The following is a 42,592-nucleotide window of genomic DNA, read 5'->3' as shown; positions in this document are numbered from 1 at the left end:
TGGCCGCCGCCTTCGGGCGCTGGGAGCAGGCCGAGGCCGAGCTGGCCGCCTACGCCGCCCGGGCCTAGGCCCGGCCCGGGGCTCGCGGCCCCCCCGCCGGACGGGGCTGCCCTGAAGGATGACCAGGGGCCCCGCCCGGACGCAGGGGCCGGCCCGTCGACGCCCCCCGCCCCTGCCCCCGCCCTGCCACGGGAGTTTCGCCCCGTCAGGCGCACCCCGGCGCGCCTGCGGCATTGCCTGCTGCCCCGCCCCGTGCTACAAGGTCCGCGCACCGGGCCCCCTGCTTGCAAGGAGAACTCATGCCTGCGCCATGCCGCGCCCTTGTCGCCGCCGTCGCGCTGCTGGTCTGCCTGCTGTCCCCGGCCCGGGCCGGGCAAAGCGTGGCCGTTGTGCGCGTCGTCAGCCCCGCGTGGGACAGCTTCACCAACGCGGACGGCACCGGACTCTATTTCGACCTTCTGGACGCCGTGTTCCGCGGCCTGTACGGCATCGAGGTCGAGCACCATTTCGTGCCCAGCCTGCGCGCCACGCACATGGTCCGCGAGAACGAGGCCGACATGATGGTCTGCAAGGCCCGGGTGGACCCGCCCCTGGTCATGGCCCGGATGCCCATGTACGAAAGCGTCTACGCCGTGTTCTTCGACGCCGGGAACGTCCGGCCCTGGAAGGGCCGCGAGAGCATGGCCGGGCGCTCGGTGGTCTGGCGCATCGGCTACTACGACGAGCGCTACATTCCCGAGGGGATGCGCACCAAGGAGGTCAAGACCGGCGTCTCGGCCCTGGGCATGGTCGTCCTGGGCCGGTCGGACTTCTACCTCGACGACCCGGTGCTCATCCGCGAGTCCATCGCCCGCTCGGAGCTGGCCTTCGACAAGGACCGCTTCCGCATCGAGCCCGTGGGCTTCCGGTCCTACCACCCCGTGCTGGCCCCCACGGCCCGGGGCAGGACGATCATGGACCTCTATGACAACGGTATCCGGACCCTGCACGACCAGGGCGCCCTGGAGGCGATCTACGCCAAATGGGGCCACGCCGTGCCGGACTTCGGAAAATTCCGCTGACAAAATACGCCGCGCGCTGACAAATGTCCCGCGCCGTGCTAAGGGATGCCGAATCGGGCCCGGAGCGCCTCTCCGGCCCAGGAGCGATATCATGCGCATCGTCTGCTGGCTTCTGCTCGCCCTGTGCCTGGCCGCGCCCGCGGCCGGGAGGGAGCGGCCCCTGCCCGATCCCGGAGACATAACCGCCGTCCAGGTGGTCGGCCCGTCCTGGTCGGGGTTCACCAACCTCGACGGCACGGGCCTCTACCACGAAATCCTCTCCGCCGTCTTCGGCCTCTACGGCATCGGGTACATCCGCGAATACGCGCCCTCCGAGCGCGCCTACCACATGGTCCGCAGCGAAACGGCGGACATGATGACCTGCCACGACAAGCCCCCGCGCGGGCTCATGCTCGCCGAAACGCCCATGTACGAGGGCGACTACCATGTATTCTTCAACCGCAGGAACATCGGGGCATGGTCCATGCCCGGCAGCCTCAAGGACCGCTCCATCGCCTGGCGCATCGGCTATTACGACGAAGGCAACATTCCCGTGCCCATGCGCCACAAGGAGCTGAAATCCGGCGTCTCGGCCCTGGGCATGGTCGTCCTCGGGCGCATCGACTTCTACCTCGACGACCTGAACTTCATCCAGGACTCCATCCGCAAGAACACCATCCCCTTCGACATGGCCGACTTCCGCATCGAGCCCATCGGGCGGCGCGGCTATTTCCCCGTGCTCAAGGACACCGCACGGGGCCGCAAGATCAGGGAACTCTACGACCAGGGCATGCGCCACCTGGCCCGCACGGGGCGCCTGGAGCCCATCTTCGCCCGCTGGGGCTTCCCCCTGCCCGCGGCCCTCAGGTAGCCCCGGGGCCGCAACTCCGCCATGCGCCACCCCGCAGCCCCCCATCCGCAGCCCATCTCCCTGCGCGAATCCATCGGCACCCGGCTGCTGACCCTGGTCTTCGCCTTCTATGTGGTCATCACCCTGGCCCTGACCGCCGTGCACATGGCCGCGGAATACTACAACACCCGCGAGACCGTGCTCAAGGATCTGCGGGCCATGACCCAGACCTTCAACCAGGCGCTGGCCACGGCCATCTACAACGTCGACGACGTGCAGATAAACTCCATGGTCCAGGGGCTCATGGAGAGCCCCGTGGTGGTGGGCGTGCGCGTGAGCACGGAATACCAGGGCGTCTATTCCGCGGGCGAGGCCCTCGCCCAGACCCCCTCCGGGGGGGAGGGCGAACCGGGCCGCAGCAAGGACTTCTTCTGGCACACCGAGTCCCTGCTCTACTCCGAGGAAATCGGCCAGAAGGTGCCCATGGGCCTGGTCACCCTCTATTCCAGCCGCTATGTGGTCCTGGGCAAGGTCTGGTACGGGTTCATGTTCATCCTGATCAACTCGGTCATCAAGACCCTCGCCCTGTGGGTCATCTTCCTGTGGGTCAGCCGCGCGCTGCTCTCGCGGCCCCTGGCCCGGCTCACCGCCGCCGCCCGCGAAATCGACATGGACAACCTGGAGCACCTGCGCGTGGACGTGGGCACCCAGGGCCGCAGCGAGCTCAAGGTGCTCGAAGAGGCCCTGAACTCCATGATCACCAAGCTGCTGGCCGCCCGGCGCCGCTCCGAGGGCCTGCACGCCAGTCTGGCCGAGGCCGGGCGCAGGCTGGAGGACTACAACCGGACCCTGGAGCAGCGCGTGCAGGACCGCACCCGCGAGCTCCAGGACCTGCTGGTCCAGGTGCGCACGGCCCGCGAGGCCGCCGAGGTGGCCAACCGGGCCAAGAGCCGCTTTTTGGCCAACATGAGCCACGAGATCCGCACCCCGCTGAACTCCATCATCGGCATGAGCGACGTGCTGGCCGACAGCGGGCTGACCCCCGAGCAACGCCAGTATGTGGACATCTTCCGCGCCAGCGGCGAAACCCTGCTGGGCATCATCAACGACGTGCTCGACTTCTCCAAGATCGAGGCCGGGCAGGTGACCCTGGAGCGCATCCCCTTCGACCCGGCGGCCCTGGCCGAAACCGCGTGCGACATCTACGCCATGCGCGCGCGGGAGAAGGGGCTGGAGCTTGTCTGCTCCGTGGCGCCCGGCCTGCCGCCGCTGCTGGTGGGCGATCCCACGCGCCTGTCCCAGGTGCTGTCCAACCTGCTGTCCAACGCCGTGAAGTTCACCGACCGGGGCGAGGTGGAGCTGCGCGTAGACCAGCCGGACCCGCAGCGCCCGGGCCTCGTGCGCCTGGCCGTGCGCGACACGGGCATCGGCATCCCCGAGGCCATGCGGGAGTCCGTGTTCGAAAGCTTCACCCAGGCCGACTCGTCCACCACGCGCATCTACGGCGGCAGCGGCCTGGGGCTGGCCATCTGCCGGAGCATCGCGGCGCTCATGGGCGGCAGCCTGACCCTGGCCGAGGCCCCCGGCAAGGGCTCGCTGTTCGAGTTCGTGGTGGAGCTGGACGTGGCCGAGCCCGGGCCGCGCCCCCGGCCCCTGGACGGGCGCTCGGCCCTGATCGTGGGCGGCAACGCCGCGGCGCGCCGGGCGCTGGAAACCCACCTGCTGGGCCTGGGCGCCACCGTGCGCGCGGCCGAAGACGCCAGCCAGGCCCGGGCCCTCCTCGGGCCGCCCCCGGCCGGGAACGACGCCGCGCCGCCCGCCCCGCCGGACCTGGCGGTCCTCGACGCCGCCGACCCCGCCGTCCAGGCGCCCGCCCTGGCCGCCGAAATCCACGCGCGGGGCCTGGCGCGCACCGTGGCCCTGCTCACGGGCGGGGAACTGCGCCCCGAGACGGCCCGGGCCCAGGGCCTGGATTTCGTCCGGCTGATCGCCAAGCCCGCCACCCCCGGCAGGCTGGCCCGGGCCCTGGCCGGCACCCCCGGCCCGGCCCCGGACCCCAGGACCGACAGCTCCCCGGGCCTGCGGCCCCTGTCCATCCTGCTGGCCGAAGACCAGCCCGCCAACCGCAAACTGATCCGCTACTACCTGGCGGGCACGCCCCACACCCTGGCCGTGGCCGAGAACGGCGCCCAGGCCCTGGAGCTGTTCAGGGCCTCGCGCCCCGACATCGTGTTCATGGACATGGAGATGCCCGTCATGGACGGCTACGACGCCACCCGGGCCATCCGCGGGCACGAGCGCTCCCTGGGCCTGCCCCCGGTGCCCGTTGTCGCCCTCACGGCCCACGCCTTCGAGGAGCATTTCGGCAAGAGCGCCGAGGCGGGCTGCACCGGCCACCTGACCAAGCCCATCAAGAAAGCCCGCTTCCTGGACGCCCTGGCCCACTACACCGGCCAGGCGGGCGGCGCCCAAGGCGCCCCGGTGGTCCGGGCCGATCCGGCCATGCGCCCGCTGGTGGACGATTTCCTGGCCGACGTGGAGGCGGACCTCGCCGCCATGCGCGAAGCCCTGGCCCGGGACGACCTGGACACCGTGCGCGTGATCGGCCACGGACTCAAGGGCGCGGGCGGCGGATACGGATTCGACGCCGTGACCGACCTGGGCCGGGCCGTGGAGGCCGCCGCCGCGCGCGCCGACGCCGAGGCCCTGGACGACCTCTTCCGGCGGCTGGAAAAATACCTGGGCGAGGTGGTCATCCGCTATGGGGAGTGATACCATGACCCACCGGCCCGGGCGCCCCCGCCAGACCATGCCCGGCCACGGCGAAACGGCATGAGCATCCTCATCGTGGACGACACCAGGAGCGTGCGCTCCCTCGTCGAGTTCTACCTGCGCTCGGACGGGTACGCGAAGCTGCACCACGCCGAAAGCGCGGCCCAGGCGCTGGAGATGCTCGGCGTGGGCGCGGCGGGCGCCGCACCCAACGGCTGGAGCCTGGTGCTCATGGACGTGGTCATGCCCTCGGGCCCGGACGGCATCGAGGCCTGCCGCCACATCAAGGCCGACCCCCGCTACGCCCACCTGCCGGTGATCGTCGTCACCTCCGACGTATCCGAGTCCTGCCTGGAGGCGGCCTTCGACGCCGGGGCCATGGACTTCATCGAGAAACCCCTGCGCCGGGTGGAGCTGCTGGCCCGGGTGCGCTCGGCCCTGCGGCTCAAGGCCGAGATCGACGCCCGCGTCCAGCGCGAGCGCGAGCTGCTGGCGATGACCGCGACCCTGGAGGAGACCAACCGCAAGCTCAACCTGTCCAACGAGCTTTTGCTGCGCATGTCGGTGACCGACGCGCTGACCGGGGTGGCCAACCGGCGCTCCCTGGAGGACATCCTCTCGCGCGAGCTGGCCCGCGCCCGGCGGAGCGGCTCGCCCCTGTCGGTGGTCATGGCCGACATCGACTTCTTCAAGCAGTACAACGACACCTACGGCCACCAGGCCGGGGACGAATGCCTGCGCGCCGTGGCCGGGGCCCTGGGCTCCTGCCTGCGCCGCTCCTGCGACCTGCTGGCGCGCTACGGCGGCGAGGAGTTCGCCGCCGTCATCCCCGACACGGACCAGGAAGGCGCCCTGCGCGTGGCCCAGACCATGCGCCGGGCCGTGCGCGACCTGGCCCTGCCCCACGCCAGCTCTCCGGCCGCCGCGGTTGTCACGGCCTCCTTCGGCGTGGCCACGCGCACCGCCGCCGACGGCCTGGACGCCCGGGCACTGATGGCCGCGGCCGATCAAGCCCTCTACGCCGCCAAGACAGCCGGACGCGACACCGTGGCCGCCCAGGCGCCCCCCGGAGAATAGGCGCGCCCCCGCCGCCCCCGCGCGGGGGCGGCGGGGGCGCCCGGTCCGCCGGCTCAGCGCGCGGCGGGCAGCAGGAATTCCGTGAGGTCCGAGCGCAGGATGGCGTCCAGCTCGCCCAGGGCGCCGGGCTCATGCTCGGCGAAGAGGAAGGCGAACACCGGGTACTCGCGCCAGTCGATGCGCCGCAGCTCCAGGGGCCGGGCGAAACGCGCGCGGAAGGCGTCGTAGTCCACCCCGCCCACCGCCCCGGGGTCCACGCCCGGAGCGAGGTCGGCGATGACCACGCTGGTCACCGTGTCGCCCCGGCGCGCCAGCAGGGCGTCCCAGTCCGGGTGGCGGTCCAGCAGGTAGGCTTCGTAGGGGTTCACGCCCCAGGCGTGCCAGGTCAGGTCCGCCACGCACCAGCCCGCGAAGCGCAGCGGGTTGCCCTCGATGAAGCCGATGGCGCCGTTCCCGTCCACGCGCAGCTCCACATGGGCCGGGAAATCGCGCAGCCCCGCCAGCCGCCCCAGGTCCGCCAGGGCACGGGTGAAGCGCTCCAGGTTGGGCTCCACCACCGCCCGCGAGGTCACATAGACCCGGTCGTTGACGCTGGCCGCGTCGGGGAACAGGTGGGCCAGCACGTTGAGGATCACCGGGCGGCCCCGCCCGTCCCAAAACACGTCCACGGCAAACTCCTCGCCGGGGATGTTCTCCTCGATGAGGAAGGTGTCCAGGCCGAGGACCTGCTCGGGATACTGGCCCGCGATGCGCCCGGCCTCGGCGCGGATGGCCGCCACCACCCCGGGCCAGTCGGCGTCGGCCTCCACTTTGTGCACCCCCAGGCTGAAGAACCCCGTGGCGGGCTTGACGATGAACGGCTTGGCGAACCCGGCGGGGTCCACGGCGTCCAGCTCGTCCAGGGCCACGCCCCGGAAGCCGAAGCCCGGGAACAGGGGCCGCAGCAGCTCGCGAAAGGCCAGCTTGTCCTTGAACAGCCGGACCTGCCGGGGCAGCTCGGAGAAGCCCAGGTTGCGGGCCACCCAGCCCAGGGCGTTCTCGGAATTGGCGTAGACCCGCCGGGCGGCCCCGGCGCGCAGGGCGGCGACGAAATCCGCCTCGGCGGCCAGGCAGGGGGCGGCGCCCAGGGCGGCGCGGGCCACGGGCCCGTCGAGCACGGGCAGGCCCAGGCGCAGCGCGCTGTCGCGCAGGAAGCCGGAGACGTAGGGCTTGTCGAGCAGGAACATGGTCGGCCTCGCAGCGGGGCGGCGCGCCCCGGATTACTGGGTGGACACCTCGGCCCCGGAGAGCACGCTGATCAGCCTGCGCATGGCGTCCACGTCGAAGCTGTCCTTGTGCATCTTCATGAAGCGCAGGGCCTCGTAGGGCGTGCGGGCCGGGCGCCAGGGGGCCGGGCGGGTCAGGTTGTCGTACACGTCGCACACGGCCAGGGCCTTGACGTAAAACGGCAGGGCCTCGCCGCAGACGCCCGCCGGGTAGCCGCTGCCGTCCACGCGCTCGTGATGCAGGAGCATGCAGACGACGGTTTCGGGCTCCAGGGGCAAATGGGCGCACAGGGCCACCCCGGCGGCGGCGTGGGCGCGCAGCTTCTCGCGCTCGGCCGGGGTCAGGGTCTCGGGGTCGCGGTCCAGGATCTCCTGGGGCACCCGGGCCTTGCCCAGGTCGTGCAGCAGCGCGCCCAGGCAGACGGCGTGCAGCCGCTCGGGAGCCACCTTGGGCGAATCCGCGCAGACGAAATAGGTCAGCACAGCGCAGCCCAGGCTGTGGTGGTAGCTCTTGTAGCCCCGGCCCACCAGCCGGGCCACCTGCTTCAGGGCCCCGTTGCGCCCGAAGAAGTCCATGCCCGTACGCAGCATGTCGCAGATCTCGGTGAACCGGCGCCGGGCCAGCCCCTTGGGCAGGCGCTCCTCGAAGACCCGGCGCAGGGCCATGACCGAGGCCTGGTACCACGCCTCCCCGCGCTGCTCCAGGGGGATGGCCTCGTCCTGCAACAGCTCGGGCAGGTTTTCCAGCAGATAGCTGGCATAGGCCGCGCGCTCGGCGCCGTCCACATGGACCAGGAGCACGCCCATGTCGTCGAGCTTGCGGCGGTGGGCGTCGGTGAAGGCGTCGCCCTTGCTGGTGTAGAGCACATACGAGGTGCCCTGGCGCAGGTAGAGGGCGAAGCGGCCCCTGCTCCAGTTGCGGATCATCAGCGGGCTGACGGGGAAAAACCCCTCGGCCTCCTGGGCCGGGTTCCGGGCGGCGCCGGTGGATTCGCTCATGGGCGGTTCCGCTTGTGGTTGTCGTCGTGGAGGGGGCAGCCGGGCTGCGGGTGCATCTTCGTCAAAGGCCCCCGGGCTGTCAAAAGGTTTCCCGGCGCGCCCGCCGCGCCGCCCGGCCGCGCGGCCTTGACTTGCGCGCGCGCGGCGTTATTGTGCCCCTGGCGCGCGGGCCCCTGCCCGTGCCGACACAGGAGGACCGCCATGCCCATGTACGAATACGAATGCGAAAAGTGCGGCCACACCTTCGAGGACCTGGCCGGCCCCGACGAGCCCTGCCCGGCCTGCGGCAAATGCGCGGGCGCCACGCGCAAGGTCGTCTCGCGCCCCTCGCTGCGGGTCGAGCACGCAAGCCCCCTGGACCGGGGCGTGGCCCCGCTGGTGGGCTACAATCCCACCGGGCGGCCCCGGGGCTGCCCCTCGGGCGGCTGCGGCGGCGGAAGCTGCGGCGGCGGCAACCAGCCCTAGCGCCCCCCGGGGCGCGCCAAAGGGCCCGGGCGGCAAGACCGCCCACCACCCCGGAACGCCGCCCCGGACTTCACCCCGGACTTCGACCCGGACTTCGACCCGGACTTCGCCCCGGGCTTCGCCCTACCCCCCGGCTTCCAGCCAGCCGCCCATGCCGCAGGCGTCGCATGCGGCGCAGTTTCCCGGCGCGCAGCGCGCCGAGGGCCGCGCCTGGGCGTAGCGCTCCCACTCCCGCCACAGGTAGTCCCGCGAGACGCCGATGTCGATGCACTCCCAGGGGAATGCCTCGTCGCGGCCGCGCTCGCGGTCCAGGTAGGCCCCGGGGTCGCCCTCCCAGGCCTTGAGCGCCCGGCGCCAGCCCATGCCCGGGCGGGCGGCCAGCTCCGCCAGGTCGAACACGGCCTCGTCGCCGCGCGCCAGGAGCCCCTGGAGCCGCGCCGGGCCCGGGCGCTCCAGCATGCAGCGGAAGCCCCGCAGGGGCTTGACCAGGGCGCGCACCCGGCCCAGGGCCCATTCCAGCGCGGCCTCGTCGGCCATAGGCGCCCACTGGAAGGGCGTCCACGGCTTGGGTACAAGGCAGCTGGCGCTCACCGTGACGTGCTCCACGCCCTGGCGCTTGCCGCCCTGGCCCTGGCGCACGGCCTCGGCCATGCGCGCGAGCAGTCCGCCCAGCTCCTCGTAGTCCTCGGGCGCCTCCCCTGGCCAGCCCACGATGAGGTAGACCTTCAGGTGGTTGAAGCGCAGGGCGCTCACGCGGCGCACGGCGTCCAGCAGGGCCTCCTCGTCCAGGTTCTTGTTGGCCGCGCGGCGCAGGCGGCGGCTGGCGCCCTCCAGGGCGAAGGTCACGCTGCGCGTGCCCGTGCGGCGCAGAAATTCCAGAAGCTCGTCGTCCAGCCCGTCGGCGCGCAGCGAACCCAGGGCGAACTTGGTGCCCCGCCCGCCCAGCCAGCGCAGGAAGGGCAGCAGCTCCGGCCAGTCCGTGAGCGCCGTGCCCACCAGCCCGACCTTCTGCGGGTTGGCCGCTTCCACGGCGGCCTCAAGGGTCCTGATGTCGGCGTGCCGGGGCGGGCGGTAGACGTATCCGGCGGCGCAGAAGCGGCAGCCGTAGGGACAGCCCCGGTTGACCTCCAGCAGGAACATGTCGCGGAACTCGGCCTCGGGGCTGACGAAGCAGGAGCACCCGGGCGCGGCCAGCACCCCCGGCGCCCCGGCGGCCAGCACCCGCCGTGCGGGCGGGCCCGGGCGCCCGGGCAGGAGCACGCCCTCCCGTCCGGCCAGGGAGTCCAGGGCCTGGGCCTTGGTTCGCCCCGCGTCGGCGGCCCGGGCCAGTTCGGCCAGGAGCCCGTCCAGGCCCGCCTCGGCCTCGCCGACCCAGAACAGGTCCACCGCCGGGGCGGCCGGGGCCGGATTCAGGAAGGCCAGCGGCCCCCCGGCCATGACCAGGGGCCAGCCCTCCCCGCGCGCCGCGCGCCGCGCGGGGATGCCCGCGCGGTCGAGCACCTCCACCAGGCCGCGCAGCTCCTCCTCGAAATTGAGGCTGAAGGCGATGACGGGAAAATCGGCCAGGGGGCGGCCGGAATCGTAGGCCCGGGGGGCGTCGTCGCCGCCCTCCCAGAAGAAGCGCTCCACGGCCAGCTCGGGCCGGTCGGCCAGGAGCCGCCAGACCACCTGCCAGCCCAGGGTGGACAGGGCCGTGGCCGGGGGCTGGGCAAAGACCAGGGCCACGGGCAGCCGCCCGCCCCACTCGGGGACGGGCGGCTTCTCGCGGCCATACCAGATGCCGGTCCAGAATTCCTTTTGGTCCCGCGCCCTGCTCATGGGCCGATGGTACCCGCCGGGCGGGAAAAGGCAAGCCGGGGCAAGGAAAGTCCCGCCATGCCTAGCGCAGGGCCACGTCCACGTCCGGCGCGTCGGCCCGGGCGTGCATCAGCCCGGCGCTGTGCATCTGGGCCAGGAGCGGCTGGATGTGGCCCATGTACGCGGCCATGCGCTCCGAGGCCACCGGGTCGGCCGGGGGCGACTTGATGGTCCGCGGGTCGATGTAGGAGCCGTTCTTCTTCATGCGGAAGTCCAGGTGCGGCCCGGTGGACAGGCCGGTGCTGCCCACATAGCCGATGACCTGCCCCTGACGCACCCGGGCGCCGTTGGCCACGCCCTTGGCGAAGCCCTTGAGGTGCATGTAGACGGTCTCGTACACGCTGTTGTGGCGGATCTTGATGAAGTTGCCGCCGCCCCGGTCCCAGCCGCGCTTGAGCACCACGCCGTCGCCCACGGCCTTGACCGGGGTGCCCGAGGGCGCCGCGTAGTCGATGGCCGGATGCGGCCTGCGGTAGCCCAGCACGGGATGCAGGCGGTTCAGGTTGAAGCCCGAGGAGATGCGCGAAAAATGGAGGGGTGCCTTGAGGAAGGCCTTGCGCAGGGACTTGCCCTGCTCGTCGTAGTACTGCTCGCCGCCGTGCCCGCCGTCGAACAGGAAGCCGTGGAAGGTCTGGCCCTGGTTCACGAACCGGGCGGCCACGATGCGGCCGTATCCGGCGAACTGCCCGTCGCGCGAGCGTTTTTCCACCACGGCCACGAAGCTGTCGCCCACGCGGATGTCGCGGATGAAGTCGATGTCCCAGGCGAAGATGTCGGCCAGCCGGATGGCCAGGGCCGGGGTCTCGCCCGCCTCGGCCACCGCGCCGAACAGCGAGGAGGTGATCTTGCCGGCCACGATCCTGGTCTGCATCTCGTAGGCGATGGCCTCGCGGCTGGCGGCGTAGCCGTCGCCCTCGGGGCGAACCACCAGGCGCGAATCGGCGTCGATCTCGTACTCGAAGCGCTCCAGGCGGTCCTCGGTGGCGGTGATGGAATAGGGCTGGCCCGCGCGCAGGCGCGACAGGGGGTAGACCTCCCGGCAGGCCTCGCCCAGGGCGTGGATCTGGGCCGGGCTCAGATAGGGCGAAAGCAGGGCCGCGGCGGTGTCGCCGGAACTGATGGTGCCCTCCTGGACGTTGCGCTCGGGGGCGGCCTCCTCGGGGCGCGGCGCGTGGTCGAGCAGCGGCAGGCCGCCGTCCACCGCGGCGGGCACCAGGTCCACCTCCCCGGCGGAGCCGTCCAGTTCGTGCAGGGGCTCGCCGTGCGGGGCAAGGCTCACGTTCCCGGCCTTGTCGTGGAAGAGCCAGGTCGTTGCAGCAAGGACGAGGGCGAAGGCCAGCGCGGCGCACACCGTGCATTTGCGCCTGCGCTCGCGGGCGCGGTCGCGGAACAGGTTGCGTCTGGATCGGAACAGTCCCATGTGTGGCCTCCGCTCGGGCTATACCCGTCGCCCCACGCCCTGGCAAGGAGAGCCGGGGCCGGGCCGGAGGGCGGCGAGACCCGCCGCACCCGGCCCCCGGCTCGTTCGGGGGGAGGATACTGCCCGAATTTGCTAGTCGGCTTGCAGCCGGATGAAGGACGGAATCTCGAAGTCCTCCTCGTCGAAGACGAAGTCCTTTTCCCCGGGCCGGGACGCGCCCACGGCCTGGGCCAGGGGCGCCCGGCGCAGGGGCGCCTGGGGCTGGGGCTCGGCGGCCTGCGCGCTCCGGGCGGCCTGGGCCCGCAGGTAGGCGGGCTGCTGGCTCAGCTCGGGGTCGTTCTTGGCGTTGGACAGGGCGCGCTGGTAGCGCTGCTCGCGGGTCAGGCCCCGGGCGCCCAGGGCATCCTGAGCCTCGGCGGGCCGGGCCGGGGCGGGCTGGGGCGCCGCGGCGGCGCGCACGGGCTGCGGGCCGGCGGCCGCGCGCGACTGCCCGGCCTTGCCGCCCTGCATGGACAGAAGCTGGGCCAGCTTCGGATCCTGCACGGGGCGGATGTTCTGGGCGCACTGGATGCCCGTGGCGATGACGGTGATGCGCATCTCGTCGCCCGCCTCGGGGTCGAACACGGTGCCGAAGTAGATGCGCGCGTCGTCGTCGGCGGCGTCGGAGATGGTGCTGGCCGCCTCGCTGACCTCGTCGATGGTCAGGTCCGGCCCGCAGGTGATGTTCATCAGCACGCCCTTGGCGCCGTCGATGGACACGTCCTCGAGCAGCGGGCTGGTGATGGCCTTCATGGCCGCCTCGCGCGCGCGGGCCTCGCCCCGGGCGATGCCCGTGCCCATCATGGCCAGGCCCATCTCGCTCATCACGGCCTTCACGTCGGCAAAGTCCAGGTTGATCAGCCCCGGGACCATGATCAGGTCCGAGATGCCCTTGACGGCGAAGTAGAGCACCTCGTCGGCCTTCTTGAGCATGTCGATGAAGGTGGCCTTCTTGGACGCCAGGGACAGGAGCCTGTCGTTGGGGATGGTGATCAGCGAGTCCACGCTCTGCGACAGGGCGCGGATGCCCTCCTCGGCGGCCTCCAGGCGGCGCTTGCCCTCGAAGTAGAACGGCTTGGTGACCACGCCCACGGTGAGCGCCCCGGCCTCCTTGGCGGCCTGGGCGATGACCGGGGCGGCGCCCGTGCCCGTGCCGCCGCCCATGCCGGCGGTGACGAAGACCATGTCCGCGCCGTCGATGTACTCGCGGATCACGTCCATGCTCTCAAGGGCCGCGTCGCGACCGATCTCGGGGTTGGCCCCCGCGCCCAGGCCCTTGGTCAGCTTCTCGCCAAGCTGGATCTTGTGTTCGGCCTTGCTCTTGTTGAGGGCCTGGATGTCGGTGTTGGCGGTGATGAACTCCACCCCGCGCAGGGCCGAGCAGATCATGTTGTTCACCGCGTTGCCCCCGCCGCCGCCCGCGCCGAATACCTTGATCTTGGCGCCGCTGTCGTTTTCCAGTTCCAGAAAGTCCATGGTATCCTCCTTCCCCTTGTTTTCCGGGTCGCCCCGGCTCTTTGCGGTCCGCCTCCGCTCGCCGTCGCCTGATGGACGCGGACCCCTCGCCGTTACTTGATGTCCACGAACCACTTGCGCATCCGGCCGAGAATGCGGTTGAACACCGGCTTCTCGTCGCGGATGCGGAAACTCATGTCCCCGCCCTCCTTCTCGGCCCCGTAGAGCAGAAGGCCCACAGCCGTTGCGTAGACGGGACTGTTGACCACGTCGTGCAACCCGCGGATCTCGCGGGGGTAGCCGATGCGGCAGGGCAGGTTGAATATCTGTTCGCCAAGCTCCTGGAGCCCCTCGATGAGCGAGGTGCCGCCGGTGAGCACCACGCCCGCCGGGATCTTGCCCTTGAAGCCGCAGCGCGACAGCTCCTGGTCGATGAGCACCAGGATCTCCTCCACGCGCGGCTCGCAGATCTCGGCCAGCACCTGGCGCGACAGCCTGCGCGGCTCGCGGTCGCCCACGCTGGGCACCTCGATGACCTCGTCGGGCGGCACCAGCTCGGCCATGGCGCAGCCGTAGCGCTCCTTGATCTTTTCCGCCGCGGCCATGGGCGTGCGCAGGCCGTAGGCGATGTCGTTGGTCAGGTTGGTGCCGCCCAGGGCCAGCACCGAGGTGTGTTTGATGGAGTCGTCGCTGAAGATGGCCATGTCCGACGTGCCGCCGCCCAGGTCCACCAGGGCCACGCCGATCTCGCGCTCCTCGGGGGTCAGCACGGCCTTGGACGAGGCCAGGGCCTCCAGCACGATGTCCGACACGTCCAGGCCCGAGCGGTGGCAGGAGCGGATGATATTCTGGGCCGAGGTCACCGCGCCGGTGACGATGTGGACCTTGACCTCCAGGCGCACCCCGGCCATGCCCAGGGGGTCGTGGATGCCGCGCTGGTCGTCCACGATATACTCCTGGGGCAGGATGTGGATGACCTCGCGGTCCAGGGGAATGGCCACGGCCTTGGCCGCGTCGATGACGCGCTCCACGTCGCGCGGGGCCACCTCGCCGCCCTTGACGGCGATGACCCCGTGGCTGTTGAAGCCCTTGATGTGGCTGCCGGCGATGCCCGCGTACACGGAGCGGATGTCGCACCCGGCCATCAGCTCGGCCTCTTCCAGGGCCTTCTTGATGGACTGCACGGTCTGCTCGATGTTGACCACCACGCCCTTGCGCAGGCCGGTGGACGGGCTGGTGCCGATGCCGACCACGTCCACCCCGCCGGGGGTCAGCTCGCCGACCACCGCGCAGATCTTCGTGGTGCCCACATCCAGGCCGACGATGAGTTCCGATTTGGCCATGTCACGGTCTCCCTTGGCTGTTGCGCGGCAGGTTCAGGTGCGCACCCAGACCTTGCCGCCGAAAATGCGTATCTCCTTGGCCGCGCGGTCTTCGCCGCGCCGCACCAGGTCGGCCCAGACCAGGGCCAGCCGCTCCATGCTCCGCCCCCAGTCGGCGGTGCTGGCGGCCACTGTCAGGCCGCGATCCTCGAAAAACAGTTCCAGCCTCCCGGCCAGGACGCGCACCCAGGCCGCGTCGGCAGGCCGGATGGGCAGCTCCAAGGCGGCCAGGGCCTCCATCATTCCCGCCAGCCCGGCGGGCAGCCCGCCCGCGTCGGGGGCGACCTCCAGCACGGGCAGGGGCGTGAACCGGCGGCCCAGCACCGGCGCGATGACCGCGCCGTCGGCCTCGGCGTAGAACAGCCCGCGCGCCGTGCCGACCCACCAGCGCGGCTCGCGCTCGGTGAGGGCGATGGACAGCCCGGCGGGCAGCACCCGGCGCACGGCCACCGACTCCGCCCAGGGCGACGCGGCGACCCGCGCCTCCACCTCGGCGATGTCGATGTCCAGCGTGTTGGCGCCCAGGGGCACGCCGGCCAGGGCCACGATCTCCTCGGCGCCCAGGCGCTGGTTGCCCGTGACGCCGATCTCGCGCAGGGCGAAGTACGGCGCGGTGGTCAGCCAGCGGAAGCCCACAAGCAGGGCCACGCTCACGGCCACGACGAAGGCCGCGCACAGCGCAAGCCCCAGCAGCCAGCCCAGCAGCCCCGCGAGCCGCCGTCCGCCGCCGCCGCCGGAGCGCCCCCGGCCCGGGGCGTAGGCGTTGCCCCCCCGGCCTGGGCGCGCCGCAGTCGCGCGTTTTGCCGCCAGCGCCATGCTCATTCCACCACCTTCACTTCCAGTTCCAGCGCCACGCCGCTGCGCGCGGCCACCGCCTCGCGCGCGGCCTGGATCAGCTCGAAGGCCTGGGCGGCGGTGCCCCCGCCCAGGTTGACCAGGAAATTGGCGTGCAGCTCCGAGAAGGCCATGCCGCCCAGGCGCCGCCCCTTGAAGCCCGCCTCGTCCAGGAGCCTGCCCGCCGGGGCCGCACCCTCGGGGTTCTTGAACACGCAGCCCGCGCTGGCCGCCGCCAGGGGCTGGGAGGCGCGCTTGCGGGCCCAGGTAACGTCCAGGGCCGCGCGCACGGCCTCGGGCTCGGCCCGGGTCAGGCGCAGCTCCACCCCAAGCACGAGGAAAAACCTGTCCGCCGTGCGCGGGGCGAAGAAGCGGTAGCCCATGCGCACGTCGTCGCGCCCGGCCCAGCGCAGCCCGCAGCACGGGCTGTACAGCAGCACGCGCTCCAGCACCCGGCTCATGTCGGTGCCGAAGGAGCCCGCGTTCATGGCCACCGCGCCGCCCACCCCGCCCGGGATGCCCGCGAGCCCCTCCAGGCCCGAGAGGCCGTGGCGCGCGCACCACGACAGCAGCACGGGCAGGCCCATGCCCGCCCCGGCGCGCACCACCGTCTCCTCGCCGCTGGAGAAGACCGCCTCGGGCCTGTCGCCCTCCGGCACGCGCAAAAGAACCACCGGCAGGGGCCCGTCGGCCGCCAGCACATTGCTGCCGTGCCCAAGGGCCAGAGGCCGCCCGCCCAGCTCCTCCAGCCGACCCGGCAGCTCGTCCAGGGCGCGCTCGGAGCCGAGATGAATCTCGGCCAGGGCGGGGCCGCCCAGGCGCAGGGTGGTGCGCTGGGCCAGGACGGGACCGGGCAGAACCTTCAGATGCATGGCGTCTTCCGTTTCCTTGGGGTTCAGGCCCCCGCCTCGCGGCGGTGCAGCCAGTCCATGCCGACCTGCCAGATATTTCCGGCGCCCATGGTCAGCAGCAGGTCGCCGGGGCGCAGCACATCGGGCAGCGCCGCGCGCACGGCGTCGAAATCGGCGCAAAAGCGCACCTCGGTGGACGACACCTGGCGGATGCCCTGGGCCAGGCTCTGGCCGCTGACGCCGGGGATGGGCGCCTCGCTGGCCGGGTAAATCTCCGTGAGCAGCAGGATGTCGGCGTCGTCGAATGCCTTGCAGAACTCGCCGAACAGGGCCTGGGTCCGCGTGAAGCGGTGGGGCTGGAAGGCCACCACCAGCCGCCGCCCCGGCGCATACTGGCGCGCCGTGCGCAGGGTGGCGGCGATTTCCGTGGGGTGGTGGCCGTAGTCGTCCACCACCAGCACGCCGTCCCGCTCGCCCTTGACCTCGAAGCGCCGCCCCACCCCGCCGAAACGCCCCAGAGCCTTGGCCACCACGTCCACGGGCAGCCCGGCCTCCAGGGCCACGCCGATGGCGCCCAGGGCGTTCAGCACGTTGTGGCGCCCGGGCTGGGACAGCTCCACCGAACACAGGAACTCGCCGTCGCGCAGCACGTCGAAGCAGCTTTTGGCCTCGCACTCGCGGACCACGGCGCGCAGCGTCGCGCCCTGCTCGTCGATGCCGTAGGTCAGGACCGGGCGGTTCACCCGGGGCAGAACCTCGCGCACCACCGCATCGTCCAGGCAGACCACGTTCATGCCGTAGAAGGGCACGTTGTTCATGAAGTCCACGAAGGCGTCCTTGATGGCCTCCAGGTCGCGGTAGTGGTCCATGTGGTCGCTGTCGATGTTGGTGACCACGGTGACGATGGGGAACAGGCACAGGAACGAGCCGTCGGACTCGTCGGCCTCGGCGATGAGATATTCGCCCTCGCCCAGCAGGGCGTTGGAGCCGAACGTGTTCAGCCGCCCGCCGATGATCACCGTGGGGTCGAGCCCGGCCTCGGTGAAGATGGTCGCCAGCAGCGAGGTGGTGGTGGTCTTGCCGTGGGTTCCGGCCACGGCGATGCCCGTGCGCAGGCGCATCAGCTCGGCCAGCATCTCGGCGCGGGGGATGACGGCCACGCCCCGGCGCCGGGCCTCGGCCACCTCGGGGTTGTCCCGCCCCACGGCGGTGGACTTGACCAGCACGTCGGCGTCGCCCACGTTGCCCGCGGCGTGGCCCTTGTACACCGTGGCGCCCAGGGTGCGCAGGCGGCTGGTCACCGGCGAATCCGCCAGGTCCGAGCCGCTGACCTCGTAGCCCAGGTTGAGCAGCACCTCGGCGATGCCGTTCATGCCCGAGCCGCCGATGCCCACCATGTGTATCTTCCTGACCTTGTTCTTCATGGTCCGTTATCCTTGTGGTTCAGGCCGCGCGCGCGGCCAGGGCCTCTATGGCGTCGGCCAGGGTTTTCGCGGCGTCCGGGGCGCCCAGGGTCCGGGCTGCGGCGCCCATGCGCTCCAGCCGCCCCGGCTCGGCAAACAGGGCGTCCAGGGCCCCTGGCAGGTCCGTTGCGGCCAAAATGTCCTGGGCCAGGAGCAACGCAGCCCCGGCCCGCTCCAGGCGCCGGGCGTTGGCGGTCTGGTGGTCGTGGGTGGCGTGGGGGAAGGGCACCAGCACCGAGGGCTTGCCCATCACCGCCAGCTCCGCCACCGTGGTCGCCCCGGCGCGGCACAGCACCAGGTCCGCCCAGGCATAGGCCGCGGCCATGTCGTCGATAAAGGGCTCCACCCGGGCCTGCTCGGCGCTCCAGCCCGCACGGGCGTAGGCCGCGCGCATGGCGCCCAGGTCGTCGGTCCCGGTCTGGTGCCACAGGGAGAACCCCCGCGCACGCAGGCCCTCCAGGCTGGCGGCCACGGCCTCGTTGATGGCCCGCGCGCCCAGGCTGCCCCCCGCGACCAGCACCCGCCGCCCGGCGGGGCGCGCCGCACCGGCCGCACCGGCCTCGCGGATGGCCGCGCGCACCGGGTTGCCCGTGACCCGCGAGCGCCCCGGGTCGAAGACCCCGGCCTCGTCGGGGAAGGACAGGAACACCCGGTCCACCCAGCGGCCCAGGAGCCGGTTGGCCGAGCCCGGCAGGCTGTTCTGCTCGTGCAGGGCGCAGGGCACGCCGCGCAGGGCCGCCGCAGCCACCGGAGCGAACCCCGCGTAGCCGCCGAAGCCCACCACCACGTCGGGCCGGCGGCGCGACAGCATCCACCAGGAGCGGACCAGGGCCCGGGCCAGCCCGAAGGCCGCGCCAACGGCCCGGGGCCCGCGCCCCAGGAACCCGCGCACCGGCAGCCCCACGAAGGGGATGCCCGCGCGGGCGGCGAACTCGGCCTCGCGCCCGTGGCGCCCGCCCACGAAGAGCAGCTCCAGGCCCGGGTGGCGGCGGCGCAGCTCCTCGGCGACGGCCAGGGCCGGGAACACATGGCCCCCCGTGCCGCCCGTGGTCAGGATCACCAGCCGCATCAGGCCCTCCCACGCGACAGGTTGAGCAGCATCCCCGCGCAGAAGCACGAGACCACCAGGCTCGACCCGCCGTAGCTGAGGAACGGCATGGGCACGCCCTTGGGCGGCGCCATGCCGAGAACGACCGACATGTTCAGCACCGCGCCCACGGCCAGCACCAGGGCCAGCCCGTAGCCCAGGAAGCGGTCCTGGGGTTCCTTCTGGGCCAGGGAGATGGCGAAGGCGCGCCACAGGATGACCCCCAGGCCCACGAAGACCAGGGACACGCCCACGAAGCCCAGCTCCTCGCCGATGACGGCCAGGATGAAGTCGTTGTGCGCCTCGGGCAGGAAGAGCAGCTTCTGCTTGCCCGCGCCCAGGCCCTGGCCGGTCCAGCCGCCGGAGCCGAAGGCGTAGAGGGACTGCACCAGCTGGTAGCCCGTGTCGCGGGCGTTGCCGAAGGGATCCAGGAAGGCCGTCCAGCGCTTGATGCGGTACTCCGACTGGGCGATGAGCAGGCCGCCGCAGGCCAGGGCCAGCACCAGGGACGAGCCCAGGTAGACGATGCTCGTGCCGCCCACAAGGCTCATGAGGAAAAGCAGGATGCACAGGAACGCCGCCCCGCCGAAGTCGGGCTGCAGGAGCAGCAGCCCGCCCAGAAGCCCCGTCACGGCCACGGGGGGCACGAAGCCCACGCTGAAGGTCTTCACCTGCTCCTGCTTGTGGCTGAAGAAGTAGGCCAGGTAGAACACCAGGGCCAGCTTGGCCGCCTCCAGGGGCTGCATGGACACCGGCCCCAGGTGCAGCCAGCGCCGCGCGCCGCCCGCCTCGTAGCCGAAGGCCAGGGTGGCGACCAGGAGCAGCGCCGCCAGCCCCAGGATGGGATAGGTCAGGCGGTAGAGCAGGCGGCGGTCGACAAAGACGGCGCCGAACATGACCACCAGCCCGGCCACGGCGTACAGGGCCTGCTTTCTGATGAACAGGTACTTGTCGCCGTAGGCCAGCTCGGCCATGACGCCGCTGGCGCTCATGACCATGACCAGCCCGAAGCCGATCATGGCCAGGGTGCAGGCCAGAAGCGGCATGTCCATGCGCGTGCGCTGGGCGTGGCGCGGGGCGGCGGCGGCCGGGGCGGCGGCGGTGCTCATCGCAGGGCCTCGAACAGGCGCCGGAAGTGCTTCCCGCGCTCCTTGTAGTTCTCGTACAGGTCGAAGCTGGCCGTGGCCGGGGACAGCAGCATGGTGTCCCCGGGCTCGGCCCAGGTCATGAGCCGGTGCACGGCCTTGTCCATGACCGGCTCCCAGGCCAGGGGCACATGCCCGGCCCAGGCGGCCTCGAAAATCTCGCGCCCCGCGCCGAACAGGCACACCGCGCGCACCTTGCGGCGCAGAAGCGGCCCCAGGCTGGCCAGGTCGCCGCCCTTGTACACGCCGCCCGCCAGAAGCAGCACCCCGCCGTCGAAGCTCTCCAGGGCCGCGCGCAGGGCGTCCACCGTGGTGGCCTTGGAGTCGTCCACAAAGGTCACGCCCCGGGCCGCGCCCAGCCGCTGGAGGCGGTGGGGGAGAGGCTCGAAAGTGTCCAGGGCGTCGCGCATGCAGCGCTCGTCCACGCCGAAGCGCTGGGTGGCCTGGAACACGGCCTCCATGTTGGCCTGGTTGTGCGCCCCGGGCAGGCGCTCGCTCTCGAAGCGGTCGGTGGACTCGAACCATTTGATCCGCGCGCGGGTGAAGTGGCGCTCGCCCAGATCCGCGCGCATGGCCGCGGGCAGCACGGCCAGGTCCTCGGGGCGCATGTGCGCGAAGAGGTTCAGCTTGGCGTCCAGGTACTCGGCCATGTCCGCGTGGTGGTCCAGATGGTTGGGGCTGAAGTTGAGCAGCACGGCCACGTCGGGGCGGAACGACGCGCAGTACTGGGCCTGGTAGCTGGAGACCTCGATGACCAGCACATCGGCCTCGCGGCCGTCCAGGACGTACTGCGACAGGGGCGTGCCGTAGTTGCCGCCCAGAAAGACCTTCAGGCCCACGCTTTGCAGCACATGGGCGGCCAGCCCGGAGGTGGTGGTCTTGCCGTTGGTGCCCGTGACGGCCAGCACGCGCCCCGGGCTGTAGCGCCCGGCCAGCTCCAGCTCGGAGACGACCTCGGGGGCGGCGTCCCCGGCGGGCAGCAGCGGCAGCAGCGGCGGCAGCATCACCCCCGGCGAGAGCACGACCAGCGAGACCCCGGCGAACTGCCCGGCATGGTGCGGGCCCAGGTCCAGCTCCACGCCCGCCTGGCGCAGAGCCGATGCCTCGTCGGCCGCCAGGGCGTCGGGCTTGCGGTCCAGCAGGCGCACGGCGGCGCCCAGGCGCGCCAGCAGCAGCGCCGCCGCCTTGCCCGAGGCCGCAGCCCCAACCACCGCCGCGCGCGTTCCCGCCAGTTCGCCTTCGTGCCCGAACATGCCTCTACCTCAGCTTCAGGGTTGACAGCGCCATGAGCGCCAACAGGATGGACAGGATCCAGAACCGGGTGATGATCTTGGACTCCGGGATGCCCTTGAGCTCGAAATGGTGGTGCAGCGGCGCCATGCGGAAGATGCGCTTGCCGCCGGTGAACTTGAAGTAGCCCACCTGGAGGATCACCGAGAGGGTTTCGACCACGAACAGCCCGCCGACGATGACCAGGATCAGCTCGTTCTTGCTCATCACGGCCACGAACCCCAGGCTGCCGCCGATGGACAGGGAGCCCACGTCGCCCATGAAGACCTGGGCGGGGTAGGCGTTGTACCACAGGAACCCGAGCCCCGCGCCCACCAGCGCCCCGCAGAACACGGCCACCTCGCCCATGCCCGGCACATAGGCGATGCGCAGATACTTGGCTATGGCCACATGGCCCGAAACGTAGACGAACACCGCGAAGCAGGCCCCGGCGACGATGCTCGGGCCGATGGCCAGCCCGTCCAGGCCGTCGGTGAGGTTCACGCCGTTGGATGCGCCGACCATGACCAGCACGGCGAAGGGCAGGTAGAACCAGCCCAGGTCGGGGTACAGCTCCTTGAAGAAGGGGAAGGCCAGGTGGGTGTTGTAGGCCGGCTGCTCGATGAGCAGGAACATGGCCGTGCCCGCCACCAGCACCTGCCCCAGGAACTTGGCCCGGGCCGACAGGCCCTTGTTGTGCTTCTTGACCACCTTGAGCCAGTCGTCCAGCAGCCCGACGGCGCCAAAGCCCACGAAGACCAGCAGCGCCAGCCAGATGTAGACGTTGGTCAGGTCGGCCCACAGCAGGACGGCCACCAGCACCCCGAAGCCCATGAGCAGGCCGCCCATGGTCGGGGTTCCGGCCTTTTGCATGTGCGCTTCCACGTCCTCGTGGATGACCTGCCCGAACTTCAGCCGCTTGAGGAAGCGGATGAACGCGGGGCCCACCAGGATGGTGATGAGCAGCGCCGTGACCAGCGCCCACACCGAACGGAAGGTGATGTAGCGAAAGACGTTGAAGATGCCGACTTCGCTGGAGAGCGGGTAGAGAAGGTTGTAGAGCATCTAGCCGCGGCCCTCCATGACTTCGGCCAGCGCGAACAGGAAGCGCTCCATCCTGCACCCGCGCGAACCCTTGAACAACGCCACGCCGGGCGCAAAGCCCAGCTCCAGGAACTGCCCGGCGAACAGCGCCGGGTCGCCGATGCGCACAAGCCGCCCGTCGAAGCCGCCCTCTTCCAGGCCCCGGGCAACCTCGTGCTCGTGGGCGCCGTGGAAGAACACGGCGGCGGGCCGGGCGGCGGCGGCGGCGCGGGCCATTTCGCGGTGCAGCGCGCCCGCCTGGGCGCCCAGCTCGCGCATCTCGCCCAGCACCAGGGCCAGGACGCCCTCCCCGGCCAGCTCGCGGGCGTTGTCCACGGCCTGGCGCATGGACAGGGGGTTGGCGTTGTAGCTGTCGTCCACAAGCGTCCAGCCGCCCGCCCGCTTCACATCGAACCGCCCGCCGGGCACGGACACCCCGGCCACGCCCCGGGCGATCTCGCGCTCCCCGGCGCCCAGGGCGAAGGCCACGCTGGCGGCGGCGACGATGTTCTCGGCGAAGACCGCCCCGGCCAGGGGCGAGGTCAGCTCCATCTCCAGCCCGTTCAGGCGCAGGAAATACCGGCCCAGGCCCTCGGCGGTGCGCCCCAGGTACCGCCCGCACACCAGCCCGGCCGGGTCGGCGGCGGTGAACCGGCGCACGTCGGGCACGATGGCCCGGGCGTAGTCCAGCAGCGGCGGATGGTCGGCGCTGACAAACGCCCTGCCCCCCGGGGCCAGGTGGCGCAGGAGCTCGGTCTTGGCGGCGGCCACGCCCTCCAGGCTGCCCAGGCCCTCCAGGTGCGCCGGGCCGATGTTGGCGATGACCGCCGCGTCGGGCCGGACCATGGCGCCCAGGGCCTCCATCTCGCCGGGCACGTTGATGCCCAGCTCCAGGACCCAGAAGCGCTCCTGCCCCGTGCAGCCGAGCATGGTCAGGGGCACGCCCAGCAGGTTGTTGAAATTGCCGTAGTTGCGCGCGGTTTCGCCCAGCTCGGAAAGGATGGCGGCCAGCAGCTCCTTGACCGTGGTCTTGCCCGCCGAGCCGGTGACGGCCACCACGGTGGCCCGGGCCCGGCCGCGCCACAGGGCGCCCAGGTCGCCCAGGGCCGCGAGCACGTCGCGGACCATGAGCACCGGCGCGTCCCGGACCTCGGGCACCGGGCGCGAAACCACCACGGCGGCGGCCCCGGAACGGGCCGCCTCGGGGGCGAAGGCGTGGGCGTCGTAGTTCTCGCCCGCCAGGCAGAAGAAAAGCTGCCCCGGCCTGAGCAGGCGGCTGTCGGTGCAGATGCCCGTCAGGCGCACCTCGCGCCCGGGATCCACATCGCCCACGGCGCGCATGGCGGCGGCGGCTTCGGCCAGCGTCAGATTCACCCGGCAAGCTCCCTGACCACGGCGGCGTCGTTGAAGGGGTGACGCACGCCCTGGATTTCCTGATAGGATTCATGACCCTTGCCCGCGACGACCAGCACGTCGCCGGGCTGCATGGCGTCCAGCGCCAGGCCGATGGCCCGGGCCCGGTCGGGCTCCTCCACCACCCGGGCGCAGCCGGTCATCCCGGGGCGCACGTCGGCCATGATGGCCAGCGGCTCCTCGCCGCGCGGGTTGTCCGAGGTCAGCACGGCCACGTCGGCGTAGCGGCACACGGCCTGGCCCATGAGCGGCCGCTTGGCCCGGTCGCGGTTGCCGCCGCAGCCGAACACGCAATACACCCTGCGGAAGCCCAGCTCGCGCACGTTGGAGAGCACGTTCTCCAGGGCGTCGGGGGTGTGGGCGTAGTCCACGAACACGTCCAGCCCCCGGGCGTTGGGCACGCGCTCCAGGCGCCCGGGCACCCCGGCGAAGCCCTCCAGGGCCTTGAGCGCCTTGGGCCGCAGGCCCAGGGCCAGCCCCACGGACTGCGCCGCCAGCAGGTTGGAGGCGTTGTGCTTGCCGATGAGCGGCGAGCTCAGGGTCCAGCTCTGGTCGCCGTACTTCATCAGCAGCTCCAGCCCGCGGGCGGAGCAGGCCCTGACGCTGCCCGCCAGCCCGGGGCCGCTGCCCACGTTGGGATAATAGAGCCCGAAACCGATGGCCGGGGCATAGCCGCCAAGCAGCATCCGCCCATAGGCGTCGTCGGCGTTGACCACCGCGGTCTTGCCCGGGCGGCTCATCTCGTGGAAAAGCTTGGCCTTGGCCCGGTAGTAGTCGTCCATGGTCTTGTGGTAGTCCAGGTGGTCCTGGGTCACGTTGAGCAGCGCGGCCACGTCGAAGTCCAGGCCCCAGACGCGGTCCTGGTCCAGGGCGTGGGAGGAGACCTCCATGACCACGGTGTCCACCCCGGCGGCGGCCATGTTGGCCAGCAGCTCGTGCAGCTGCCAGCAGTCGGGGGTGGTCATGGGCGCGGCGAGGCAAAAGCCCGGCCAACGGTAGTTCACCGTGCCGATGACGCCCACCTTGCGCCCGGCGGCGGTGAGCAGATGTTCGAGCATGTAGGTCAGGGTGGTCTTGCCGTTGGTGCCGGTGATGCCGACCATCGTCAGCCCGTGGCGGGCCGTGCGGAAGCGCGCGGCGGCCAGCTCGCCCAGGGCGCGCCGGGGCAGCGGGTGCTCCACCACGCGCGCCCGGCAGCCGGGAGGCACGGCCCCGGCCTCGCGGGTGACCACCCAGGCCGCGCCGCGCTCCAGGGCGTCGGGGATGAAGCGGGCGCCGTCCACCCCCGCCCCGGGCATGGCCACAAACGCCTCGCCGGGCAACACCTGGCGCGAGTCGGTACGCACCATCAGCCCGTCGGCCACCAGGGCCCTGAGTTCGGCCCACGCGCTTTGGTTCATCACCTCAACTCCTGTCCGGCGCGCCGTCGAGCCACAGCACGCAGCGGTCGCCCGTTCCGGGCCAGGGTTTGCCGGGGGCGGGACTCTGCCTGCGGACCACGAGCCCGCTGCCCCGGACCTCGGGGACGGCGCCGCCTCCGGCGAGCAGCTCGACGGCCCGGCGCAGGGACATGCCGACCACGTCGGGAACGGCTTCGGAGCCCTGAAGGGCCACAGCGGGATTCTCGATTCCCGCGCCAATCGCATCAACCAGTCTGCGAACGTCCTCATCGGTCAACCCTCCGTCGGCCGTCCCGGCCCCGGCCTGGGCCGAGGGTTCGGGGAGCCTGCCCATGTAGGCCAGGGATTGCAACGCGATCTCGCGCACCGCCGGGGCCGCGACCACACCGCCGTAGTGCTGCGGCGCGGGTTCGTCCACGATGACCATGACCAGGAATTCGGGGCTCTCGCCGGGCAGCAGGGCCACGAAGGACCCCACATGGTCGTTGCCGTAGCCGCCGCTGGCCGAGGCCTTCTGGGCCGTGCCGGTCTTGCCCGCCACGGTCAGGCCCTCGATGCGCGCGCGGGTGCCCGTGCCGTCGGCCTGGACCACATCGCGCATCATGGCCAGCACCTGCCCGGCCACCTCGGCGGAAAAGACGCGCCGCTCCTCGCGGGGGGCCGGGGGATCGGCGACCACGAGGCGCAGCGCCCCCGCCACCCCGCCCCGGGCCAGGCACAGGTAGGCCCGGGCCATTTGCAGGGCCGTCACGGCCACGCCCTGGCCGAAGGCCACGTTGGCCAGGTCCACCCGCTGCCAGGCCCCGGGGTCGCGCAGGATGCCCCGGGCCTCGCCCGCCAGGGGCAGGCCCGTGCGCCGGCCGAAGCCCAGGCGGTCGAGGTAGCCGTGCATGGTCCGCGCGCCCATCTCCAGGCCGATCTTGGCCATGCCGATGTTGCTCGAATAGCGCAGGATATGCGTCACGGGCAGGTCGGCGTAGTCGTGGGTGTCGCGGATGACCGCCCCGGGCATCTCGAAACGCCCGTTCTCGCAGAAATACACGCTGTCGGGCCGCACCACGCCCTCCTGCAGGGCGGCGGCCACCACGAAGGGCTTGAAGGTCGAGCCCGGCTCCAGGGCGTCCAGGGCGATGCGGTTGCGCCAGGTTTCGGGCCCGTAGCTGGAATAGATGTTCGGGTTGAAGAACGGGAAGACGGCCCAGGCCAGGATATCCCCGGTGGGGACGTGGACCACGAGGCCCATGCCGCTCTTGGCGTGGTAGGTGGTCACGGCGCCGGCCACGGCCTGCTCGGCCATGGCCTGGATGTCGGCGTCGATGGTCAGGCGCACGTCGCCGCCGCGCACCGAGGCCCGGCTGGGCTCGTCGCCATCCAGCAGCCTGCGGCCGCTGGCGTCGCGCTGGACCACCGTCCTGTCGCTGCGCCCGGCCAGGGTGTCTTCCAGGGATTTTTCCAGCCCCTCCAGGCCCGCGCCGTCCAGCCCCGCGAAGCCCAGGAGCTGCCCGGCCAGATGCCCGCTGGGGTACAGGCGCTTGAACTCCTCCACCGTGCCCACCCCCGGCAGGGCCAGGGCGGCCACGGCCGCGGCCTCGCGGTCGGAAACCTGGCGGGCGATCCAGACGAAGGGCCGCCGCGCGCCCAGGCGGGCCTGGAGCTCCCGGGCGCCGAGGCCCAGCGCCCGGCCCAGCTCGCGGGCCGTGTGCGCGGGGTCGCGCACCTCCAGCGGCCGGGCGTAGACCGAGGCGCAGCGCACGCTCTTGGCCAGCACGCGGCCCTGGCGGTCGAAAATCCGGCCCCGGGGGCCGCTGACGGACTCGGCGGCCAGGTGCTGCCGCTCGGCCCGGGCGGCCAGCTCCGCGCCCATGAGCACCTGGACCTGGAAGGCCCGCGCCCAGAGCACCAGCCCGGCCAGGGCGAACAACACGGCCACGACCACCAGCCTGATGGCGGCCCAGTCGTGGACCCTGGTGTGTCGCGGCGTGTACCGGGCGGTCATTGCTGCTCCGAGCCTCCGGGCGCCCCGGCCGGGGGCGCGTCCATCCTGCGGATCCGCCCCTGGCCGGCGGGGCCCAGGCCGAATTCCCGGGCCTTCTCGCGCAGCCGGTAGGGCGAAAGAAGATTGTCGCGTTCCACTTCGAGCTTGGCCACCAGCTCCTCGCGCTCGTCCAGCCCGGCCCGCAGGGCCGTGAGCTTGTAGGCCAGGTCGTAGCGCTCGATGCCGCACCAGACCACGCCAAGCCCCAGGCCCAGGGCCAGGAGCAGCAGCGCCGCCAGGGCCGCAGCCCAGCGCGCGCCGCCGGGGGCGCTCACGGCCGCGCCCCGCCGCCCGGGGCGAGCTTCTCGGCCACCCGCAGCTTGGCGCTGCGCGCCCTGGGGTTGGCCGCGATCTCGTCGTCCGTGGCCACAAGGGGCTTGGGCGTCACGATCCTCAATTGCGGGACATGCCCGCAGATGCACACCATCTGCTCCGGGGGGCACAGGCACCCCGAGGCCTCCCGCTTGAACGCGCGCTTGACGATCCTGTCTTCCAGCGAGTGGAAGCTGATGACCGCCACCCGTGCGCCGGGCTTCAGGAAGGGCAGTATCCGGTCCAGGAACTCCTGAAGCTCGTCCAGCTCCCGGTTGACCTCCATGCGCAGGGCCTGGAAGGTCCGGGTCGCGGGGTGGTTTCTCGCCGTGGCCCGGAGCTTGGCCGGGTAGGCGTTCTCGACGATGGTCGCCAGCTCGCGCGTGGTCCGTATGGGCGTACGCTGGCGGGCGTCGACGATGGCCCGGGCGATGCGCCCGCCCTGGGGCTCCTCGCCGAACCGTCCGATGATCATCTTCAAGCGCTCCAGCGAGGCCCCGTTGACGATGGCCGACGCCGGGGCCAGCCCGTCGGCCAGGCCCATGCGCATGTCCAGCGGCCCGTCCTCCATGAAGCTGAAACCCCTCGCCGGGTCGTCGAGCTGCATGGAGGACACGCCGATATCGATCAGGGCGCCGTCCAGGGCGTCCCAGCCCAGCTCGGCCAGCGGCTCTTCGAGCCTGCTGAACCGGCACAGGGCGAACTGCACCGCGTCGCCGTGGGCGGCCAGGCGCTCCCGGGCCAGCTCCAGGGCCTGGGCGTCGCGGTCCAGCCCAAGGACCTGGGCCCCGGGGCCCGCGGCCTCCAGGATGGCCCGGGTGTGCCCGCCCAGGCCCAGGGTTCCGTCGAGATACCGCCCGCCCGGCCCGGGGCGCAGGTGCAGGAGCACCTCTTTCAACAGGACCGGGACGTGCAGCTCGGCGGGGTTCTTGCCTGATTCCATCATCCCCGCCTCCGCTTAGAGCCTCAGCTCAAAGCCCTTTTCCGCCAGCTCGGCCATGTCACCGTCGAAGGATTCCTCCATCTCACGGCGACGGGCCTCGAAGACGGCCTGGTTCCATATCTCGAACTTGCGCCCGACCCCGGCCACCACCACGTCCTTGTCCAGCCCGGCGTAGCTGCGCAGGTGGGGGGCGATGAGCACCCGGCCCTGCTTGTCCAGCGACGCCTCCACCGCCCCGGAGATGAAAAAGCGCTGGAAGTTGCGCAACCGCTTGTCCAGGACGTTCACGCGGTTGAAGCTCTCCTCGATGCGCTCCCACTCGGGCAGCGGGTAGGCCACGACGCAGCCGTCGAAATTGGTCAGCACGAGGAGCCCCTCGGAACCCATGGAAGCCGCGGCCTCCCTGTATTCCGGGGGGATCATCAGCCGCCCTTTCGGGTCCAGGCTGCGGTAGGAGTGGCCTCTGAATTTGGACATCGTTCTCACACTTCGTCCCACAATTTACCACAAATTACCACCAGGGCTCCCAGAGGTGTCAAGGGGAAAATACCACGGCTGCCAAGTTTCTTCTAGAGATTTTCTAGAAAATACCCCACAATTCACGACGAAAGGCTTGACTGGGCTGGGGAAAAAAAGCCAAGGGTCGGAACAGATATCCGGCAAGCCCCGCAGGGCGGACGATTTTCCCTTGGAGCGGGCGATTTTCCCTTGGGCCGGGCACGCCCCCCGGGCCTGTTGCGTCCGTCCCGCCGCACCGTGGCCGGGCGGTGCATGGCTCCGGCCGGGCCGCAACATGCCCCGGCGGCGCCGGGCAAGAACACGGCGGCGCCCGAACGGACAAGAGACGCCACCCACCGAGGAAGACCACCATGTGTGCGACCAAAGCCAAGCTCAAAAGCGGCATCGTGGACAATCTGGACGAGGAATACTACCAGATCAGCCCCGAGATCCTGGACAGCTTCCCCAAGTTCCGCCCGCCGCTGAACCTGTACCGCCTCAAGGAGGACACGGCGCAGATCCTGCTCTACAAGAAGCAGGACGAGCGCATGGACAAGGAGGCGCAGGAGCAGGTGGCGCAGATGTGCGCCGAGGGCAACCTCTTCGTGGCGCGCACCGACCACCCCATCTACTCCAAGCACATCGCCAAGCAGCTCGATCTGGTCCTGGTGGACGAGCATCTCAAGGAATCCGAGATCGCCGAGATATTCACCTACGCCCTCACCGACCGTATCGACGAGTTCTTCGAGCAGCCCGTGACCCTGGTGTTCACCAAGCTCTACAACGACATGATGGTGCTCACCGAGTACCTGTGGAACGACAAGAACCGCGCCAAGGCCCTGGTGCGCCGCCTGCACAAGGAGCACACCCTGGCCCGGCATTCCTACAACTGCGGCGTCCTCGGGCTGTGGCTGTTCAACAAGATGTTCCCCGGCGGCTTCAACCGCCGCGTCTACGACAAGACGGCCCTGGCCCTGTTCCTGCACGACATGGGCATGTCCAAGATTCCGGCCTTCATCCGCGACAAGACCAAGCCCCTGACGGCCGACGAGCGGACCAAGGTCCACCTGCACCCGCTCCTGGGCTCCAAGCTGGCCCTCAAGCTGGGGCTGAAGTTCGACGAGATGCAGCAGGCCATCATGGAGCACCACGAGCGCCTGGACGGCAGCGGCTACCCGGCCAAGGCCAAGCAGATGTCGCCCCTGGGCGCCATGACCGCCGTGGTCGACTCCTACTGCGCCATGACCACCACCCGGCCCTACGCCCCGGCCAAGGAACCCCGCGAGGCCGTGGGCGAGCTGAACGACCAGAAGGCCAGGTATTCCGAAAAGGCCGTGGCCCCGCTGTTCAAGGCGGTGCTCACGGGCGAGTGGTAGGCGAAGCCGGGCGAAGACGGGCGATGCCGGGCGAAGACAGGCGAAGCCGGGCGGGCCGGGGCCCCGCCGCCAGGAGCCGCGAAATAGTGCTTGCGCCCTCCCGGCACGGCGTGTAAGAAACCTGCTCCATCGTCGGCGCCGTTGGCCCGCACGACATGTGGGGATGTAGCTCAGTTGGGAGAGCGCTGCCTTCGCAAGGCAGAAGTCGTGAGTTCAAGTCTCATCATCTCCACCAGAAATTTCAGGGGCTTGCGGGTTTGCCCGCAAGCCCCGTCTTCTTGCACTCCAACCCGGAACGCCGCCGTGCCAGGGCCCCCTGGGCCGCGTGGCGCGGCCCCGGGAGCGGCCATGCACATCGAAGTTCTTCTTGGCGGATGGGACCAGTACGAGCTGCTGGATTCGGGCGACCGGCGCAAGCTGGAGCGCTTCGGCGACGTTGTGGTGGTGCGCGGGGAGCCGCGCGCGTGGTGGGCTCCGGCCCTGCCCCAGGCCCGGTGGGACAAGGCCGTGGCCGTGCACGACGAGAAATCCTGGACCATGCGCCCCGGGGCCCCGCGCGAGTGGGTCCTGCCCCTGGGCGAACTGCGCCTGCTGGCGCGCTTCACCGAGACCTCCAAGCACCTGGGCGTGTTCCCCGAGCAGTGGCCGCACTGGATGGCCCTGGCCGCCCACGGCGCGCCCCTGGCCGGGCGCAGGCCCCGGCTGCTGAACCTCTTCGGCTACACCGGCGTGGCGAGCCTGGCCGCCGCCCGGGCCGGGTTCGAGGTCACGCACATCGACGCCTCGCGCACCGCCCTGAACTGGGCCCGGCGCAACCAGGAACTCTCGGGCCTGGGCGACACGAACATCCGCTTCCTGCTGGACGACGCGGCCAAGTTCACCACCCGCGAGCTGCGCCGCGCCAACCGCTACGAGGCCATCCTCCTGGACCCCCCGGCCTTCGGGCGCGGCCCGGCCAAGGAGCTGTGGAAGGTCGAGGCCCAGGTGGCCGACCTGCTGGCCACCTGCGGGCAGCTGCTCTCCGACGACGCGCGGCTGGTCATCCTGACCATGTACAACACCGACGCCTCGGCGCTCATGCTGCGCAACCTGATGCTCGGGGCCATGCCCGGCGCCGGGGGCACCCTGGACGTGGGCGAGCTGGCCCTTGCGCACAGCGCGAGCCCCCGGCTGCTGCCGCGCTCGCTGTGGGCCCGCTGGACGCCCTGAGCCGGGCCGCGACCCCGGGCCCGGCCCGGCCAGCGCCCCCCGGGCACAGCGCGCCGGGGAAATCGCCCCGGAAGCTTCGCGCCCCTTGTCAGCCCGGGGCGATCATGGCATAAGGCCCCCAACGGACGGACGCCGCCAGGCGCCCCGCCCCTCCCACCCCAGGAGCGACCATGAAACGACACACCAGCTACCTGTTGCGCCACCTGCGCCGGGCCCGCCGGGGCCTTGCCGCGCGTGGCGCCAGGCGGGCCGGGCCGGCGGGAAGTAGACCCTGGTCCGACCACGCCCTCGGGTAGGCGGCTGGCGTCCGTTTCATTCCTTTTTCCCCACAGACGCTCTTCCGCCCCCGGGCGTGGCCGGACGGACCACGCGGCCCCCTCGGGCCGCGACCCACGGCTGCGGCCTTTTCCATTCCCAGTAGCGGCCCACGCGGCCCACGAGGGCGGACATGGCGGATCAAGACTGCATCATCGAGTTGCGGGGCGTCTCCAAGCGCTTCGACGACATGCTTGCCCTGGACGGCATCGACCTGGGCATCCGGAACGGCGAGTTCCTGACCCTGCTGGGGCCCTCGGGCTGCGGCAAGACGACCATCTTGCGCATCCTGTCGGGCTTCGAGGCGCCGACGTCCGGCGAGGTGGCCATAGCCGGGCGGCGGGTCAACGACGTGCCGCCCGAGCGCAGGCAGGTCAACACCGTGTTCCAGAACTACGCCCTGTTCCCGCACATGACCGTGGAGGCCAACGTGGGCTTCGGGCTGCGCATGCAGGGCACGGGGCGCGCCGAGGCCGCCCGCCGCGTGGCCGACGTGCTGCGCACGGTGCACATGGACGGCTTCGCCAAGCGCCGCCCGGGGCGGCTTTCGGGCGGCCAGCAGCAGCGCGTGGCCATCGCCCGCGCCGTGGTCAACAACCCCCTGGTGCTCCTGCTCGACGAGCCCTTCAGCGCCCTGGACGCCAAGCTGCGCAAGGCCATGCAGCTGGAGATCAAGCACCTCCAGCGCCAGCTGGGCATCACCTTCGTCTTCGTGACCCACGACCAGCAGGAAGCCTTCGCCATGTCCGACCGCGTGGTGGTCATGAACGAAGGACGCATCGAACAGGTCGGCACGCCCCAGGAAATCTACGAGAACCCCGCCAACCTGACCGTGGCGCGCTTTGTGGGCGACATCAACATCCTGGACGCCACCATCGCCGAGAAGGTCAACGGCGTGCGCTACCGCGCCGTGGTCGAGGGCTCGTCCATGCCCGTGGAAACGCGCCGCGACTTCGCCCCCGGCGACGAGGTCAAGGTGCTGCTGCGCCCCGAGGACCTGCGCGTGTGGCGCGCGGTGGACGACCGCCCCGAGGGCCCCTTCCTCACCGGGCGCATCGAGGAGACCGTCTACAAGGGCGCCACGGTGGACATCATCGTGCGCCTGGAGGGCCAGGACGGCGGCAAGACCCTGCTGGCCCAGGAATACTTCAACGAGGACGACCAGGAAATCAGCTACGCCACGGGCGAGACCGTGGCCGTGACCTGGGTCAACGGCTGGGAAGTGGTGCTCCCCGATGCATGACGGCGCGCTGTTCCGGCGCATCTGCATCCTGGGCGTGGCGGCGTGGCTGCTGGTCTTCGCCCTGGCGCCCAACGCGGGGCTGCTGGTGGTCTCGTTCCTCACGCGCCACCCCGAGGACTTCGTCGCCCCGGGGCTGACCCTCGAGGCATACGGCCGCCTCATGGACCCGACCTTCGCGGCCATCTTCTGGGAGTCGGTGCGCCTGGCGGCCCTGGCGACCCTGGTCTGCCTGCTGGCGGGCTACCCCTTCGCCTACGGCATCGCCCGCGCCAGCCGCCGCTGGCGGCCCTGGCTGCTGCTCCTGGTCGTGGTGCCCTTCTGGACCAACTCGCTCATCCGCACCTACGCGGTGATCCTCATCCTCAAGTCGCGCGGGGTGCTCTCCAACCTGCTGGAGGCCCTGGGGCTCACCAGCGGGCCCGTGTCCCTGCTCTACACCGACACGGCCATGTTCATCGGCTTCACCTACACCCTGCTGCCGTTCATGGTCCTGCCGCTGTTCGCGGCCATCGAAAAGCTGGACCGCAACCTGCTCGACGCCGCGCGCGACCTGGGCGCGGGCAGCCTGCGCGCCTTCTGGAACGTGACCCTGCCCCTGACCATGCCCGGCATCCTGGCCGGAAGCATGCTGGTCTTCCTGCCGGCCCTCGGCATGTTCTACATCCCCGAGCTCCTGGGCGGGGGCAAGTCCATGCTCCTTGGCAACTTCATCAAGAACCAGATGCTGCTCGCGCGCGACTGGCCGCTGGGCGCGGCGGCCAGCACGGTGCTCACCGTGGCCCTGGCGGTGATGATCGTGCTGTGGCGGCTGGCCACCCTGCGCGCCCGCCAGGACGAGGACGACGACATCCTGACCGAGGGGGCGCCATGACCCGCAAGCTGCGCGCCCTGTGGATGGTCCTGGTCTTCGCCTTCCTGTACCTGCCCATCGTGGTGGTCATCGTCTATTCCTTCAACGACGCGACCTACTCCACGGCCTGGCGCGGGTTCACCTGGAAGTGGTACGAGCGCCTGGCGGCCAACGGGCCGCTCATGGACGCCGCCCTGCGCACCCTGTTCGTGGCCGTGGTCTCGGCCACGGCGGCCACGGCCCTGGGCACCCTGGCGGCCCTGGCCCTCAACCGCTACCGCTTCGCCGGGCGCAAGGTGCTGCTGGGCAGCATCCTGGTGCTCACCGTCTCGCCGGACATCGTCATGGGCATCTCGCTGCTGATATTCTTCGTGACCCTGGGGGCCAGCCTGGGGTTCGGCACGCTGCTGGTGTCGCACATCACCCTGTGCCTGCCCTTCGTGACCCTCACGGTGCTGGCGCGCCTGGCCTCCTTCGACGAGAACCTCGTGGAGGCCGCGCGCGACCTGGGCGCCTCGGAGTGGCGGGCCTTCCGCCATGTGATCCTGCCGCTGATCCTGCCCGCCGTGGGCGCGGGCTGGCTGCTGAGCTTCACCCTGTCCATGGACGACGTGCTCATCAGCTTCTTCGTCACCGGCCCGAGCTACGAGATCCTGCCGCTCAAGATCTATTCCATGGTGCGCCTGGGGGTGAAGCCGGACATCAACGCCCTGTCGGCCATCATGTTCACCCTGACCGTGGCCTGCGTCCTGCTGGCCCACGCCATGACCCGCACGAGGAGGCATTAACAATGACCAAGCGCATCGCGGCCCTGCTGCTCCTGGCGGCCCTGGTGGCCGTCCCCTCGGCCTGGGCCGAGGCGGGCAAGACCCTGACCATCTACAACTGGACCGACTACATGCCCCAAAGCGTGCTCGACGAGTTCACCGCCGAGACGGGCATCAAGGTCATCTACTCGACCTACGACTCCAACGAGGCCATGTTCACCAAGCTGAAGCTCATGGGCGGCAAGGGCTACGACATCGTCGTGCCCTCCACCTACTTCCTGAGCCTCATGCGCGAACAGGGCCTGCTGGCCGAGATCGACCCCAAGGGCCTGACCAACTTCGCCAACCTCGACCCCGAGGTGCTCAACAAGCCCTTCGACCCCGAGAACCGCTACTCCATCCCCTACATGTGGGGCTCCACGGGGCTCATGGTCAACACCGCCCAGGTCGCCCCCGGCACGGTGACCTCCTGGGCCGACCTGAAGCGCCCCGAGCTGGCCGGGCGCATCCTCATGTCCAGCGACCTGCGCGACGGCCTGGGCGTGGCCCTCAAGGCCCTGGGCCACTCCATGAACACCCGCGACGAGGCCGAGATCAAGGCCGCCTACGAGTGGCTGCTGGAGCTCAAGCCCGCCGTGCGCATGTTCACCAGCGACGGAGCCAAGCAGGTCTTCGCCGGCGAGGAGGCCGTGGTCGGGTTGATCTTCAACGGCGACGCCAGCCAGATCCGCGAGGAGATGCCCGAGCTGGAGTATGTCTACCCCCGCGAGGGCGCCATGCTGTGGATGGACAACCTGTGCATCCCCGCGGGCGCGCAGAACAAGGAAGGCGCCATGCTGTTCATCGACTTCCTGCTGCGCCCCGAAATCGCCGCGCGCATCGCCGAGGAGTTCCGCTACACCACGCCCAACAAGGCCGCCCAGGCCCTGCTGCCCGAGGAGCTGCGCAACGACCCCATCGTCTCCCCGCGCCCCGAGGACCTCGTGAACAGCGAGTTCCAGACCGGCGTGGGCGACGCCCTGCCCGTGTACGAGAAGTACTGGGAGATGCTCAAGGTCGCCGGGGACTAGACCTCCGGCCGCCGCACAAGCCGGGGCCCGCGACGCGCGCGTCGCGGGCCCCGGCGTTTTCCGGCCCCGCCGCCTCCCGGGGCCCGGCGCCGCGCCCCGCCCGACCCGGCGTTCCCACCGCCGCCCTCCGGGCCCTGCCGCCGCTTTCCGACCCGCCGTCTCCGGCTGGCTGGCGCGACCTCATGGCCGCCGCCCCCGTGCCCGCCCCGCCATGCCCGCCCCGCCATGCCCCGCCATGCCCGGGCGCCGTTCCCGGCGCCGCCCCGTGCCCAGCCCTCACATTTTCGTCAAACGATTACAATTCCGTGGCGCTTCTTTCCACTTTTTGTCATATTCGTCGCCGCCCACGGCGGAGGGGCGGCGGGCTTTTCCCGGCCGCCCCGGGCCTTGCGGCCGCTGGCACGCCCGTTGCTCCGGGCGCGGACGGCGGCCCGCGCCGCCCCCCGGCGGGCCGCCGCCGGGCCGATCAACCACCACCACCCTCGGGAGACGACGATGAAGAACCTTTCCCCGACGGCCCTGGCCTGCGCCCTGGCGCTGGCCTGCGCCCTGGCCCTGCCCGGGGCCGCCCTGGCCAAGACCATCAAGGTCGCGGGCATCTACACCCAGCCCATCCAGCAGAAATGGGACGCCCGCCTGCACCAGGCCCTCTCTCGCGCCGCCGAGGCCGGGGAGATCGAGTATGTGTTCTCCGAAAAGGTCTCCAACACCGACTATGTCCGCGTGCTGCGCGAATACTGCGAGTCCGGCGTGGACCTGGTGGTCGGCGAGGCGTTCGGCATCAGCCGCGACGTGCGCAAGGCCGCCGACGACTACCCGAACGTGGCCCTGCTCATGGGCGACTCCTTCGGACCCTACGGCACGAACATGGCCGTGTTCGACAACTATATCCACGAGCCCTGCTACCTCATGGGCATGATCGCCGGGGCCATGACCAGGAACAACCGCATCGGCATGGTCGGCGGCTACCCCATCGGCGAGGTCAACCGCCTGTTCAACGCCTTCATGGCCGGGGCAAAGGCCGTGAATCCCGCCGTGGAGTTCAAGGTCTCCTTCATCGGCTCCTGGTACGACCCGCCCAAGGCCAAGGAATTCGCCTACGCCCAGATCGAGGCCGGGGTGGACGTGCTCTACGCCGAGCGCGCGGGCGTGGTCGACGCCGCCCGCGAGAAGGGCCTCGTGGCCTTCGGCAACGTCAACGACATGAACAAGGAAGAGAACGGCTCCGACGTGGTGGTCACCTCCGCCCTGTGGAGCATGGACGCCGCCATCGGCCACGCCATTGAGCGCGTCAAGGCCGGGACCTTCGCCGCCGAGGACTACCGCGACTGGACCATGATGGCCAAGGGCGGCGCCTCCCTGGCGCCGTTCTACGAATTCGAGGAGCGCATCCCCGCCGAGGTCAAGGCCGAGGTCGACAAGGCCCGGGCCGCCATCCTGGCTGGCGAACTGGTCATCGCCATCGACGACAACGAGCCCAAGTCCACCTTCTAGCGGACGCGAACCCGCCGGGGCCGCCAGCGCGGCGGCCCCGGCGCGCCCGGGAGAACCATGCGCCAAAGCCAGACCGTGCTGCGCATACGCGGCGTGACCAAGCGCTTCGGCCCGCTGGTCGCCAACGACGACGTGAGCCTGGAGCTTCGCCGCGGCGAGATGCTGGCCCTGCTGGGCGAGAACGGCGCGGGCAAGACCACGCTCATGCATATCCTCTTCGGCCACTACCGGGCCGACGAGGGCGAGGTGGAGGTCATGGGCCGGCCCCTGCCCCCGGGCTCGCCCCGCGCGGCCCTGGACGCGGGCGTGGGCATGGTCCACCAGCACTTCACCCTGGCGGCCAACATGACCGTGCTGGAGAACGTCACCGTGGGCACGCGCCCGCTGTTTTCGGCGCGCCTGCGCCAGGGCGCCGCGCGCAGGCGCCTGGCGGACCTCTCGGCCCGCTTCGGCCTGCATGTGGACCCCGACGCCCGCGTGCGCGACCTGTCCGTGGGCCAGCGCCAGCGCGTGGAGATCCTCAAGGCGCTGTACCGCGACACGCGCATCCTGATCCTGGACGAACCCACCGCCGTGCTCACGCCCCAGGAGGGCGAGCAGCTCTTCGCCACCCTGCGCCTGCTGGTCAACCGGGGCCTGGCGGTGATCCTCATCACCCACAAGCTGCGCGAGGTCATGGCCGCCAGCGACCGCTGCGTGGTCCTGCGCCACGGCAGGGTCGTGCTGCGCACCGCGACCCACGAGACCGACGCCGACACCCTGGCCCGGGCCATGGTCGGCGGCGAGGTGCCCCGGGTGGGCCGCCGCCCGGGCGAGCCCGGCGCCGAGGTGCTGGCCCTGGACGGCGCGGTGCTTTGCGACGACGGGGGCCGCACCCTGCTGGACGGGCTGAACCTGACCCTGCGCGCCGGGGAGATCCTGGGCATCGCCGGGGTGTCGGGCAACGGGCAGGCCGCCCTGGCCGACATGGTCAGCGGGCTGCTCCGGCCCCAGGCGGGCGAGCTGCGCGTCCACGGCCGGGCCGTGGCCGCCCCCAGCCCGGCGGGCATGCTGGCCCTGGGCGTGGGCCGCGTGCCCGAGGACCGCATCGGCACCGGCCTTGTGGGCGACCTGAGCGTCATGGAAAACCTGGTTCTGGAGATCTACCGCCAGCGGCCCTGGTCGCGCTGGGGCCTGCTCGACTTTTCGGCCATGCGCCGGGGCGCCCGCGAGCTCATCGCCCGTTTCGACGTGCGCTGCCAGGGCCCGGGCGCCCCGGCGCGCCAGCTCTCGGGGGGCAACATGCAAAAGCTCATCCTGGCCCGGGTCCTCTCGGGCAACCCGTCCGTCATCCTGGCCAACCAGCCCACCTGGGGCCTGGACGTGGGCGCCGCCACCTTCGTGCACAAGGCGCTCATGGAGGCCAGCCGCGCCGGGGCCGGGGTGCTGCTCATCTCCGAGGATCTGGACGAAATCTTCCAGGTGGCCGACCGCATCCAGGTCATGCACCGCGGCCGCCTGTCCGCCCCGGTGCGCCCCGACGAGGCCGACGCCGCGGCCATCGGGCTGGCCATGAGCGGCCACGGCGACGCCAGAAGCGAGGCCGCCCGTGCGTCTTGAGCCGCGCCAGGAGCCCTCCCTGGCGCTCACGGTGCTGGCCCCGGTGCTGGCCGTGGGCGCGGCCCTGGCCCTGTGCTCGCTGCTCATCTGGTGGGCCGGGGCGCCGCCCGGCCGGGCCCTGGGCCTCCTGCTCAAGGGCGCCCTGGGTTCCACCTTCGCCCTCACCGAGACCCTGACCCGCGCCACGCCGCTGATCTTCACCGGGCTGGCCGCCGCCGTGGCCTTCCGCGCCAGGCTGTGGAACATCGGCGCCGAAGGCCAGCTCTACGCCGGGGCGGTCATGGCCACCTGGCTGGGCACGGGCATGCTCGACCTGCCCGCGTGGCTGATGATCCCCACGCTGTTCCTGGCCGGGGCCCTGGCCGGGGGGCTGCTGCTCCTGGGCCCGACCCTGCTCAAGACGCGCCTGGCCGTGGACGAGGTGGTCACCACCCTGCTGCTCAACTTCGTGGTCGTCCTGGCCGTGAACTGGCTGGTCTTCGGGCCGTGGAAGGACCCCATGGCCATGGGCTGGCCCCAGGCCGCGCCGGTGGTGGACGCCGCCGTCCTGGCGCCCCTGGTGGCCAAGACGCGCCTGCACTGGGGTTTCGTCATCGCCCTGGCCTGCGCCGCGGGCGCCTGGGCGCTGATGCGCTTCACCACCTGGGGCCTGGAAATCCGCGCCGTGGGCCTGAGCGAACGCGCCAGCCGCTTCGCGGGCATCCCCGTGGGCCGCGCGGTGCTGCGCACGGCGCTGCTCTCCGGCGGGCTGGCGGGCATGGCCGGGGTCAGCGAGCTGGCGGGCCTCAAGGGCTACCTGACCCTGGACCTCTCCCCGGGCTTCGGCTACTCGGGCATCGTGGTGGCCATGCTGGCGGGGCTGCACCCCCTGGGCGTGGTGGCGGCGGCGCTGTTCGTGGCCGTGGTTTCCATCGGCGCGGACTCCATGAGCCGCGCGCTGGAAATTTCCAACTACATCGCCGACGTGGCCACGGCGCTCTCGCTGCTGGCCGTGCTGGTGAGCATGCTGGCGCCGCGCTGGCGCATCCGCTGGAGGTAGCCCGTGGGCGTGCTGGAACTGCTGCTGGAAACGGGCTTCTGGGTGGCCACGGTGCGCATGGCCACGCCCCTGCTCTTCGGCACCCTGGGCGAGCTGATCTGCGAGCGCGCGGGCGTGCTCAACCTGGGCATCGAGGGCATCATGGCCGCCGGGTGCATGGGCGGCTGGTGCTGGGTCTACCTGGGCGGATCGCTGTGGGGCGCGGTGGGCTTCGCCGCCGCCGTGGGCGCGGCCCTGGGCCTTGTCCACGCCCTGCTCACCGTGCGCCTGGGCCTGTCGCAGCACGTCACCGGCCTGGGCATCACCATGCTGGCCTCGGCCCTGTCGTCCTTCGCCTTCCGCATGCTGCTGCCCAAGGCCACCACCCCGCCCAAGATAACGCCCTTCGCGGCCATGGACATTCCCGGCCTGGGCTCCATCCCCTTCCTGGGGCCGGTGCTCTTCGGCCAGACGCCCCTGACCCTGCTGGCCCTGGCGGCCCTGGCCGTCACGGCCTGGGTGCTCTACCGCACCCCGGCGGGCCTGGCCCTGCGCATGGCCGGCGAGAATCCTATGGCCGTGGAGTCCCAGGGCCTGTCCGTACACGCCATTCGCACGGCGGCGGTGATGGCGGGCAGCGCGCTCATGGCCGTGGGCGGCGCCTTCCTGACCCTGGCCGCCTTCGACGCCTACTACATCGGCATGGTCAACGGCCGGGGCTGGATCTGCATCGCCCTGGTGGTCTTCGCCTCGTGGCGGCCCGGCAAGGCGCTCCTCGGCGCGCTGCTCTTCGCGGCCTTCGACGCCGTGCAGATGCGCGTGCAGCAGCAGGCGGGCCTGGCCATCCCGTATCAGGTCTACCTGATGATGCCCTATGTGTTTTCCATCGTGGCCCTGGTGGTCATGTCGCGCCGCGCGGCCTACCCCGCCGCGCTGCTGGTGCCCTTCCGCAAGGGCGAACGCTGAGGAGGTTCCCATGCTCGACCTGCTGGTTACCGGCGCCGTGCCGCCCGAGGGCGGCGGCCCTGTGGACATCGCCGTCAAGGACGGACGCATCGCCGAAATCGCCCCGCGCATCGAGGCCCGGGCCGCCCGGACCATCGACGCCGGGGGCAACCTGGCCACCCCGCCCTTCGTGGACCCGCATTTCCACATGGACGCCACCCTGTCCCTGGGCCTGCCGCGCATGAACGAGAGCGGCACCCTGCTGGAGGGCATCCGCATCTGGGGCGAGCTGAAGCCGGGCCTGACCCCCGAGGCCGTCAAGGCCCGGGCCCTGGAGCTGCTGGACTGGTCCGTGGCCCGGGGCACCCTGGCCGTGCGCACCCATGTGGACGTGACCGACCCGGCCCTCATGGCCGTGGACGTGCTGCTGGAGGTGCGCGAACAGATGCGCGGGCTGGTGGACATCCAGCTGGTGGCCTTCCCCCAGGACGGCCTGCTGCGCGCCCCGGGCGGCAAGGAGCTGCTCGTCCGCGCGCTGGACAAGGGCGTGGACGTGGTCGGCGGCATTCCGCACTTCGAGCGGACCGAAGAGGACGGGCGGCATTCCGTGCGCTGGCTGTGCGAGCTGGCCGCCGAGCGCGGGCTGCTGGTGGACATGCACTGCGACGAGACCGACGACCCGGCCTCGCGCCATGTGGAGACCCTGGCCCGCGAAACCACGCGCCTGGGCCTGGAGGGCCGCGTCACCGGCTCGCACCTGACCAGCATGCACTCCATGGACAACTACTACGTCTCCAAGCTGCTGCCGCTCATGGCCGAGGCCCGGCTGCACGCCGTGTGCAACCCGCTCATCAACATCCACCTCATGGGCCGCCACGACACCTACCCCAAGCGCCGGGGCCTGACCCGCGTGCCCGAGTTGCTGGCCGCCGGAGTCAACGTGGCCTTCGGGCACGACTGCGTGATGGACCCCTGGTATCCCCTGGGCAGCCACGACATGCTCGAGGTCGCCCACATGGGCGCGCATTGCCTGCAGATGATGGGCACCACGGGCCTTGGGCGGTGCTTCGAGGCCGTGACCCACGGCGGCGCGCGGGCCCTGGGCCTTGCGGACTACGGCCTGGCCCCGGGCAGGGCCGCCGACTTCGTGATCCTCCAGGCCCGGAACCCGGTGGAGGCCATCCGCCTGCGCCCGGCGCGGCTGTTCGTGGTCCGGCGCGGGCAGGTGGTGGCCACAACGCCCCCCGTGCGCGCCACCCTGACCCCGGACGGCCAACCCCCGCGCGAGGTGGACTTCACCCCCCGGCGCGGCCCGGGCTGCGAGCGCCCTTGACAGCCCGGGCAAAAGCCCTACTCTTGTAACGTCGGTTGCCGGGCGCACCCGGAGTACCCAGACTCCTTCCTCCTCGCTTCGGGGAGCGCCCCGCCAACCGGCGCCCCCGGCCCGCCGTGTTGACAGTATCGCCGCGTCGGCGCACAACGTATCCATGCGCTCCCGATTCGTCCTGCCATCGCTGCTCTTTGCGCAGATTCTGGCCCTGCTGCTCCTGGGCTGCGTCCCCGGGGCCCAGGCCCGGAGCCCGGAGCCGGGCGCCGCGCAGGACGCACCCCTGGTCCCCCTGCTCTCGCCCCGCACGACCCGCGACGACCCCCGCCAGATGGTGCGCCGGGGCCGCGAGGCCGCCCGCTGCGGCGACAGGGACCAGGCCTGGGAGCTGCTGACCCGGGCCGTGAATTCCACAGACATGGACC

Annotated in this window: 37 protein-coding genes and 1 tRNA gene; 19 read left to right on the top strand and 19 right to left on the bottom strand. The window is 71.5% G+C overall.

All coding sequences use genetic code 11. The features are described from left to right. Positions 1–299: 299 nt before the first annotated feature. The 4 genes from M0P34_RS00565 (at position 300) to M0P34_RS00550 (ending at position 5,739) form a co-directional block, all read left to right on the top strand. Positions 300–1,061 (top strand): transporter substrate-binding domain-containing protein, encoded by a 762-nt coding sequence (locus M0P34_RS00565; RefSeq protein WP_291495234.1) that lies wholly within the window; start codon positions 300–302, stop codon positions 1,059–1,061. Between the two features lie 91 nt (positions 1,062–1,152). Continuing rightward, the gene (locus M0P34_RS00560; RefSeq protein ID WP_291495232.1) at positions 1,153–1,911 is read left to right on the top strand and encodes an ABC transporter substrate-binding protein; all 759 of its coding nucleotides are present in this window, start codon (positions 1,153–1,155) and stop codon (positions 1,909–1,911) included. 21 nt (positions 1,912–1,932) lie between these two features. Next, the gene (locus tag M0P34_RS00555; protein WP_291495230.1) at positions 1,933–4,662 is read left to right on the top strand and encodes a response regulator; all 2,730 of its coding nucleotides are present in this window, start codon (positions 1,933–1,935) and stop codon (positions 4,660–4,662) included. A 60-nt stretch (positions 4,663–4,722) separates the two neighbouring features. After that, positions 4,723–5,739, top strand: a complete 1,017-nt coding sequence (locus M0P34_RS00550; protein ID WP_291495228.1) for a diguanylate cyclase — start codon at positions 4,723–4,725, stop codon at positions 5,737–5,739. Positions 5,740–5,792: 53 nt separating this feature from the next. Here the strand turns inward: M0P34_RS00550 and M0P34_RS00545 are convergent, their stop codons facing one another. Both M0P34_RS00545 and M0P34_RS00540 read right to left on the bottom strand, forming a co-directional pair. Beyond that, entirely contained in the window at positions 5,793–6,965 is a 1,173-nt protein-coding gene (locus M0P34_RS00545) for an ATP-grasp domain-containing protein (protein WP_291495226.1), read from the bottom strand. 33 nt (positions 6,966–6,998) lie between these two features. Then, positions 6,999–8,003 carry an HD domain-containing phosphohydrolase gene (locus M0P34_RS00540; protein ID WP_291495224.1) on the bottom strand — a complete coding sequence of 335 codons (1,005 nt, stop codon included), beginning with the start codon at positions 8,001–8,003 and terminating at the stop codon, positions 6,999–7,001. 201 nt (positions 8,004–8,204) lie between these two features. Between M0P34_RS00540 and M0P34_RS00535 the strand changes: the two genes are divergently transcribed. After that, positions 8,205–8,468: a zinc ribbon domain-containing protein gene (locus M0P34_RS00535; protein WP_291495222.1), complete on the top strand. Its 264-nt coding sequence runs from the start codon at positions 8,205–8,207 to the stop codon at positions 8,466–8,468. Positions 8,469–8,591: 123 nt separating this feature from the next. Here M0P34_RS00535 and M0P34_RS00530 read toward each other — a convergent pair whose 3' ends face one another. The 17 genes from M0P34_RS00530 to mraZ all read right to left on the bottom strand — a co-directional run bounded on the left by M0P34_RS00530 (position 8,592) and on the right by mraZ (position 28,933). Then, a complete protein-coding gene (locus tag M0P34_RS00530; RefSeq protein WP_291495220.1) occupies positions 8,592–10,286 on the bottom strand; it encodes a radical SAM protein in 1,695 nt (564 codons plus the stop codon). A gap of 61 nt (positions 10,287–10,347) precedes the next feature. Further along, complete coding sequence (locus M0P34_RS00525; RefSeq protein WP_291495219.1) at positions 10,348–11,745, bottom strand: peptidoglycan DD-metalloendopeptidase family protein; 1,398 nt, start codon at positions 11,743–11,745, stop codon at positions 10,348–10,350. Positions 11,746–11,877: 132 nt separating this feature from the next. Further along, the gene (gene ftsZ / locus M0P34_RS00520) at positions 11,878–13,260 is read right to left on the bottom strand and encodes a cell division protein FtsZ (protein WP_291495217.1); all 1,383 of its coding nucleotides are present in this window, start codon (positions 13,258–13,260) and stop codon (positions 11,878–11,880) included. Between the two features lie 92 nt (positions 13,261–13,352). After that, the gene (ftsA, locus tag M0P34_RS00515) at positions 13,353–14,582 is read right to left on the bottom strand and encodes a cell division protein FtsA (protein ID WP_291495215.1); all 1,230 of its coding nucleotides are present in this window, start codon (positions 14,580–14,582) and stop codon (positions 13,353–13,355) included. A 33-nt stretch (positions 14,583–14,615) separates the two neighbouring features. After that, positions 14,616–15,443 (bottom strand): FtsQ-type POTRA domain-containing protein, encoded by an 828-nt coding sequence (locus M0P34_RS00510; protein WP_291495213.1) that lies wholly within the window; start codon positions 15,441–15,443, stop codon positions 14,616–14,618. Beyond that, positions 15,440–16,327, bottom strand: a complete 888-nt coding sequence (gene murB / locus M0P34_RS00505) for a UDP-N-acetylmuramate dehydrogenase (RefSeq protein ID WP_291495211.1) — start codon at positions 16,325–16,327, stop codon at positions 15,440–15,442. Before murB ends, M0P34_RS00510 begins: the two co-directional genes overlap by 4 nt. Before the next feature lie 23 nt (positions 16,328–16,350). Then, the gene (gene murC, locus M0P34_RS00500; protein ID WP_291495210.1) at positions 16,351–17,730 is read right to left on the bottom strand and encodes a UDP-N-acetylmuramate--L-alanine ligase; all 1,380 of its coding nucleotides are present in this window, start codon (positions 17,728–17,730) and stop codon (positions 16,351–16,353) included. Positions 17,731–17,749: 19 nt separating this feature from the next. Continuing rightward, the gene (gene murG / locus M0P34_RS00495) at positions 17,750–18,838 is read right to left on the bottom strand and encodes an undecaprenyldiphospho-muramoylpentapeptide beta-N-acetylglucosaminyltransferase (RefSeq protein WP_291495208.1); all 1,089 of its coding nucleotides are present in this window, start codon (positions 18,836–18,838) and stop codon (positions 17,750–17,752) included. Continuing rightward, positions 18,838–19,908, bottom strand: a complete 1,071-nt coding sequence (ftsW, locus tag M0P34_RS00490; RefSeq protein ID WP_291495236.1) for a putative lipid II flippase FtsW — start codon at positions 19,906–19,908, stop codon at positions 18,838–18,840. The genes murG and ftsW overlap by 1 nt, the downstream gene beginning before the upstream one ends. A gap of 53 nt (positions 19,909–19,961) precedes the next feature. Further along, on the bottom strand, positions 19,962–21,254 hold the full coding sequence (gene murD / locus M0P34_RS00485; RefSeq protein ID WP_291495206.1) for a UDP-N-acetylmuramoyl-L-alanine--D-glutamate ligase: 1,293 nt from the start codon (positions 21,252–21,254) through the stop codon (positions 19,962–19,964). A gap of 4 nt (positions 21,255–21,258) precedes the next feature. Then, positions 21,259–22,335, bottom strand: a complete 1,077-nt coding sequence (gene mraY, locus M0P34_RS00480) for a phospho-N-acetylmuramoyl-pentapeptide-transferase (protein ID WP_291495204.1) — start codon at positions 22,333–22,335, stop codon at positions 21,259–21,261. Then, a complete protein-coding gene (murF, locus tag M0P34_RS00475) occupies positions 22,336–23,727 on the bottom strand; it encodes a UDP-N-acetylmuramoyl-tripeptide--D-alanyl-D-alanine ligase (RefSeq protein ID WP_291495202.1) in 1,392 nt (463 codons plus the stop codon). Then, a complete protein-coding gene (locus M0P34_RS00470) occupies positions 23,724–25,166 on the bottom strand; it encodes a UDP-N-acetylmuramoyl-L-alanyl-D-glutamate--2,6-diaminopimelate ligase (protein ID WP_291495200.1) in 1,443 nt (480 codons plus the stop codon). Before M0P34_RS00470 ends, murF begins: the two co-directional genes overlap by 4 nt. Positions 25,167–25,170: 4 nt before the next feature. Then, on the bottom strand, positions 25,171–27,162 hold the full coding sequence (locus M0P34_RS00465; RefSeq protein ID WP_291495198.1) for a penicillin-binding transpeptidase domain-containing protein: 1,992 nt from the start codon (positions 27,160–27,162) through the stop codon (positions 25,171–25,173). After that, positions 27,159–27,476, bottom strand: a complete 318-nt coding sequence (locus M0P34_RS00460; RefSeq protein WP_291495196.1) for a hypothetical protein — start codon at positions 27,474–27,476, stop codon at positions 27,159–27,161. Before M0P34_RS00460 ends, M0P34_RS00465 begins: the two co-directional genes overlap by 4 nt. Beyond that, complete coding sequence (gene rsmH, locus M0P34_RS00455) at positions 27,473–28,459, bottom strand: 16S rRNA (cytosine(1402)-N(4))-methyltransferase RsmH (protein ID WP_291495194.1); 987 nt, start codon at positions 28,457–28,459, stop codon at positions 27,473–27,475. The genes M0P34_RS00460 and rsmH overlap by 4 nt, the downstream gene beginning before the upstream one ends. Before the next feature lie 12 nt (positions 28,460–28,471). Further along, a complete protein-coding gene (gene mraZ, locus M0P34_RS00450) occupies positions 28,472–28,933 on the bottom strand; it encodes a division/cell wall cluster transcriptional repressor MraZ (RefSeq protein WP_291495192.1) in 462 nt (153 codons plus the stop codon). A 392-nt stretch (positions 28,934–29,325) separates the two neighbouring features. Here mraZ and M0P34_RS00445 point away from each other — a divergent pair, with 392 nt between their 5' ends. From M0P34_RS00445 to M0P34_RS00380, 14 genes are all read left to right on the top strand, one after another. Next, positions 29,326–30,330: an HD domain-containing phosphohydrolase gene (locus M0P34_RS00445; protein WP_291495190.1), complete on the top strand. Its 1,005-nt coding sequence runs from the start codon at positions 29,326–29,328 to the stop codon at positions 30,328–30,330. Between the two features lie 159 nt (positions 30,331–30,489). Then, positions 30,490–30,565, top strand: a tRNA-Ala gene (locus M0P34_RS00440). A gap of 113 nt (positions 30,566–30,678) precedes the next feature. Next, positions 30,679–31,539, top strand: a complete 861-nt coding sequence (locus tag M0P34_RS00435; protein ID WP_291495189.1) for a class I SAM-dependent methyltransferase — start codon at positions 30,679–30,681, stop codon at positions 31,537–31,539. A 170-nt stretch (positions 31,540–31,709) separates the two neighbouring features. Continuing rightward, positions 31,710–31,835 carry a hypothetical protein gene (locus M0P34_RS00430; RefSeq protein ID WP_291495186.1) on the top strand — a complete coding sequence of 42 codons (126 nt, stop codon included), beginning with the start codon at positions 31,710–31,712 and terminating at the stop codon, positions 31,833–31,835. Positions 31,836–31,987: 152 nt separating this feature from the next. Further along, positions 31,988–33,097, top strand: coding sequence for a spermidine/putrescine ABC transporter ATP-binding protein PotA (gene potA, locus M0P34_RS00425; RefSeq protein WP_291495184.1), 1,110 nt, complete (start codon positions 31,988–31,990; stop codon positions 33,095–33,097). Further along, a complete protein-coding gene (locus tag M0P34_RS00420) occupies positions 33,090–33,968 on the top strand; it encodes an ABC transporter permease subunit (protein WP_291495182.1) in 879 nt (292 codons plus the stop codon). Before potA ends, M0P34_RS00420 begins: the two co-directional genes overlap by 8 nt. Next, positions 33,965–34,735 (top strand): spermidine/putrescine ABC transporter permease PotC, encoded by a 771-nt coding sequence (gene potC / locus M0P34_RS00415; RefSeq protein ID WP_291495180.1) that lies wholly within the window; start codon positions 33,965–33,967, stop codon positions 34,733–34,735. The genes M0P34_RS00420 and potC overlap by 4 nt, the downstream gene beginning before the upstream one ends. A 2-nt stretch (positions 34,736–34,737) precedes the next feature. Beyond that, the gene (locus M0P34_RS00410) at positions 34,738–35,784 is read left to right on the top strand and encodes a spermidine/putrescine ABC transporter substrate-binding protein (protein ID WP_291495178.1); all 1,047 of its coding nucleotides are present in this window, start codon (positions 34,738–34,740) and stop codon (positions 35,782–35,784) included. A gap of 495 nt (positions 35,785–36,279) precedes the next feature. Beyond that, positions 36,280–37,278: a BMP family protein gene (locus tag M0P34_RS00405; protein ID WP_291495176.1), complete on the top strand. Its 999-nt coding sequence runs from the start codon at positions 36,280–36,282 to the stop codon at positions 37,276–37,278. 57 nt (positions 37,279–37,335) lie between these two features. Next, entirely contained in the window at positions 37,336–38,877 is a 1,542-nt protein-coding gene (locus tag M0P34_RS00400) for an ABC transporter ATP-binding protein (RefSeq protein WP_291495174.1), read from the top strand. After that, entirely contained in the window at positions 38,867–39,916 is a 1,050-nt protein-coding gene (locus tag M0P34_RS00395) for an ABC transporter permease (RefSeq protein ID WP_291495171.1), read from the top strand. The genes M0P34_RS00400 and M0P34_RS00395 overlap by 11 nt, the downstream gene beginning before the upstream one ends. A 3-nt stretch (positions 39,917–39,919) precedes the next feature. After that, the gene (locus M0P34_RS00390; RefSeq protein WP_291495169.1) at positions 39,920–40,861 is read left to right on the top strand and encodes an ABC transporter permease; all 942 of its coding nucleotides are present in this window, start codon (positions 39,920–39,922) and stop codon (positions 40,859–40,861) included. A 10-nt stretch (positions 40,862–40,871) separates the two neighbouring features. Continuing rightward, positions 40,872–42,173: an amidohydrolase family protein gene (locus tag M0P34_RS00385; protein ID WP_291495167.1), complete on the top strand. Its 1,302-nt coding sequence runs from the start codon at positions 40,872–40,874 to the stop codon at positions 42,171–42,173. 154 nt (positions 42,174–42,327) lie between these two features. After that, positions 42,328–42,592: hypothetical protein (locus tag M0P34_RS00380; RefSeq protein ID WP_291495165.1), on the top strand; the 265-nt coding region annotated here is incomplete at its 3' end.

Source organism: Desulfocurvus sp. (assembly GCF_023230885.1).
GTDB lineage: Bacteria > Desulfobacterota > Desulfovibrionia > Desulfovibrionales > Desulfovibrionaceae > Desulfocurvus.
The sequence above is the reverse complement of the archived record's forward strand: the minus strand, read 5'-3'. Positions and strand labels throughout refer to the sequence as shown.

What these genes read in the sequence shown, in the direction of transcription:
- M0P34_RS00565 (WP_291495234.1), top strand. Translation starts at nt 300, where the DNA reads ATGCCTGCGCCATGCCGCGCCCTTGTCGCCGCCGTCGCGCTGCTGGTC.
- M0P34_RS00560 (WP_291495232.1), top strand. Translation starts at nt 1,153, where the DNA reads ATGCGCATCGTCTGCTGGCTTCTGCTCGCCCTGTGCCTGGCCGCGCCC.
- M0P34_RS00555 (WP_291495230.1), top strand. Translation starts at nt 1,933, where the DNA reads ATGCGCCACCCCGCAGCCCCCCATCCGCAGCCCATCTCCCTGCGCGAA.
- M0P34_RS00550 (WP_291495228.1), top strand. Translation starts at nt 4,723, where the DNA reads ATGAGCATCCTCATCGTGGACGACACCAGGAGCGTGCGCTCCCTCGTC.
- M0P34_RS00545 (WP_291495226.1), bottom strand. Translation starts at nt 6,965, where the DNA reads ATGTTCCTGCTCGACAAGCCCTACGTCTCCGGCTTCCTGCGCGACAGC.
- M0P34_RS00540 (WP_291495224.1), bottom strand. Translation starts at nt 8,003, where the DNA reads ATGAGCGAATCCACCGGCGCCGCCCGGAACCCGGCCCAGGAGGCCGAG.
- M0P34_RS00535 (WP_291495222.1), top strand. Translation starts at nt 8,205, where the DNA reads ATGCCCATGTACGAATACGAATGCGAAAAGTGCGGCCACACCTTCGAG.
- M0P34_RS00530 (WP_291495220.1), bottom strand. Translation starts at nt 10,286, where the DNA reads ATGAGCAGGGCGCGGGACCAAAAGGAATTCTGGACCGGCATCTGGTAT.
- M0P34_RS00525 (WP_291495219.1), bottom strand. Translation starts at nt 11,745, where the DNA reads ATGGGACTGTTCCGATCCAGACGCAACCTGTTCCGCGACCGCGCCCGC.
- ftsZ (WP_291495217.1), bottom strand. Translation starts at nt 13,260, where the DNA reads ATGGACTTTCTGGAACTGGAAAACGACAGCGGCGCCAAGATCAAGGTA.
- ftsA (WP_291495215.1), bottom strand. Translation starts at nt 14,582, where the DNA reads ATGGCCAAATCGGAACTCATCGTCGGCCTGGATGTGGGCACCACGAAG.
- M0P34_RS00510 (WP_291495213.1), bottom strand. Translation starts at nt 15,443, where the DNA reads ATGAGCATGGCGCTGGCGGCAAAACGCGCGACTGCGGCGCGCCCAGGC.
- murB (WP_291495211.1), bottom strand. Translation starts at nt 16,327, where the DNA reads ATGCATCTGAAGGTTCTGCCCGGTCCCGTCCTGGCCCAGCGCACCACC.
- murC (WP_291495210.1), bottom strand. Translation starts at nt 17,730, where the DNA reads ATGAAGAACAAGGTCAGGAAGATACACATGGTGGGCATCGGCGGCTCG.
- murG (WP_291495208.1), bottom strand. Translation starts at nt 18,838, where the DNA reads ATGCGGCTGGTGATCCTGACCACGGGCGGCACGGGGGGCCATGTGTTC.
- ftsW (WP_291495236.1), bottom strand. Translation starts at nt 19,908, where the DNA reads ATGGACATGCCGCTTCTGGCCTGCACCCTGGCCATGATCGGCTTCGGG.
- murD (WP_291495206.1), bottom strand. Translation starts at nt 21,254, where the DNA reads ATGTTCGGGCACGAAGGCGAACTGGCGGGAACGCGCGCGGCGGTGGTT.
- mraY (WP_291495204.1), bottom strand. Translation starts at nt 22,335, where the DNA reads ATGCTCTACAACCTTCTCTACCCGCTCTCCAGCGAAGTCGGCATCTTC.
- M0P34_RS00470 (WP_291495200.1), bottom strand. Translation starts at nt 25,166, where the DNA reads ATGAACCAAAGCGCGTGGGCCGAACTCAGGGCCCTGGTGGCCGACGGG.
- M0P34_RS00465 (WP_291495198.1), bottom strand. Translation starts at nt 27,162, where the DNA reads ATGACCGCCCGGTACACGCCGCGACACACCAGGGTCCACGACTGGGCC.
- rsmH (WP_291495194.1), bottom strand. Translation starts at nt 28,459, where the DNA reads ATGATGGAATCAGGCAAGAACCCCGCCGAGCTGCACGTCCCGGTCCTG.
- mraZ (WP_291495192.1), bottom strand. Translation starts at nt 28,933, where the DNA reads ATGTCCAAATTCAGAGGCCACTCCTACCGCAGCCTGGACCCGAAAGGG.
- M0P34_RS00445 (WP_291495190.1), top strand. Translation starts at nt 29,326, where the DNA reads ATGTGTGCGACCAAAGCCAAGCTCAAAAGCGGCATCGTGGACAATCTG.
- M0P34_RS00435 (WP_291495189.1), top strand. Translation starts at nt 30,679, where the DNA reads ATGCACATCGAAGTTCTTCTTGGCGGATGGGACCAGTACGAGCTGCTG.
- M0P34_RS00430 (WP_291495186.1), top strand. Translation starts at nt 31,710, where the DNA reads ATGAAACGACACACCAGCTACCTGTTGCGCCACCTGCGCCGGGCCCGC.
- potA (WP_291495184.1), top strand. Translation starts at nt 31,988, where the DNA reads ATGGCGGATCAAGACTGCATCATCGAGTTGCGGGGCGTCTCCAAGCGC.
- M0P34_RS00420 (WP_291495182.1), top strand. Translation starts at nt 33,090, where the DNA reads ATGCATGACGGCGCGCTGTTCCGGCGCATCTGCATCCTGGGCGTGGCG.
- potC (WP_291495180.1), top strand. Translation starts at nt 33,965, where the DNA reads ATGACCCGCAAGCTGCGCGCCCTGTGGATGGTCCTGGTCTTCGCCTTC.
- M0P34_RS00410 (WP_291495178.1), top strand. Translation starts at nt 34,738, where the DNA reads ATGACCAAGCGCATCGCGGCCCTGCTGCTCCTGGCGGCCCTGGTGGCC.
- M0P34_RS00405 (WP_291495176.1), top strand. Translation starts at nt 36,280, where the DNA reads ATGAAGAACCTTTCCCCGACGGCCCTGGCCTGCGCCCTGGCGCTGGCC.
- M0P34_RS00400 (WP_291495174.1), top strand. Translation starts at nt 37,336, where the DNA reads ATGCGCCAAAGCCAGACCGTGCTGCGCATACGCGGCGTGACCAAGCGC.
- M0P34_RS00385 (WP_291495167.1), top strand. Translation starts at nt 40,872, where the DNA reads ATGCTCGACCTGCTGGTTACCGGCGCCGTGCCGCCCGAGGGCGGCGGC.